Annotated in this window: 45 protein-coding genes (1 of these 45 running past the window's edge); 17 read left to right on the forward strand and 28 right to left on the reverse strand. The window is 73.4% G+C overall.

The genetic code is table 11. The annotated features are described in order from the left end of the window. From ACSNN9_RS02305 to ACSNN9_RS02335, 7 genes are all read left to right on the forward strand, one after another. Nucleotides 1–3,469 (forward strand): amino acid adenylation domain-containing protein (locus ACSNN9_RS02305; protein WP_436670953.1); only part of this gene is annotated, 3,469 nt, incomplete at its 5' end. A 46-nt stretch (nucleotides 3,470–3,515) separates the two neighbouring features. After that, on the forward strand, nucleotides 3,516–4,793 hold the full coding sequence (locus ACSNN9_RS02310; RefSeq protein WP_436670954.1) for an MFS transporter: 1,278 nt from the start codon (nucleotides 3,516–3,518) through the stop codon (nucleotides 4,791–4,793). A gap of 2 nt (nucleotides 4,794–4,795) precedes the next feature. Next, nucleotides 4,796–5,251: an aspartate 1-decarboxylase gene (panD, locus tag ACSNN9_RS02315; RefSeq protein ID WP_436670955.1), complete on the forward strand. Its 456-nt coding sequence runs from the start codon at nucleotides 4,796–4,798 to the stop codon at nucleotides 5,249–5,251. Continuing rightward, entirely contained in the window at nucleotides 5,238–6,254 is a 1,017-nt protein-coding gene (sbnA, locus tag ACSNN9_RS02320) for a 2,3-diaminopropionate biosynthesis protein SbnA (protein ID WP_436670956.1), read from the forward strand. Before panD ends, sbnA begins: the two co-directional genes overlap by 14 nt. Then, complete coding sequence (sbnB, locus tag ACSNN9_RS02325; protein ID WP_436670957.1) at nucleotides 6,248–7,249, forward strand: 2,3-diaminopropionate biosynthesis protein SbnB; 1,002 nt, start codon at nucleotides 6,248–6,250, stop codon at nucleotides 7,247–7,249. The genes sbnA and sbnB overlap by 7 nt, the downstream gene beginning before the upstream one ends. Then, nucleotides 7,239–10,397 carry an amino acid adenylation domain-containing protein gene (locus ACSNN9_RS02330; RefSeq protein WP_436670958.1) on the forward strand — a complete coding sequence of 1,053 codons (3,159 nt, stop codon included), beginning with the start codon at nucleotides 7,239–7,241 and terminating at the stop codon, nucleotides 10,395–10,397. Before sbnB ends, ACSNN9_RS02330 begins: the two co-directional genes overlap by 11 nt. A 68-nt stretch (nucleotides 10,398–10,465) precedes the next feature. Continuing rightward, on the forward strand, nucleotides 10,466–10,675 hold the full coding sequence (locus tag ACSNN9_RS02335) for a response regulator transcription factor (RefSeq protein WP_358081800.1): 210 nt from the start codon (nucleotides 10,466–10,468) through the stop codon (nucleotides 10,673–10,675). Between the two features lies 1 nt (nucleotide 10,676). Here ACSNN9_RS02335 and ACSNN9_RS02340 read toward each other — a convergent pair whose 3' ends face one another. From ACSNN9_RS02340 to ACSNN9_RS02355, 4 genes are read right to left on the reverse strand one after another with little or no spacing between them, the layout of a single operon-like run. Next, nucleotides 10,677–11,309: a LuxR C-terminal-related transcriptional regulator gene (locus ACSNN9_RS02340; RefSeq protein ID WP_436670959.1), complete on the reverse strand. Its 633-nt coding sequence runs from the start codon at nucleotides 11,307–11,309 to the stop codon at nucleotides 10,677–10,679. Between the two features lie 42 nt (nucleotides 11,310–11,351). Beyond that, on the reverse strand, nucleotides 11,352–13,022 hold the full coding sequence (locus ACSNN9_RS02345) for a non-ribosomal peptide synthetase (protein ID WP_436670960.1): 1,671 nt from the start codon (nucleotides 13,020–13,022) through the stop codon (nucleotides 11,352–11,354). Further along, entirely contained in the window at nucleotides 13,019–20,296 is a 7,278-nt protein-coding gene (locus ACSNN9_RS02350) for an amino acid adenylation domain-containing protein (protein ID WP_436670961.1), read from the reverse strand. The genes ACSNN9_RS02345 and ACSNN9_RS02350 overlap by 4 nt, the downstream gene beginning before the upstream one ends. Continuing rightward, a complete protein-coding gene (locus tag ACSNN9_RS02355; RefSeq protein WP_436670962.1) occupies nucleotides 20,293–22,035 on the reverse strand; it encodes a condensation domain-containing protein in 1,743 nt (580 codons plus the stop codon). Before ACSNN9_RS02355 ends, ACSNN9_RS02350 begins: the two co-directional genes overlap by 4 nt. Nucleotides 22,036–22,266: 231 nt before the next feature. Between ACSNN9_RS02355 and ACSNN9_RS02360 the strand changes: the two genes are divergently transcribed. The 5 genes from ACSNN9_RS02360 to ACSNN9_RS02380 are packed head-to-tail and all read left to right on the forward strand — an operon-like array spanning nucleotide 22,267 to nucleotide 26,639. After that, nucleotides 22,267–23,274: a 3-oxoacyl-[acyl-carrier-protein] synthase III C-terminal domain-containing protein gene (locus ACSNN9_RS02360; RefSeq protein ID WP_436670963.1), complete on the forward strand. Its 1,008-nt coding sequence runs from the start codon at nucleotides 22,267–22,269 to the stop codon at nucleotides 23,272–23,274. A 17-nt stretch (nucleotides 23,275–23,291) separates the two neighbouring features. After that, a complete protein-coding gene (locus tag ACSNN9_RS02365) occupies nucleotides 23,292–23,561 on the forward strand; it encodes an acyl carrier protein (RefSeq protein ID WP_436670964.1) in 270 nt (89 codons plus the stop codon). Further along, nucleotides 23,558–24,733, forward strand: coding sequence for an acyl-CoA dehydrogenase family protein (locus ACSNN9_RS02370; protein WP_436670965.1), 1,176 nt, complete (start codon nucleotides 23,558–23,560; stop codon nucleotides 24,731–24,733). The genes ACSNN9_RS02365 and ACSNN9_RS02370 overlap by 4 nt, the downstream gene beginning before the upstream one ends. Continuing rightward, nucleotides 24,730–25,758: an HAD-IIIC family phosphatase gene (locus tag ACSNN9_RS02375; RefSeq protein ID WP_436670966.1), complete on the forward strand. Its 1,029-nt coding sequence runs from the start codon at nucleotides 24,730–24,732 to the stop codon at nucleotides 25,756–25,758. Before ACSNN9_RS02370 ends, ACSNN9_RS02375 begins: the two co-directional genes overlap by 4 nt. After that, on the forward strand, nucleotides 25,755–26,639 hold the full coding sequence (locus tag ACSNN9_RS02380) for a 3-hydroxyacyl-CoA dehydrogenase family protein (protein ID WP_436670967.1): 885 nt from the start codon (nucleotides 25,755–25,757) through the stop codon (nucleotides 26,637–26,639). Before ACSNN9_RS02375 ends, ACSNN9_RS02380 begins: the two co-directional genes overlap by 4 nt. Nucleotides 26,640–26,752: 113 nt before the next feature. On the opposite strand, the gene ACSNN9_RS02385 is transcribed toward ACSNN9_RS02380, so the two are convergent. Together ACSNN9_RS02385 and ACSNN9_RS02390 are read right to left on the reverse strand one after the other, a co-directional pair. Further along, a complete protein-coding gene (locus ACSNN9_RS02385; RefSeq protein ID WP_436670968.1) occupies nucleotides 26,753–27,544 on the reverse strand; it encodes an ABC transporter permease subunit in 792 nt (263 codons plus the stop codon). Further along, entirely contained in the window at nucleotides 27,534–28,436 is a 903-nt protein-coding gene (locus ACSNN9_RS02390; protein WP_436670969.1) for an ABC transporter ATP-binding protein, read from the reverse strand. Before ACSNN9_RS02390 ends, ACSNN9_RS02385 begins: the two co-directional genes overlap by 11 nt. Before the next feature lie 71 nt (nucleotides 28,437–28,507). Between ACSNN9_RS02390 and ACSNN9_RS02395 the strand changes: the two genes are divergently transcribed. After that, on the forward strand, nucleotides 28,508–28,978 hold the full coding sequence (locus tag ACSNN9_RS02395; RefSeq protein ID WP_436670970.1) for a GbsR/MarR family transcriptional regulator: 471 nt from the start codon (nucleotides 28,508–28,510) through the stop codon (nucleotides 28,976–28,978). Between the two features lie 70 nt (nucleotides 28,979–29,048). Here ACSNN9_RS02395 and ACSNN9_RS02400 read toward each other — a convergent pair whose 3' ends face one another. After that, nucleotides 29,049–30,194 (reverse strand): RNA polymerase sigma factor, encoded by a 1,146-nt coding sequence (locus ACSNN9_RS02400; protein WP_436670971.1) that lies wholly within the window; start codon nucleotides 30,192–30,194, stop codon nucleotides 29,049–29,051. 4 nt (nucleotides 30,195–30,198) lie between these two features. Continuing rightward, nucleotides 30,199–30,606 carry a YciI family protein gene (locus tag ACSNN9_RS02405; RefSeq protein WP_358081818.1) on the reverse strand — a complete coding sequence of 136 codons (408 nt, stop codon included), beginning with the start codon at nucleotides 30,604–30,606 and terminating at the stop codon, nucleotides 30,199–30,201. Nucleotides 30,607–30,984: 378 nt separating this feature from the next. Here ACSNN9_RS02405 and ACSNN9_RS02410 point away from each other — a divergent pair, with 378 nt between their 5' ends. Beyond that, the gene (locus ACSNN9_RS02410; RefSeq protein WP_436670972.1) at nucleotides 30,985–32,976 is read left to right on the forward strand and encodes an acyl-CoA dehydrogenase family protein; all 1,992 of its coding nucleotides are present in this window, start codon (nucleotides 30,985–30,987) and stop codon (nucleotides 32,974–32,976) included. Nucleotides 32,977–33,203: 227 nt separating this feature from the next. Then, nucleotides 33,204–34,031 carry an SDR family oxidoreductase gene (locus ACSNN9_RS02415; protein ID WP_436670973.1) on the forward strand — a complete coding sequence of 276 codons (828 nt, stop codon included), beginning with the start codon at nucleotides 33,204–33,206 and terminating at the stop codon, nucleotides 34,029–34,031. Nucleotides 34,032–34,126: 95 nt separating this feature from the next. Here ACSNN9_RS02415 and ACSNN9_RS02420 read toward each other — a convergent pair whose 3' ends face one another. The 16 genes from ACSNN9_RS02420 to ACSNN9_RS02495 form a co-directional block, all read right to left on the reverse strand. After that, the gene (locus ACSNN9_RS02420) at nucleotides 34,127–35,179 is read right to left on the reverse strand and encodes a S1 family peptidase (RefSeq protein ID WP_436670974.1); all 1,053 of its coding nucleotides are present in this window, start codon (nucleotides 35,177–35,179) and stop codon (nucleotides 34,127–34,129) included. A 343-nt stretch (nucleotides 35,180–35,522) separates the two neighbouring features. After that, complete coding sequence (locus ACSNN9_RS02425) at nucleotides 35,523–36,530, reverse strand: LacI family DNA-binding transcriptional regulator (RefSeq protein ID WP_436670975.1); 1,008 nt, start codon at nucleotides 36,528–36,530, stop codon at nucleotides 35,523–35,525. A gap of 335 nt (nucleotides 36,531–36,865) precedes the next feature. Then, a complete protein-coding gene (gene araA / locus ACSNN9_RS02430) occupies nucleotides 36,866–38,368 on the reverse strand; it encodes an L-arabinose isomerase (protein WP_436670976.1) in 1,503 nt (500 codons plus the stop codon). 24 nt (nucleotides 38,369–38,392) lie between these two features. Continuing rightward, nucleotides 38,393–39,385 (reverse strand): galactofuranose ABC transporter, permease protein YjfF, encoded by a 993-nt coding sequence (yjfF, locus tag ACSNN9_RS02435; protein ID WP_436670977.1) that lies wholly within the window; start codon nucleotides 39,383–39,385, stop codon nucleotides 38,393–38,395. Continuing rightward, nucleotides 39,382–40,452 carry an ABC transporter permease gene (locus ACSNN9_RS02440; protein ID WP_436670978.1) on the reverse strand — a complete coding sequence of 357 codons (1,071 nt, stop codon included), beginning with the start codon at nucleotides 40,450–40,452 and terminating at the stop codon, nucleotides 39,382–39,384. The genes yjfF and ACSNN9_RS02440 overlap by 4 nt, the downstream gene beginning before the upstream one ends. Beyond that, nucleotides 40,449–41,990, reverse strand: coding sequence for a sugar ABC transporter ATP-binding protein (locus ACSNN9_RS02445; protein ID WP_436670979.1), 1,542 nt, complete (start codon nucleotides 41,988–41,990; stop codon nucleotides 40,449–40,451). The genes ACSNN9_RS02440 and ACSNN9_RS02445 overlap by 4 nt, the downstream gene beginning before the upstream one ends. Nucleotides 41,991–42,080: 90 nt before the next feature. After that, nucleotides 42,081–43,073 (reverse strand): ABC transporter substrate-binding protein, encoded by a 993-nt coding sequence (locus ACSNN9_RS02450; protein ID WP_436670980.1) that lies wholly within the window; start codon nucleotides 43,071–43,073, stop codon nucleotides 42,081–42,083. A 135-nt stretch (nucleotides 43,074–43,208) separates the two neighbouring features. Further along, complete coding sequence (locus tag ACSNN9_RS02455) at nucleotides 43,209–43,892, reverse strand: L-ribulose-5-phosphate 4-epimerase (protein ID WP_436670981.1); 684 nt, start codon at nucleotides 43,890–43,892, stop codon at nucleotides 43,209–43,211. Next, complete coding sequence (gene araB, locus ACSNN9_RS02460; protein ID WP_436670982.1) at nucleotides 43,889–45,559, reverse strand: ribulokinase; 1,671 nt, start codon at nucleotides 45,557–45,559, stop codon at nucleotides 43,889–43,891. Before araB ends, ACSNN9_RS02455 begins: the two co-directional genes overlap by 4 nt. Nucleotides 45,560–45,810: 251 nt before the next feature. Then, nucleotides 45,811–47,331 carry a non-reducing end alpha-L-arabinofuranosidase family hydrolase gene (locus ACSNN9_RS02465; RefSeq protein ID WP_436670983.1) on the reverse strand — a complete coding sequence of 507 codons (1,521 nt, stop codon included), beginning with the start codon at nucleotides 47,329–47,331 and terminating at the stop codon, nucleotides 45,811–45,813. Between the two features lie 273 nt (nucleotides 47,332–47,604). Next, complete coding sequence (locus ACSNN9_RS02470; RefSeq protein WP_436670984.1) at nucleotides 47,605–48,102, reverse strand: hypothetical protein; 498 nt, start codon at nucleotides 48,100–48,102, stop codon at nucleotides 47,605–47,607. An 87-nt stretch (nucleotides 48,103–48,189) separates the two neighbouring features. Continuing rightward, nucleotides 48,190–48,363: a hypothetical protein gene (locus ACSNN9_RS02475; RefSeq protein ID WP_436670985.1), complete on the reverse strand. Its 174-nt coding sequence runs from the start codon at nucleotides 48,361–48,363 to the stop codon at nucleotides 48,190–48,192. After that, the gene (locus tag ACSNN9_RS02480) at nucleotides 48,360–49,295 is read right to left on the reverse strand and encodes a peptidoglycan-binding domain-containing protein (RefSeq protein ID WP_436670986.1); all 936 of its coding nucleotides are present in this window, start codon (nucleotides 49,293–49,295) and stop codon (nucleotides 48,360–48,362) included. The genes ACSNN9_RS02475 and ACSNN9_RS02480 overlap by 4 nt, the downstream gene beginning before the upstream one ends. Beyond that, nucleotides 49,292–49,837, reverse strand: a complete 546-nt coding sequence (locus ACSNN9_RS02485) for a hypothetical protein (protein ID WP_436670987.1) — start codon at nucleotides 49,835–49,837, stop codon at nucleotides 49,292–49,294. The genes ACSNN9_RS02480 and ACSNN9_RS02485 overlap by 4 nt, the downstream gene beginning before the upstream one ends. Beyond that, nucleotides 49,834–50,424 (reverse strand): MauE/DoxX family redox-associated membrane protein, encoded by a 591-nt coding sequence (locus ACSNN9_RS02490; RefSeq protein WP_436670988.1) that lies wholly within the window; start codon nucleotides 50,422–50,424, stop codon nucleotides 49,834–49,836. Before ACSNN9_RS02490 ends, ACSNN9_RS02485 begins: the two co-directional genes overlap by 4 nt. Before the next feature lie 6 nt (nucleotides 50,425–50,430). Beyond that, the gene (locus ACSNN9_RS02495; protein WP_436670989.1) at nucleotides 50,431–51,042 is read right to left on the reverse strand and encodes a hypothetical protein; all 612 of its coding nucleotides are present in this window, start codon (nucleotides 51,040–51,042) and stop codon (nucleotides 50,431–50,433) included. A gap of 470 nt (nucleotides 51,043–51,512) precedes the next feature. On the opposite strand from ACSNN9_RS02495, the gene ACSNN9_RS02500 reads away from it, so the two are divergent. Continuing rightward, a complete protein-coding gene (locus tag ACSNN9_RS02500) occupies nucleotides 51,513–53,528 on the forward strand; it encodes an endo-1,4-beta-xylanase (protein WP_436670990.1) in 2,016 nt (671 codons plus the stop codon). Nucleotides 53,529–53,776: 248 nt separating this feature from the next. Here the strand turns inward: ACSNN9_RS02500 and ACSNN9_RS02505 are convergent, their stop codons facing one another. Then, nucleotides 53,777–54,670: an SGNH/GDSL hydrolase family protein gene (locus ACSNN9_RS02505; protein WP_436670991.1), complete on the reverse strand. Its 894-nt coding sequence runs from the start codon at nucleotides 54,668–54,670 to the stop codon at nucleotides 53,777–53,779. Nucleotides 54,671–55,050: 380 nt separating this feature from the next. Between ACSNN9_RS02505 and ACSNN9_RS02510 the strand changes: the two genes are divergently transcribed. Further along, nucleotides 55,051–55,416, forward strand: a complete 366-nt coding sequence (locus ACSNN9_RS02510) for a DUF4259 domain-containing protein (RefSeq protein WP_436670992.1) — start codon at nucleotides 55,051–55,053, stop codon at nucleotides 55,414–55,416. A gap of 117 nt (nucleotides 55,417–55,533) precedes the next feature. Here ACSNN9_RS02510 and ACSNN9_RS02515 read toward each other — a convergent pair whose 3' ends face one another. The 3 genes from ACSNN9_RS02515 to ACSNN9_RS02525 all read right to left on the reverse strand — a co-directional run. Beyond that, nucleotides 55,534–56,778, reverse strand: a complete 1,245-nt coding sequence (locus tag ACSNN9_RS02515) for an MFS transporter (protein WP_436670993.1) — start codon at nucleotides 56,776–56,778, stop codon at nucleotides 55,534–55,536. A gap of 93 nt (nucleotides 56,779–56,871) precedes the next feature. Then, entirely contained in the window at nucleotides 56,872–57,366 is a 495-nt protein-coding gene (locus tag ACSNN9_RS02520) for a hypothetical protein (protein ID WP_436670994.1), read from the reverse strand. Nucleotides 57,367–57,624: 258 nt separating this feature from the next. Beyond that, nucleotides 57,625–57,671 carry the 3' end of a SanA/YdcF family protein gene (locus tag ACSNN9_RS02525; RefSeq protein WP_436670995.1) on the reverse strand. Its footprint extends 673 nt past the window's final position, so the window shows 47 of its 720 coding nt (coding positions 674–720); the start codon falls outside the window, past its right edge; its stop codon occupies nucleotides 57,625–57,627.

Genomic DNA, 57,671 nt, shown 5'->3' on the forward strand with positions numbered 1-57,671 from the left:
GCCCAGCACCCCCACCCAGCACCTCATCGCCACCGCCTACACCGAGGCCCTCACCAGCCACACCCAGCCGATCGGCGTCCACGACCGGTTCTTCGACATCGGCGGCGACAGCATCCGCGCCATCCGGGTCGTCGGGAACCTCCGCGACCGGGGGCTCGACCTCACCGTCGCGGACCTCTTCCGCTACCGGACGGTCGCCGAACTCGCCGAGGCCGTCGACGCCCGGGAGTGCGGGCCGCCGGCCGAGGCCACCCGCCTGGTGGACCGGTTCGCGCTGATCTCGGAGGAGGACCGGGTCCGGCTGCCCGAGGGCGTGGTCGACGCGTACCCGCTGTCGATGGTGCAGGCCGGCATGGCGTACGAGATGCTCGCCGATCCGACCGGCGAGCTCTACCTGAACAGTCTCTGCTACCCGATCGAGGGCGACGCGTTCTCGCTGCCCGCCCTGCGCGCCGCCGCCCAGTTGCTCGCGGTCCGGCACGAGATCCTGCGGGCCTCGGTCGACCTGACCGGGTACCGCGAGCCGCTCCAGCTGATCCACCCGACCGCGGAGATCCGGGTCGGCCACACCGACCTGCGGGGCGTACCGGTCGCGGAGCAGGAGGCGACGGTGGCCCGGCTGGTCGCCGAGGAGCGGCGGGACCGCTTCGACCTGGGTACGCCGTCGCTGCTGCGGCTGCACGCCTACGAACTGGGCGACGACCGGTGGCGACTGCTGGTCAGCTACAGCCACGCCATCCTCGACGGCTGGAGCCAGAACTCGTTGGTGCCGGAGCTGCTGGCGTACCACCGCCGGATCCGCGACGGGCAGGACCCGCAGCCCGCCCCGCAGCCGGCCGTCCGGTTCGCCGACGCGGTCGCGCTCGAGCGGCGGGCGGTGGCCGCCGGGGTGGACCGGGAGTTCTGGGCGTCCCGGGTGCTGACTCACGAGCGGCTCAGCGTCCCGGCGGCGTGGGCGGGTGAGGGTGCCCGGTACCGGGCGGTGCGGCTGCCCTTCGCCGACCTGATGCCGGGCCTGCGCGAGCTGGCCCGGGCGGCGGACGTACCCCTGAAGAGCCTGCTGTTCACCGCGCACCTGACGGCGCTGGGCGTCGTGACCGGGCAGCGGCGCTTCCACACCGGGCTGGTCTGCAACGGACGGCCCGAGCTGACCGACGGCGACCAGGTGCGGGGGATGTTCCTCAACACCGTGCCGTTCGCCGTGGAGCTAACCGGATCGAGCTGGGCCGAGCAGGCCCGCCTGGTCTTCGCCGGGGAGGTCGCGCTCTGGCCGCACCGGCACTACCCGCTGCCGGCGATGCAACGCGAGTGGGGCAACCAGAAGCCGCTGGTGGACATCTTCTTCAACTACACCGACATGCACGTGCTCGACCTGGGCGGCATCGACCGGTCGGCGATCACCGACACCACCCCGAACGAGTTCGGCCTGTCGGTGTCCAGCGAGCCCGGTCAGCTGATCATCGAGGCCGGCACCGACCGGATCTCCGACGACCACCTGGACCTGGTCACCCGGTGCTACCGGCGGGTGCTGGAGGCGATGGTCGCCGACCCGGCGGGCGACCCGCGCCGGTGCGGGCTGCCGGAGGCCGACCGGCGCCTCCTGCTCGGCCTCGGCGCCGGCGGGCCGCTGCCGGTCCCGGACGGGACGCTGCCCGAGCTGGTCGCCCGGCAGGCGGCGGCCACCCCGGACGCGGACGCGGTGGTCTTCGGCGACGACGTGCTCAGCTACGCCGAGCTGGACCGCCGGACCAACCGCCTCGCCCACCATCTGCGGGAGCTGGGCGCCGGGCCGGGGACGCTGGTCGGGGTGCACCTGAACCGGAGCGCGGACCTGGTCGTGGCGTTCCTCGCGGTGCTGGCCACCGGTGGCGCGTACCTGCCGCTGGACCCCGACTACCCGGCGCAGCGGACCGACTTCATGCTGGCCGACGCCGGCGCTCAGGTGATGGTCACCGAAACCGCGCTGGCCGGGCGGCTGGACACCGCCGGGATCCGGACGGTGCTGCTGGACGCCGAGCAGGCCGCCATCGCCGCCCGTCCGCAGCAGCGGCTGGCCGACCGGCCGTCCGCCGACGACCTGGCATACGTCATCTACACCTCGGGATCGACCGGCACCCCGAAGGGAGTGATGATCAGCCACCGGGGGCTGGGCAACTTCCTCGCCGCGATGCGGCAACGGCCGGGCCTGCCGGCGGGGGCCACCGTGGTCGGCCTGACCACCGTGTCGTTCGACCCCTCGGTGCTGGAGCTGTACCTGCCGCTGCTGGTCGGCGGCCGGGTGGTGGTGGCCGACGCGGAGCAGACCCGGGACCCGCAGCGCATGGCCGAGCTGATCCACACCGCCGCGCCCGCGGTGCTCCAGGCCACCCCGGTGACGTACCGGATGCTGCTGGACTCCGGCTGGTCGGCACCGGCCGGTGCGACCGTCCTCTGCGGCGGCGAGAAGCTGCCGACCGAACTGGCGGTCCGGCTCGCCTCGACCGGCGCCACCGTGTGGGACATCTACGGGCCGACCGAGACCACGGTCTGGTCCACCACCACCCGGCTGGCTCCGGACGGCCGGCCCGTCGACTTCGGCATGGCCCCGAACGCCGGGCTCTACGTGCTCGACGAGCGGCTGGAGCCGGTGCCGGTCGGCGTCCCGGGCGAGATCCACATCGGCGGCGACGGGGTGGCCTGGGGCTACCGGGCCCGGCCCGCGCTCAGCGCGGAGCGGTTCATCCCCGACCCGCACTCCGCGGCGCCGGGTGCCCGCATGTACCGCACCGGTGACCTGGCCCGCTGGCACGCCGACGGGCACCTGGAGATCCTCGGCCGGGTCGACCACCAGGTGAAGATCCGGGGGCACCGGATCGAGCCGGCCGAGATCGAGGCGGCGCTGCTGGCCCACGAGCACGTCCGGGCCGCCGTGGTGCACCCGCAGCGCATCGGCGGGGCGCAGGAGCTGGTCGCGTACCTCGTCGGCGGCGAGGGGCACCCGGTGCCGACGGGCGAGCGGCTGCGCGAGTTCCTGCTGCGTACCCTGCCGGACTACATGTGCCCGGCCGCCTACGTACCGCTGGAGGCCCTTCCGCTCACCCCGACCGGCAAGGTCGACCGCAACGCCCTGCCGGTGCCGCGACCCGGGGCCGGTGTGCGGGAGGAGACCGTGCGGGTGGCGCCGCGGACCGCCGACGAGCGGACGGTCGCGCAGGTGTGGGGCGAGGTGCTCGGCACCGACGAGGTGGGGGTGCACGAGAACTTCTTCCAGGTCGGCGGGCATTCGCTGCTGGCCACCCGGGTCGCGGTCCGGCTCCGTACCCTGCTCCGCGTCGACGTGCCGGTCCGGGCCCTGTTCGACCACCCCACCGTCGCCCGGCTGGTCGGGGCGCTGCCCGGCTATCCGAAGCTGGACGACCGGCCGGCGGTGCCCAGGCTGACCGCCCGGAACCGGCTGGCCGACGTCGCCGCCCGCCGGGGTGCCCGGTGACCCCGCGCGGGGGCCCCGCCGGTCCCCGCCGGATCGGCGGTGACCGGTGAGCCGGGTCGACGATCCGGTACTCGGGGAGCGGATCCCGCCGCTGCACCGCAACCGGGACTTCCTGCTGCTGTGGAGCGGGTCGGCGGTCTCCATGCTCGGCTCGACCGCGTCGCTGGTGGCGTACCCGCTGCTGGTGCTGGCGCTGACCGGCTCGCCGGGTGCCGCCGGGCTGGCCGGTTTCGTGGCGCTGGTGCCGACGCTGCTGTTCCAGCTGCCGGCCGGGGCGCTGGTCGACCGGTGGGACCGCAAGCGGGTGATGATCTGGTGCGACGTGCTGCGGGCGCTGGGGGTGGGCAGCATCGTGGCGGCGATCGCCGTCGACGAGCTGCACCTGTGGCACGTGCTGGCCGTCGGTTTCGTCGAGGGGACGCTGTCGGTCGGGTACGAGCTGGCGGCCGGTGCCGCGATCCCGAACCTGGTGCACCCGAGCCAGGTGACCACCGCGCTGTCGCGCAACGAGGCCCGCGAGCGGGCCGCGGTGATGGCCGGCACCCCGCTCGGCGGCGTGCTGTTCGGGTTGGGGCGGATCTGGCCGTTCGTGCTGGACACGGTCTCCTACCTGGTCTCCCTGCTGACGCTGCTGTTCATCCGCCGCGACTTCCAGGCCGTACCGGGCAGCGCGCCCGGCGCCGAACCCGGTGCCGGGAAACTGGCTGCCGAACTCACCCACGGACTGCGCTGGTTGTGGGGGCAGCCGTTCCTGCGGACGGCCACCCTGCTGGTCGCCGGCAGCAACCTGCTGTTCCGCGTCCTGTTCCTGATCATCATCGTGGCGTTCGAGGCCGCCGGGGCGGCCCCGGCGGCCATCGGCCTGCTGCTCGGCGTGGCCGGCACCAGCGGGGTGGCCGGTTCGCTGGTGGCGACCTGGTGCGCCGGACGGTTCTCCATGCGCGCGATCGTCATCGCCGCGAACTGGGTGTGGGCGCTGATGACCTGCGTCATCGCGGTCACCGACGACCGCTACCTGATCGGCGCCGCGTACGCCCTGATGTGGTTCGTGGGGCCGATCTGGAACGTCGCGGTCGCCGGTCACCAGATGGCCCTCACCCCCGACCACATCCAGGGCCGGGTGCTCAGCGCGGTCAGCCTGCTGGCCAACGGCGCGGTGGCGCTCGGTTCCCTGGCCGGGGGCTACCTGCTGGAGTCGCTCGGACCGACGCACGCGGCGTGGTCGATGGCCGTCTGGATGGTCCTGCTCGCCGCCCTGGCGACGCTGAGCCGCTCGGTACGCCGAGCGGGCTTTCTGCCCATTGAGCACCCAAGGAGGAGCTGAAGGTGTTGCGCACCATACTCAAGTCGAAGATCCACCGCGCGGTGGTCACCCAGGCCGACCTGCACTACGTCGGCTCGCTGACCATCGACGAGGATCTGATGGACGCCGCCGACCTGATCGCCGGCGAGCAGGTGCACGTGGTGGACATCAACAACGGTGCCCGCCTGGAGACGTACGTCATCGCCGGGGAGCGCGGCAGCGGGGTCATCGGGATCAACGGGGCCGCGGCCCGGCTGATCCACACCGGCGACCTGGTCATCATCATCAGCTACGCGGCGATGATCGACCCGGACGCCAAAGGGTACTCGCCCCGGGTGGTGATGGTGGACGAGGCCAACCGGATGCTCGGCACCACCGACGACCCGGCCGAGGCGGTCCCCGGCACCGCGACCGTTCCCGGTACCACCCTGCGGGCCGCTACGGGTCCCCGTAGCGGGAGCGAACATGCGGGTCGATGAGACCGACGTCGGCGGGGTGCTGAGCACGATCGGCGGATCCCCACTGGTGCGGCTGGACAAGCTCATGCCGGACGCGCCGTTCACCCTGTGGGCGAAGTTGGAGGCGCACAACCCGGGCGGCAGCATCAAGGACCGCTCGGCGTTGGGCATGCTGATCGACCGGCTCCGGGCCGGGGAGCTGCAACCCGGCCGGTCGGTGGTGGTCGAGTCCAGTTCGGGCAATCTCGGCATCGGGCTGGCCCAGGTGTGCCGCTACTTCGGCATCCGGTTCATCTGCGTGGTGGACCCCCGCACGAACGCGCAGAACATCGCGGTCATGCGCGCGTTCGACGCCGAGGTGGAGGTGGTGACCCGCACCGACCCGGCCACGGGCGAGTACCTGCCGCAGCGCATCCGCCGGGTCCAGGAACTGGTCGCCACCATCCCGAACGCCTGGTGGCCGGACCAGTACGCCAACCCGCTGAACCCCCGCGCCCACGAGACGACCATGCGGGAGATCGTCGAGGGGGTGCCCACCCCGCTGGACTTCCTGTTCTGCGCGACCAGCTCCTGCGGCACGCTGCGCGGCTGCGCCGACTACGCGCGCCGGCACGAACTGGCGCTGACCATGGTCGCGGTGGACGCCGCGGGCAGCGCCATCTTCGGTGACTACAGCCCGCGCAAGCGGCTCATCCCCGGCCACGGCGCGGGGATCCGGCCGAAGCTTTACCGGGACGGGCTGGCCGACAAGGTGGTGCACGTCGACGACCTGGACTGCGTGGCCGGGTGCCGACGGCTGGCCCGCCGGGAGGCCATCCTCGCCGGTGGCTCGTCCGGCGCGGTGGTGGCCGCCCTGGAGCAGCTGCGCGACCTGATTCCGGCCGGCGCGACCTGCGCGCTGATCTTCCCGGACCGGGGTGAGCGCTACCTGAGCACGATCTACGACGACGACTGGGTGGCCGGGCACTTCGGCGACGTCACCCACCTGTGGAGGGACCAGCCCATGGACGTGCCGCCATGTTGATCGTTTCCGCCGGCGAGGTCCGGCAGATCCTGGCCGGCCGCGAGGACACCGTCCTGGACGCGGTCCGCCGCGCCTACGTCCTGCACGCGCAGGGGCGTACCGCGCTGCCGCACTCGGTGTTCCTGCGGTTCCCGGAGGACGCCCGCAACCGGATCATCGGACTGCCCGCGTACCTGGGCGACGACTCCCCCGTCGCCGGCATGAAGTGGATCTCGTCGTTCCCCGGCAACATCGACCGCGGGATGGCCCGCGCCTCCGCCGCGATCGTCATGAACTCGATGGCGGACGGCCACCCCGTCGCGCTGATCGAGGGCTCCACGATCTCCGCCCGACGGACGGCCGCCAGCGCCGCCCTGGCCGCCGGTGCGCTCGCCCCGCCGGCCAGCGGCGTCTCCCTGGTCGGCTGCGGCGTGATCAACTTCGAGGTGCTGCGATTCCTCCGGGCGGCACTGCCCGGTCTGGCCGAGGTGACCCTCTTCGACCTGGACGCCGGGCGGGCCGCCGCGTTCGCCCGGCGCTGCGCACCGTGGGACCTGAAGGTGAGCGTCGCCGGCGGCGTCGAGGAGGCGCTCGGCGCCCACCCGCTGGTCTGCCTGGCCACGACGGCGGGCGTACCGCACCTGGGGCTGGCACACTGCCGGCCGGGGGCACTCGTGCTGCACCTGTCGCTACGGGACATCTTCCCGGCGGACATCCGCGCCGCGGTCAACGTGGTCGACGACGCCGACCACGTCTGCCGGGCGGCCACCTCGCTGCACCTGGCGGAGCAGGAGACCGGCGACCGGGCCTTCATCGCCGCCGGCATCGGCGAGATCCTGGGCGGCGCCGGCTGGCGGCACGACCCGGAACGGGTCACCGTCTACTCGCCGTTCGGCCTGGGCGTGCTCGACCTCGCCGTGGCCGAGCTGGTGCGGCGCACGGCGGAACGGGACGGCATCGGCACCCGGCTGCCGGACTTCCTGACCACCGCGCCGGAGGACCCGGATGCCGACTGAGCCGGGCGTCGCACCGTGGAACGACACCGCCAGGACATACCCGGGACAGCCGGCCCTGCACGAGCTGGTGCACGGGCAGGCGGCACGCACCCCGGACGCCGTGGCGGTGCACACCGAGCGGGGACGGCTCAGCTACGCCGAACTGGTGGGACGGGCCAACCAGCTCGCCAACCTGCTGCTCGCCCGGGGCATCGGCCCGGAGTCCCGGGTCGGGGTGTGCCTGCACCGGGGCGGCGACATGGTGGTGGCCCTGCTCGGCGTCCTCACCGCCGGGGCCGCCTACGTGCCGCTGGACCCGGAGTACCCGGCCCAGCGGATCGCCTTCCTGGTGGCCGACGCGGGGCTGGACACCGTGGTCGCCGAGGCGGACCTGCCGGTTCCCGCCGGGTCGGACCGGCCCGTCACCACCGTGTCGGTGAGCCGGGGGACCACCGGTTGGCCGACCCGGGCACCGCAGGTCACCGTCGACGCGGAACACCCGGCGTACGTCATCTACACCTCCGGGTCCACCGGCCGACCCAAGGGCGTGGTGATGCCGCACCGGGGCATCGTCAACCGGATCCGCTGGGGGTTGGACGCGCATCCGCTGGGTCCCGACGACCGGGTGCTCCAGAAGACCCCGTACAGCTTCGACGTCTCGGTGCCGGAGTTCTTCGGCACCCTGGCCGCCGGCGCGCGGCTGGTGATGGCCCGCCCGGGTGGCCACCGCGACCCGGCCTACCTGATCGACGCTATCCACCGGCACGGGATCACCAACGTCCACTTCGTACCCTCGATGCTGCGGGCGTTCCTCGCCGAGGTCCGCGCCACCGGGGCCCGCCTGCCCACCCTGCGCCGGATCGTCTGCAGCGGCGAGGAGCTCGCCGGGGACCTCGTCGCCGAAGCCGACGAGCTGATCGGGTGCGAGCTGCTCAACCTCTACGGCCCGACCGAGACGGCGGTGGAGGTGACCGGGTCGCGCTGCCGGGCCGGTGAGCCGGTCAGCATCGGGCACGCGGTGGCGAACACCCGCACCCACATCCTGGACGACCGTGGCGATCCCGCGGAGGTCGGCGAACTCTGCGTGGCCGGGGTGCAGCTCGCCCGGGGCTACCTCGGCCGGCCCGGGCTGACGGCCGAGAAGTTCGTTCCCGACCCGTTCGGCCCGCCCGGCTCCCGGCTGTACCGCACCGGGGACCTGGCCCGGCGGCTGCCCGACGGCGCGGTGGACTACCTGGGCCGGGTCGACCACCAGGTCAAGATCCGGGGCCACCGGGTCGAACTCGGGGAGATCGACGCCGCGCTGCGTACCGTGCCGGGGGTGCGGGCCGCCGCCACGGCCGTGCACGCCGAGCAGCTCGTCGGGTACGTGGTGGCCAGCACCGTCCCCGGCGTCCGGGTGCTCCGGGCCCACCTCACCGAGCGGCTGCCCGGGTACATGGTCCCGTCGGTGTTCATGGCCGTGCCGGCGTTGCCGACCAGCCCGAGCGGCAAACTGGACCGGGCGGCCCTGCCCGCGCCCGACGGGCGCCGGCTCGCCGACGGGGAGCGGGTCGACCCGCGTACCGACGACGAGCGCCGGCTCGCCGGCGTCTGGGCCGAGTCGCTCGGCACCGGGCCGGTCGGGGTGCACGACACCTTCGTCGAGCTGGGCGGCGACTCCCTCGCGGCCGCCCGGGTCTGCTCCCGCGTCCGCCACCTGTGGGGCTGGTCGCTCTCCCCCGCCGACGTGCTCACCGCCACCGTGGCCGAACTCGTCGCGGGCGGCGCCGGGGGTGGCCCGGCGGGTGGCGCGGGTGCCGGCGGGACCCTGCCGCCGGGTGCGCCGGAGGTCGTCGCCGACGGGTCGCTCAGCGCCGCCCAGCAGCGGATCTGGTTCGCCGACCAGCTCGATCCCGGGTCGACCACCTACACGATGGTCGAGTCCTACCGGCTGCGCGGACCGGTCGACGCCGACGCGCTGCGCGCCGCCCTGGCGGACACGGTGCGCCGGCACCCCGCCCTGCGGACCACCTTCCGGGCCCGGCGCGGCGTCCCGTACGCGCAGATCAAGCCGGACGTCCGGGTGCCGGTCGAGGTGCGCACCGTGGCCGACGTCGCCGAGGCGCAGGTGGCCGTCGAAGGGCTCGCCGCCGTGCCGTTCGCGCTCGCCGAGGGGCCGCTGCTCCGGGTCACCCTGCTGCGGCTGGCCCCCGAGGAGCACGTCCTGGCCGCCGCCATCCACCACATCATCGCCGACGACTGGTCGATGGACGTGCTGTGGCGGGACCTCTGCCGGGCGTACGCGCGGCGCCGCCAGGGCCACGCGGGCGCCGCCGACCCGCTGCCGCCGGCCCCGCTCCCGCCGGCCGACCCGGCCGACCTCGGCCACTGGCGTCGGCACCTCGCCGGCGCGCCGCCCACCCTGGACCTCCCGACCGACCTGCCCCGACCGGCGCGGCTGCGGCAGGGCGGGGCCACCGTCCGGTTCGGTCTGTCGGCGGAGACCACCGCCGCGGTGCGGACGCTGGCGCGGGCCACCGGCTCGACCCCGTTCATGGTGCTGCTCACCGCGTTCACCGTCCTGATCGGACACCTCGCCGGCCGCGACGACCTGGTGATCGGCACGTTCACCGGCAACCGCGACACGCAGGAGGCCCAGGACGCGATCGGGATGTTCGCCAACACCCTCGCCCTGCGGGTGCCCTGCCCGTCCGAGGCGGCCTTCACCGACCTGCTGCTCCAGGTGCGTGACGTGGCGCTGGCCGGGTACCGGCACCAGGGCTTCCCCTTCGACCGGCTGGTGACGGCGCTGCGGCCGAAGCGCGACCTGCGCCACAACCCGGTGGTCCAGGTCGCCTGCCAACTTCTCGGTGACCTGACCGGTCGGCTCCGGCTCCCCGGGGTCACCGCCGAGCCGTTCCGGCACGGGCAGGGCGGCTCCCCGTTCGACCTGCTGCTCACCGTGCGGGAGGAGGGGTCGCGGCTGACCGGGTGGCTGCAATACCAGAGCGAACTCTTCACCGCCGGCCGGGCGGCGTCGATCGCCGACGGCTTCGCCGGAATCCTCACCGCGGCGGTGCGCCGGCCCGAACAGGCGGTCGGGCAGCTGGCCCGGCAGTGGGTCCGGGACGCCGGTGTGGACAATGCGGGGGCGTCGGCCGGCAATCTGGGTGCGGCGGCCCGATGAGCGGGCGCGGGTGCGTTCCTAGCCTGGGGTGGTAGGTCACACCACGCCCACACGGCCAGGAGGCGATCATGAGAAACGAGTCGAAGCCCGTGCTCACCGCCCAGCAACTCCGGGTGCTCGAACTCGTCGCCGAGGGGTACGACAACGCGGGGATCGCGCGGGAGCTGCGCTGCTCCCCACACAGCGTGAAGAACCTGATCTACGACCTCATGGCCCGGTTGCAGGTCTCCAACCGGGTCCATGCGGCCGCGTACGCAATCCGGCACGGGCTGATCTGACTCAGATCAGCCCTTCGCGCAGGGCGCACGCCACGGCGTGCGCCCGGTTGCGCACCTGCCACCGGTGGGTGATCGTGTGCACGATGCCGGTCACGGTACGGACCGAGTAGGCCAGCGAGCGGGCGATCTCCTCGGTCTCGTGCCCGTCGGCGAGCATGAGCAGCACCGTCCGTTCCCGCTTGGTGAGCTGCCGGGCCGGCGGCCGTTCCGGCTCCCGGTCGCCGGCCCCGAGCAGATCCGACGGCACGGTGAAGCTGCCGTCAGCCGTCGCCCGGATCGCCGGACGCAGCCGGTCCAGGCGCACCTCGCAGCGGCGCAGCAGCCCGCCGGCGCCCGCCTGCACGGCCTCGACCACGTCCGGCTCCCGCAGCGTGTCGGTCACCAGCAGCACCCGCCGGCCGGCGCGGGACAGCGAACGCAACAGGACCAGGACCGCGTCGCTGACCTCGTCGGTCACCATCAGCACCACGTCCGGCCGGTCGGCCACCACGGTCAGCTCCGGGCACACCCGCACCATGTCGTCGACGCCGACCCGTACCGCCGGGTCGACGGCGATGACCTGCACCCGTATCCGCTCGTCCATGCGCACCACTCCAGGAAACTCGTTGCTGACGGACAGCAACGAGAATGTCACCGCGGCGCCGGCGGCCGGTACGGGGAACGGCCCCCATATTCCTCACCGGCCGGCGCGACCCACGCCGGCACCGGCGAGCACATGGGTGCTGCCGGTGCGCGCCGGCCACGGCAGCGCCCCACGGTCGAGCTTGCCGTTGGCGGTGGCGGGGAAGCCGTCCACGAACACCACCGCGGCCGGCACCATGTAGTCCGGCAGCGCGGCGGCCACGTGCCGGCGCAGCTCCCGGACGGTCGGACGGCAGCCGGGGGCCGGCACGACGTAGACCACCAGCGCGCGGTCGCCGTCGCGGTCCGGCCGGGCCAGCGCCACCACGTCCTTCACGCTCGCGTGCCCGCGCAGGCGGTGCTCGACCTCGGCCAGCTCCACCCGGGCGCCACGGATCTTGACCTGGCCGTCGATGCGACCGAGGAAGGTCAGCACCCCGTCGGGGCCGAAGCTCGCCCGGTCGCCGGTGCGGTAGAGCCGGCCGCGCGGATCGGGCCCGAGCGTGTCCGGGATGAACCGCTGCCGGGTCAGCTCCGGCTGGCCGTGGTAGCCCAGCGCGAGGACGTCGCCGCCGATCAGCAGGTCGCCCGGCACCCCGACCGGGCACGGCCGCAGGTCCTCGTCGACCACCCAGTACTGCGCGTTGTCGATCGGCCGCCCGTACGGGATGCTGCGCCAGGCCGGGTCGATCGCGCCTACCTCGAAGAAGTTCGACCAGACGGTCGCCTCGGTCGCGCCGCCGAGGCTGACGATCGTCGCTCCGGTGAAGACCGACCGCACCTCGTCCGGCAGCGTCAACGGCGTGTAGTCGCCGCTGAGGTAGACCAGCCGCAGGTCGCCGGTGCCGGCGGCACCCCGGTGCGCGGCGAGCAGCGGCGCGAGGTGGGCAAGCGTGGTCGGCGCGGAGTTCCAGTACGTCACCGGCTCCCGCAGCAGCACGTCGAGCAGCAGCTCCGGGTCGCGCCGCTGCGCGTCGTCGGCGATGTAGACGCCCGCCCCGTACGCGGGCAGGCCGAGCAGGTCGAAGACGGACAGGTCGAAGCCGAGCGAGGTGACCGACAGGCCCAGGTCGTGCGGACCGAAGCCGTGCGTACGGCGGCACCAGGCGAGGAGGTTGTGCAGCGACCGGTGCGCCACGGCGACGCCGTTGGGCCGGCCGGTGCTGCCGGAGGTGAAGACCACGTAGGCGGTGGAGTCCTCGTCGGTGCCGGGCTCCGGGCTCCGCGGCTCGCGGTCGTCCGGCGTGAGGGCGTCGGCGGCGACCGTGCGCACCTGCGGCGGCACCGGCCAGCCGTCCCCGCCCGCCGTGCCGACCAGCAGCCGCACACCGGCCTCGGCCAGGAGAGCGTGCGCGCGTCCGGCCGGGAGCGCCGGCTCGACCGGCACGTAGCAGCCGCCCGCCTTCAGCACCCCGTACACGGCGACCGCCAGCAGCGGGCCGCGCGGCACCCGGATGCCCACCGGCGTCTCGGGCCCGGCCCCGCGGTCGCGCAGCGCCCACGCCAGCCGGTTGGCGAGCCGGTCCAGCTCGCCGAAGGTGAGCGTGCCGCCGGCCCAGCGCACCGCCACGGCGTCCGGACGGAGCCGGGCCTGCGCCTCGAACAGCCGGTGCACCGGGCCGTCCGCGGCGTACCCGCGGGCGGTGGCGTTCCACGCCCGCTGCTGCGCGGCCGGCCCGACCGGTGCCGCCGGGTCGGCCGATGGGCGGCCGGACCCGGTCGTCATCGGGCCCCGCCCAGCACGGCGCTGATCACGTCGGTCAGGTGCACCAGCAGCGGCGGTTTCATGATTCCGATGTGGTCCCCGGGCACCCGGTGCAGCTCGATCCCGCCGTCGATCAGCTCCTCCCACCGGGCGAGATAGTCGGCGAACGTCTGGCCGGAGGAGACCACGTGCTGGCCGTTGGCGAGCGCGTCGCTGGCGATGAGGTGCAGCTTGCCGGCGTAGCGGGGGTTCGGGTATTCGATGAGGGCCTGCAGCGACTCCCGCCAGACCCGGACCATCCGCGGCCAGGCGGTGCCGACGCCGCGCTCGGGCAGCGCCATGCCCTCCTTCTCGTCGATGTCGTTGGCCACCCGCTCGTAGAGGTCCATGATCTCGGCGCGGCGCTCGGGCGTGTCCGCCTCCGGCCCGCCCCGGTCGATCTCCAGGACCAGCTTCTCCAGCCGGCGCACGAAGCCCATCTGCTCGTAGAACTTCGGTCGGGCCTGCGCGTCCAGCACCGGGTCGAGGAGCATGAAGGTCACCTCCTCACCGGCGTCCAGCAGCAGGGTGGCGAGCTCCGCCGCGATCGTGCTGCCGCCGCACCAGCTGAACAGCCGGTACGGCCCGTGCGGCTGGGCGGCCCGCAGCTCGTCGAAGTGCCGGCGGGCCATCTCGGCGGCGGTGGGGATCGTGGCGTGGTCGCCGTGCGGCTTCGGCCACTCGAACGCGGCCAGCGGTAGCTGCGGGTCCAGGTACGGCAGGAAGCGCTGGAACCAGTGGGCGCTGCCGCCGCCGGGGTGGATGCAGAACAGCGGCGTGGCGCTGCCGCGGCGCAGCCACAGCAGCGCCCGGCTGCGGCTGCCGGGTGCGGCCGGCGCCTCCGGGCCGCCGACCGTGCCGTCGGTGATCGCCGCGGCCAGCCGCGCGACGGTCTGGTGCTCGAGGAAGGCCCGGAACGTCAGCTCCACGCCGTGCGACTCCCGCAGCAGCGTGATGATCCGCATCATCGCCATCGAGTGGCCGCCGAGGTCGAAGAAGTCGTCGTCGATGCCGACCCGGTCCAGGCGCAGCACCTGCGCCCACGTGTCGGCGATGGTCCGCTCCAGCGGCGTCCGCGGCGCCACCGGCGCGACCTGCGCGGCGGGCTTCGGCTCGGCCGCGACGAGCGCGGCGCGGTCGACCTTGCCCGAGGCGGTCAGCGGGAACTGCTCGACGACGTGGCAGCGGGTCGGCACCATGTGCGCCGGCAGCCGGCGGCGTACGTGCTCGCGCAGCTCGGCCGGGGACGGGGCCGCGCCGCAGCTGCCCGCGGTGAGCCGGACGAACGCCACCAGCGTCGCCTCCTCGGTGCCCGCCGCGGCGACGGCGACGGCCGCGGCCGCGACGGTCGGGTGCGCCTCCAGCGCGTGCTCGACCTCGCCGAGCTCGATGCGGAAGCCCCGGACGCTGACCTGCTGGTCGCCGCGCCCGTGGAAGCGCAGCGTGCCGTCGGCCGCGCGGGAGACCACGTCGCCGGTGCGGTACATCCGGCTGCCGGGCGGTCCGAACGGGTCCGGGACGAACCGGTCGGCGGTCAGTCCCGCACGGCCGAGGTAGCCGCGGGCCAGGCCCGCGCCGGCGACGTGCAGTTCGCCGCGCACCCCGGCGGGCAGCGGCCGCCCGTCGACGTCCAGGACGTAGCAGCGCACGTTCGCCAGCGGGGTGCCGATCGACGGCATCCGGTCCGGCGAGCCGGCGGCGACCGGCGCGTACGTGGCGGCGACGCACGCCTCCGTGGGGCCGTAGAGGTTGACGAACGCGGCGTGCCGCGCCCAGCGGTCGGCCTGCACGGCGGGGCAGGCCTCGCCGCCGACCAGGGTGACCCGCAGCTGCGGGAAGTCCGCCGGGTCCAGCCGGCTCAGCATCGACGGCGGCAGGAAGAGGTGGGTCAGGGTGGCCGCCTCGCCGCGCAGGTCGCCCGGGTCCCGGTCCACCGCGGGCAGCACCAGCTCGGCGCCGGCGGTGAGCGCGGCGACCAGTTCGGACACCGACGCGTCGAAGCCCACCGAGAAGAACTGGAGCATCCGGTCGCCGGGCCGGACGTCGAAGACCTCCTGCTGGGCGTGCCGGAGGTTGAGCACCGCCCGGTGCGGTACGGCGACCCCCTTGGGCTGCCCGGTCGAGCCGGACGTGTAGGTGACGTACGCCAGGTCGTCCGGCTCCACCGTCACCTCCGGCGCGGTGACCGGCATGTCGAGCTGGGCGGACTCGTCGGTCACGTCGACCGTCGGACCGGCCTGGGACAGGCCGGCCGGCAGCCGCCCGGCGACGAGCAGCACCGCGGCCGCCGTGTCGTCGAGCATGAACCGCAGCCGCTCGACCGGGTACGCCGGGTCCAGCGGCAGGAACGCGCCGCCCGCCTTCAGCACGGCCAGCACGCTGACGGCGAGGTCGGGCGTACGCGGCAGGCAGATGCCGACGACCGTGCCCGGGCCGACGCCGAGCGTGCGCAGCCGGTGCGCCAGCCGGTTCGCGCGCAGCTCCAGCTCGGCGTAGTAGACCTTGACGGCGCCCTGCCGCAGCGCGACGGCGGTGGGCGCGGACCGGGCCTGCCGCTCGACCAGCCGGTGCACCGGCTGGTCGGTGGGGAAGGCCCGGTCGGTGCGGTTCGCCTCGACAAGCACCCGGTCGCGGTCGGCCGGCGCCAGCGTCACGGTCCGCGGCGACGGCGCCGCGGCCCGGCCGGCGTCGTGGGCGGCGCCGGCGGCCATCGCGGCCAGCACCTGCCGGTAGGTCCGGCCGACCAGCTCCAGGTGGGGTTGCCCGATCCTGCTCGGCCGGCCGAGCAGGCGCAGGTGGCCAGGGAACGACACCGCGGAGAACGGCTGCTCGCTCGGGCTGAAGTCGGCCTCCAGGTCGATGCCGGAGCTCCAGTCGAGCATGTGGAAGTCCAGGTACGTGAAGCTGACGTCGACCAGCGCCGAGGCGTGCCGGCCGTCCCGCCGCATCGCGGCCATCGGGTAGCGCCGGTGCGGCCACATCCGCGACTCCTGCGCGAAGACCGCCCGCACCAGCTCCGGCCAGCTCGCGGCGGTCAGGTCGGCGGGGAACGGCACCGTGTTCAGGTACATGCCGACCACCTCGTCGCCGCGCAGCCGCTCCGGCCGGCCGTTGCTGACCAGCCCGGTGAAGAAGCGCTGCCGCCCGGTGACCACGCCCCAGGCCGCGAGGTGGGCGGCGTGCAGCACGCTCTTCAGCGACGCCCCCGCGTCGGCCGCGAGCCGGCGCAGCGCCGGCTCCAGGTCCGCGTACTCGACGACGACCGAGCCCGGTGCGTCGTCGGCGCCGTCCGGCTCCTCCGCCCCCTCCCCCTGGCCGCCCCACTCGGCCGGGATCTCCAGCTTGTCGGCGGCCGTGATGGTGGCGGTCCAGAAGTCGCGGTCGGCCGCCGACCGCAGCGACTCCTGCTCGGCGGCGACGAAGTCGGCGAACCGGACGGCGGGCAGCGGCGGCGGCTGGGGCACCTCGCCGCGGCGCAGCGTCCGATAGTGCGCGAGCAGTTCGGCGATCACCGAGGTGTGGCTCCAACCGTCGAGGATCGCGTGACACTCGACGTGCGTGAGCCACCACTCGCGCTCGCCGGTCTGGTGCACGGTGTAGCGCAGCAGCGGCGGCACGGCCAGATCGAACGGCGCGCTGCGCTGGGTGAGCAGGAAGTCGTCGAGGATCTGGCGCTGCGCGGCCGGCGGCAGGTCCCGCAGGTCGTCCAGGTCCACCGGCAGCTCGGCGGTGCGGTGCACCAGTTGCAGCGGCCGCGTGTAGCCGGCGAGCGCGAACGAGGTACGCAGGATCTCGTGCCGCCGCACCAGCAGCGCCGCGGCGGCGCGCAGGTCGGCCAGGTCGAAGGGCTGCTCGTCCTCGACCCGGTAGCAGCTGACGTTCACGTAGACCGGCCGCGGCGCGGCCAGCATCTCGTACACCATCCCGGCCTGGATCTCGCCCATCGGGTACGCGTCGACCAGGCCCGGCGGCAGCAGCGCGCGGTCGGCGTCGGACAGCAGCGCGAACGGCGCCACCACCGGCTGCTCGACGGCGCGCTCCGCCACGTCGGCCGGCCCGTCCGGCGCCCGCGTGCCGACCAGTTCCGCCAGCTCGGCCACCGTGGCGTGACGGAACAGGTCGTGCACCGACACCGGCAGGCCGGCCGCCCGCAGCGCCCCGACGGCGCGGATCGCCCGGATCGAGTCGCCGCCGTGCGCGAAGAACGCGTCGTGCCGGCCCACCGTGTCGACGCCCAGCGCGTCGGCCACGGCGCGCGCGATCGTCCGCTCCAGCGCAGTGCGTGGCGCGGCTCCGGCCGGCCCGACGCTCCCGGGTGGCGCGGGCAGCGCGCGATGGTCGACCTTGCCGGCGGTGGTCAGCGGCAGCGCGTCGAGCACCATCCACCGCGCGGGCACCAGGTGGCGCGGCAGCAGGGCCCGGGCGTGCGCCGCGACGCCGTCCCGGTCGACCGCCGGCCCGGCACCGGAGCCGACGAGGTACGCGACGAGCCGGTCGTCGTGCACGGTGACCACGGCGGCGGCGACGTCCGGGTGCGTGGTGAGCACCGCCTCGACCTCGCCCGGCTCGATCCGGCGGCCGTGCAGCTTCACCTGCCGGTCCAGCCGGCCGAGGTACTCGATCGTCCCGTCGGCGCGGTGGCGGGCCACGTCTCCGGTGCGGTACAGCCGCCCTCCCGGCTCGGCGCCGAACGGGTCCGGCACGAAGCGGTCGGCCGTGTGCGCGGGGCGGCCGAGGTAGCCGCGGGCGAGCTGGACGCCGGCCACCACCAGCTCGCCGGGCACGCCGGCCGGCAGCAGCCGCAGGTCCGCGTCGACGACGTAGGCGCGGGTGTTGGCGACCGGCCGGCCGATCGTGACCGGCTCCCCGGGCAGGCAGCGCGCCGCGGTCACGTCGATCGTCGCCTCGGTGGGGCCGTAGAGGTTGTGCAGCTGACAGCCGATCCGTTCGTGCACGGCCGCCGCCAGCTCGGCCGGGAGCGGCTCGCCGCTGGCGAAGATCCGGCGCACCGAGGGCAGCCCGCCGGCCAGCGTGTCGAGGAAGGCGCGCAGCATCGACGGCACGAAGTGCAGCGTGGTGACGCCGTGCTCGGCGATCGTCGCGGCCAGGTACGCCGGGTCCCGGTGCCCGCCGGGGCGGGCGACGACGAGCGTCGCGCCGGTGACCAGCGGCCAGAACAGTTCCCAGACCGAGACGTCGAAGCCGTACGGCGTCTTGTGCAGCACCCGGTCGGTGGCGTCGAGCGGGTGCTCGCGCTGCATCCAGGCCAGCCGGTTGGCCAGCGCGCGGTGGGTGATCACGACGCCCTTGGGCCGGCCGGTCGAGCCGGAGGTGTGCAGCACGTACGCCGGGTGGTCCGGGTCGGGGTCGCCGTCGAGCGGCCCGGTCGGGGCCTCGGCGCCGGCGTCCGGCCGGACCAGCGTGCGGGCGGCGGAGCCGACGGTGGCCCGGTCGGTCACCACGATCCGTACGGCGGCGTCGGTGAGCAGCTGCTCCAGCCGCTGCGGCGGGCTCCCGGTGTCCAGCGGCAGGTAGGCGCCGCCGGCGGTGAGCACGGCCAGCAGCGCGGTCACCAGGTCCGGGCCGCGCTCCAGGCACACCCCGACCACCGACTCGGGACCGACCCCGAGCGCGCGCAGCCGCAGCGCCAGCGCGGTGGCGCGGGCGTCGAGTTCGGCGTACGACAGGCTCTGCTCCGCCGCCCGCACGGCCACCGCGTGCGGAGTGGCGGCCGCCTGGGCCCGGAACAGCGCGGGCAGCGTGGTGGCCGGCACGTCGGTCGCGGTGTCGTTCCAGCCATCGAGCAGCTGCTCGCGCTCGGCCGGCGGGAGGATGTCGATGTCGGCCAGCGGGGTGTCCGGGGCCGCCGCCACGCCGGCCAGCAGCTGCCCGACGTGCGCGGCGAACCGCTCGATCGTGTCGCGGTCGAACAGGCTGGTGGCGTAGACCACGGCGCCGGCGAGCGAGCCGTCCGGGCACGGGGTCACCGACAGGGTCAGGTCGAACTTGGCGTCGGCGAACGGGATCGGCACCGACAGGACGTCCAGCCCGGGCGCCTGGAAGCCCTCCGGCCCGGCCTCCTGCCAGACGAACATCGTCGAGAACAGCGCGGTCCGCGCGGGGTCGCGGACGGGCGCCAGCTCCTCGACCAGCTGCTCGAACGGCAGCTCCTGGTGGGCGAGGGCGTCCAGCGAGGTGCGGCGGACCCGCTCGACCAGCTCGCCGAACGTCGGATCGCCGGTCAGGTCGGCCCGGACCACGACGGTGTCCACGAAGAGCCCGACCAGGCCCTGCACGTCGTCGTGCCCGCGCCCGGCCACCGGCGTGCCGACCGTGACGTCGGTCCGGCCGCTCCACCGTCCGAGCACGACCGCGTACGCCGCCAGCAGGACCATGAACGGCGTGGCGTGGTGGCGGCGGGCCAGCTGGCCCAGCGCCGCCGCCACCGGGGCGGGCACGGTGAACGGCACGACGTCGCCGGCGGAGTCCCGCACCGCAGGCCGCGGCCGGTCGGCCGGCAGGTCCACCGGCGTGGCACCGGCGAGCTGGCGGCGCCAGTACGGCAGCTGGGTCTCTCGCAGCTCGGCGGCCCGTTGCCGCTGCCAGGCCGCCACGTCGGCGTACTGCACGGGCAGCGGGGGCAGGTCGGCCGGGCGGCCGTCGAGCGCGGCGGTGTAGCGGTGGCGCAGCTCGTCCAGCAGCAGGCCCTCCGACCAGAGGTCCATGGCGATGTGGTGGGTGGTGAGCAGCAGCAGGTGCTGGTCGGGCTTCCGCCGGACGAGCAGCGCCCGGAAGACCGGCCCGGCGGCCAGGTCGATCGGCTCGCGGTCGACCGAGACGAGCCGGTTCAGCAGCCGGCACTGGCTCTCGCTGTCCATGTCGGTGAGGTCGCGGATCGGCAGCGGGACCGGGGCGGGCGCTTCGATCAGCTGCACCGGCTCACCGTCGGGGCCGACCGGGTAGCGGGTGCGCAGCACCTCGTGCCGCGCCACCAGCCCGTCCAGCGCGGCGCGCAGCGCGGCGACGTCCAATCGGCTGCCGGGCTGGTCGGTCATGTGCAGCGCGATCTGCACCAGGTACTCGACGCCGCCGCGCAGCCGGTCGAGGATCCACAGCCGGCGCTGGGCGTACGACAGCGGCGGCGGGTCCGCCCGGGACACCCGGGGGATGCCCGGCTCGGCGAGCGGCTCGAGGCCGAGCAGCCGGCGGTGCAGCAGTTGCTCGTGCGGGGTGGGTGACTCCAGCATCTCGGTCATCGGGTTCCTTCCCGGGCGGCTCGGGACAGCAGGTCCTGCACCTGGCTGTCGGACAGTCGGCTGACGTCGGCGCGGACCGCGGCGGTGACCGCGGCCGCGAGCCCGGCCACCGAGGTGGCCTCGAACAGGACCTCCAGGGGGAGGTCGACGGCGAACGTCTGCCGCAGCGCGGTACGCACCCGGGCGACCAGGAGCGAGTGGCCGCCGAGGTCGAAGAAGTCGTCGTCGGCGGCGATGTCGTCGACGTCGAGCAGCCGCGACCAGATCCCGGCGACGACCCGCTCGACCGGGCCGGCCGGCGGCGTCGGGGCGGGCGCCCGCGACATGACCGGAGCCGCCGGCACGGCCGGCGCGCCGGCCGCCGGGGCCGGCTGGACCGCCCGGGCCTCCGGTTCGCCGGCCAGCCGCTCCAGCAGCGTCACGTAGTCCTCGGCGAGCCGCCGCATCGTCGTCCGGTCGAACAGGCCGCTGGCGTACTCGAGAACGCACCGCAGGGCGCCGGCCGCGGTGCGGCAGACCGTGAACACCAGGTCGAACTTGGCGTCGGTGGCGTTCATGGGCAGCGGCTCCACCGTGGCGCCGCCGAGCGTGCCGGGCTCCTCCGCCGTGTGCAGCACCTGGAACATGATCTCGAACAGCGGGTTGCGGGCCGGGTCCCGGCGCGGCCGGATCGCCGCCACGACGTCCTCGAACGGGACGTCGTCGTGCGTGAGCGCGGCCAGGACCGTCCCGCGCACCCGGTCCAGCACCTCGGTGAACGACGGCCCGCCCGCCAGGTCCGTCCGCAGCACCAGGGTGTCGACGAAGAAGCCGACCAGGTCCTCGGTCTCCGGCGCGTCCCGCCCGGCGGCGGGCATCCCGACCGCGATGTCGGTGCGGCCGGTCCGGTGCGCCAGCAGCACCTGGAAGGCGGCCAGCAGCGTCATGAACGCGCTCGTCCCGTAGCGCTCGCCGACGGCGTCGACCAGCCGGGCGACGTGCCGCGGCACGTCCACGGCGAGCATGTCGCCGCGGGGGTCGCGGCGGGCGCCGCGCGGGCGGTCGGTGGGCAGCAGGACCGGTTCGAGCCCGGCGAGCTGGTCCCGCCAGTAGCCGATGCCGGCCGCGCCGGCGGCCTCGCGCCGGGCCCGCTGCCAGGCCGCGACGTCGGCGTACTGCACCGGCGGCGGCGCCGGCACGGGCCGGCCGGCCGCCAACGCGCGGTACGCCTGGTCCAGGTCGCGCAGCAGCACGTCGCACGACCAGGCGTCGGCGGCGATGTGGTGCAGGGTGAGGCCGACCAGGTGCTCCGCCGGCGCGAGCCGTACCACCACGACCCGCAGCGGGTGCTCCCGGCGCAGGTCGAACGGCCGACCCGCGGCCGTGTCGAGCAGCTCCGCCGCCCGGGTCCCGGCGTCCGGCCCGCCGGTCAGGTCCACGACCGTGACGTCGGCCGGGCCGGGCGGGTCGACGACCTGCACCGGCTCGCCGTCGCCGTCCTGGTACCGGGTGCGCAGCACCTCGTGCCGGCGGACGACCTCGGTCACGGCGCGGGCGAACACCGCGGGATCCCACGGCCCGCGCAGGCGCATCCGCAGCCAGACGAGGTATTCGGTGCCGCCGTGCAGCCCGTCGAGGAACCACAGCCGCTCCTGCCCGGGCGACAGTCGCAGCGCGCCGGTGCGCGGCACCGGCCGGATCCGGTCCCGGGTGCCACTCGGCGGCGGGGCGTTCGTCTGGGTGGGCATCCGGCTCGGCATCGGCGGTCTCCCCTTCACCGGCAGTCGGCGTCGGGTCGAGACTGGTGGACGCGGGCGGGCCGGGACCAGAGAAGGACCGGCAACGCCTCTACCGGTCCTTCTCTGTCCCGGCACCAGCCGCGGTCGGCAGAGTTGCCTCGGGTCAGGGAACGGGGACACGGACGCCAGACCGGTCCGGACGCCCGGGACGGGACACCGACACCAGCCTCTGCTACCGGAAGGCACGCCGACATGCCCGGGACGATCGCGGTACGGACGATGGCGTCGTTCCTGCCGGAGCGCTCGGTCGCGGTGGCGGAGCTGCCGGAGCTGGCGTACCTGGGGCCGGCCGAGCGGGAACTCTGCGCCGGCCTCGGGATCGACCGGGTCCGTACCGACCCGGAGTTGGACGCGTTCGACCTGGCCGCGGGCGCCGCCGCCCGGGCGCTGGCCGCCGCCGGGCTGGACCCGGTACGGATCGGGGCGCTGGTCGTGGTGGAGTCCCGCGCGCCGGCCACGCTGATGAGCTCCGCCGAGACCCGGCTCCAGGCGCACCTCGGCGCCGACCGGGCGCTGACCTTCTCCGTCGGCGGGCTGGGCTGCGTGTCGATCACGCCGGCGCTGCTGGTGGCGCGCGGCCTGCTGGCCGCCGACCCGGACCTGACCGACGTCCTCGTCGTGCACGGCAGCACGCCGGCCACGCCCCGGCGCTACCGGCACCCGGTCACGGTCAGTGGCGACGGAGGCATGGCCGCGGTCGTCTCGCGGGACGGGCCGCTGCGGGTGCTCGACGTGCTGCAGGAGACCGACGGCCGCTACTGGGACCTGTTCCGGGTGGACTACCGGGACCGCCCGTCGGCCCGCTGGACCGAGCAGTGCCGCGACCCTCGGGAGTACTCCTTCCAGCTGGCGTTGGAGAGCCGCAACCGGCTGCGGGCGATGTACCGGCGCCTGCTGGACCGCAACGGGCTGGGGCCGGCGGACGTCGCCCGGCACGTGAGCCACAACCTCTCCACGGGCGCGTTCCGGTTCGTCGAGGAGACGCTCGGGGTGACGGTCGCCTCGACCTGCCGCGACAACCTGCGCGACCTGGGCCACCTCGGCGCGAACGACGTCCTGCTCAACCTGGCGACGGAGATCGGGACCGGGCGGCTGCGGGGCGGCCAGCGGGCCGTGCTGATCAGCTCCAGCCCGGTGGCCGCCTGGAGCATGGTGCTGGTCGAGTTCGACGGCGACCCCGGTTCGGCCGGCCCGGGATGACTGAGAGGGGAGTTCAGATGGGAGCACCGGAACGGTCCGCGGTGGCGCGGGAGCTGCACGACTTCATCGCCCCGGCGCTGTCCGGACCGATCGGCCCGGACGAGGACTACTTCGCGCTCGGCCTGCTCAACTCGCTGTTCGCCATCGAGCTGGTGGTGTTCGTGGAGCGGCGCTTCGACATCGAGGTCGAGGTCGCCGACCTCGACCTCGACCACTTCCGCACGATCTCGCGGCTGACCGACTTCGTGCTGGCGAAGATCGCCGCCCGGGCCGGGATGCCGGCGTGACCGCCGCGGTCGCTCCGCCAGCCGGGCCGGCGCAGCTCGACGACCTCGGGCACGACCTCGCCACGGCGGCGCGCGGCGAGGCGGCCCGCTGGGACCGGGACGGCGCGCTGCCGGCCGGGGTACGCCGCGCCGCCGCAGCCGCCGGGCTGCTCACCGCCGACCTGCCGGTCGACTACGGCGGCCTCGGCGCCACACCGACGCAGGTCGGTGAGCTGTGCGCCCGGCTCGGCGGCGTGTGCAGCGGCCTGCGCGCGCTGGTCACCGTGCAGGCCATGGTCGCCGCGGCCGTACTGCGCTGGGGCACCGCCGAGCAGCGGGCGCGCTGGCTGCCCGCGTTGGCCCGCGGTGAGCTGCTGGCCGGCTTCGCCGCCACCGAGGCCGGTGCGGGCAGCGACCTGGCGGCCGTCGACACCCGCATCCGCGCCCTCGCCGGCGGCCGACAGCCGACCCTGGAACTGACCGGGGCCAAGCGCTGGGTGACCTTCGGCCAGGTCGCCGACGTGCTGCTGGTGCTCGGGGTGCTGGACGGCCGGCACACCGCCGTACTGGTCGAGACGGACCGGCCCGGCGTGACGCGCCAACCGGTCGGGGGCCAGCTCGGCCTGCGGGCCGCCCAGCTGGCCCACGTCCGGCTCGACGGCGTCCGGGTCCCGGCGACGAACCGCGTCGCACCGCCCGGGTTCGGCCTGTCGCACGTCGTCGCCGCCGCACTGGACCACGGCCGGTTCACGGTCGGCTGGGGCTGCGTGGGGATGGCCGAGGCGTGCCTGCGGGACATGGCCGGGCACGTCCTCACCCGCCGGCAGGGCGACACCCTGCTCGCCGAACACCAGACCGTACGGGCGCTGCTGGGTCGGGCCGCGGTGGACACCGCCGCCGCGCGGGAGCTCGCCGCCCGGGCCGCCCGCTGGCGCGCCGCCGGCGCCCCCGACGCGATCGCCGGCACGGTCGCGGCGAAGTACGCGGCGGCGCGCACCGCCGCCCTGGTCGCCGACGCGGCCGTACAGGTCCTCGGTGCGGCCGGCTGCGACCCGGACAGCCGGGCCGGCCGGTTCTACCGGGACGCCAAGGTCATGGAGATCATCGAGGGCTCCCCCCAGGTGGCCGAGCTGCACATCGCCGACCACCTGCTGCGGCGCGCCCGCGCGACGCAACCGGGAGGGCGGCCGTGACCAGCATCGTGAAGTGCCTGGTCTGGGACCTCGACGACACGCTGTGGGACGGCGTCGTGCTGGAGGGCGACGACCCGGTGCCGTTCCCCGCCGCGGTACGCACGCTGCACGCCCTGGACCGGCGCGGCGTGCTGCACGCCGTGGCCAGCCGGGGCGAGCACGCCGCCGCCACCGCCCACCTGGCCGCGCACGGCCTGCTCGACCTGTTCACCCGGGTCGAGGTGGGGTGGGGCGCCAAGTCCGCCGCGGTCGCCCGGGTCGCCGCCGACCTGGGCATCGGCCTGGACGCCGTCGCGTTCGTCGACAACGACCCGGTGGAGCGCGCCGAGGTGGCCGCCGCGCTGCCGGCCGTGCGCTGCCACCCGGCCGACGCCGTCGCCGGGCTGCCGGCGCTGCCCGAGTTCACCCCGGAGTTCGTCACCGAGGAGTCCCGGCAGCGCCGCCAGCTCTACCGGACCGACGAGCGGCGCCGGGCCGCCGAGGCCACGCATGCCGGGCCGCCCGCGGAGTTCCTGGCCTCGCTCGACCTGGTGCTCCAGGTGCGCCGGGCCGGTCCGGCCGACCTCGCCCGGGCGCACGAGTTGACCGTACGCACCCACCAGCTGAACACCACCGGCGTCACGTTCGGCCTGGCGGAGCTGCACGCGCTGTGCGCGTCGCCGCGGCACGAGGTGCTGGTGGCGCGGCTGCGGGACCGGTTCGGCTCCTACGGAACGGTCGGGCTGGCCGTCACCGAGCTGCGGCCGGCCGCGGCCGTACTGCGGCTGCTGCTGATGTCGTGCCGGGTGCTGTCCCGTGGTGCCGGCGCGGCGCTGCTGGACCACCTCGTGCGCACCGCGCTGGCGGCGGGCCGGCGGCCGGTGGCGGAGTTCGTGCCCACCGCGGTCAACCGGCAGATGCTGGTCACCCTGCGGTTCGCCGGCTTCGCCGTCGAGGACGACGCGGGCGACCGGTGGACGCTCGCGGTCGACCCGGCCCGGCCGCCGGCCGCCCGGACGCACCCGGTGCGGGTGGTGGCGGCATGAGGCAGACCGTCGGAGTGGTCGGCGCCGGCACGATGGGCCTCGGCATCGCCCAGTGCCTGGCCGAGGGCGGATACGACGTGGTCGTGGTCGACCCGGCGGTCGGATCGGCGGGCGCGGTGGCGGCGGCCGTGGCCCGGCTGCGTACGGGGCTGCGCCAGGCCCGGCTGCTGACCCCGCGGCGCGCGGGCGAGCCGGTGGCCCGGGTGGTCGAGCGGATCAGCTGGACCGACCGGGTCGCCGGGCTGGACCGGGCCGGGTACGTGATCGAGTGCGCACCGGAACGCATACCGCTGAAGGAACGGATCTTCGGCGAGCTGGACGCCGTCTGTCCAGCGGCGACGGTGCTCGCGTCGGTCACGTCCGCCATCCCGATCGACCGGCTCGCCGCCAGCACCCGCCGGCCGGACCGGGTGGTCGGGACGCACTTCATGAACCCCGCGCCGCTCAAGGAGAGCGTCGAGGTGGTGCGGGCGCCCCGGACCAGCGCGGACACCCTCCAGCGCACTCTCGACCTGCTCGCCGCGATCGGCAAGACCGGCATCGTGGTCGCCGACGGGCCGGGCTTCGTGATCAACCGCGTGTTGATGCTCACCGTGAACGAGGCCGCCGAGGTGGTCGGTCAGGGCACCGCCGACGCCGCGACCGTCGACCGGGTCTTCCGGGACTGCCTCGGCCACGCGATGGGCCCGCTGCGTACCGCCGACCTGATCGGCCTGGACACCGTCGTCGACACGCTCCTGGTGCTGCTCGAGTGCACCGGCGACCCCCGCTTCCGGCCCGGTCGCACGCTGCGGGAACTGGTCCGGGCGGGCAGGTACGGGCGCAAGACCGGCAGCGGCTTCCACGAGTACCCGCAGCCGGTCGCGACCGCCGCCACCTGACCACCGACGGGATCCGCCGCCGTGGGAGCCCCGGGAACGATCGCCGAGCGACACTCGGAGCCCCGCCACCGCCTTCCACCTCGGCGCCGGGCACCCCCGTGAGCGCGGCTGCCTCAGGTGTTCAGGTCGCGGCGGTTGAACCACACGGTGCCCACGGCCACGAGTGCGAGCGCGACGCCGAGCAGCACCGAGGCGTCGGCCCACTGCATGCCGTTGTCGAGGGGCTCGCCCCCGATGTAGTAGTGGAACGGCGACAGCAGCCTGCCGCTGTCAGCACCGAGTTGCCCGGCGAAGGTGTGCAGCGCGTAGGCGATGACGCCGGTCCCGGCGGTGATCGTGAACACCAGGCCGCGCCTGCCGGTGGCGGCGCCGATACCGATCGCGAGGGCACCGAACACGATGCCCAGCAGTGCCAGGTTGAGGCACTGTGCGGCGAACTCGGTGACGGTGACGTCGGTCAGCTTGGCGCTGCCCCGGATGGCGAGCATGCCGAGGAAGATCGCGAAGGCGATGACCAGCGCGCCAGCGCTGAGCGCGCCGAAACGATGCAGGACGAGCCGTGTCCGACTGACCGGGTGCGCGAGGATCAGGTCCAGGCGCCCGGACTCCTCGTCGCCGGCGATGGCGCGGGCGCCGGTCGCGGCGCCGTAGAACATGGCGATCAGCGGCAGGATGAGCCCGAACACCGACGAGCCGAGGTAGCCCGCGGCGGAGGTCAGGTCGTCGAGGCGGAACGCCTCGCGTAGCGCCTCTGGGTAACCGGCCACTGCTTCGGCCATCTGACCGCCGGAGATCTGCGGGTAGAAGCTGGCGTACGCGATGGCGGCGAGGGTCGCGCCGACCGTCCAGCCGGCGAGGACCCGCCGGTCGTCGCTCAGGGTCTTGGTGAGCACGTTAGGCAGCACGCGGGGCTCCTGCGTAGTAGTGGTGGAAGAGGTCTTCCAGCTGCGGTTCGGTGGCGAGGATCCCGGTCACGGTGTGCTCGCGGGTCGCCGCGCGCAGCAGCGCGTCAGGGCTGCCCTCGAGCTGGCAGCGCAGTACGGTGCCGCGCACGCTGAGCCCGGTCACGCCCGGCACCGTGTCGAACCTGTCCGCGGTCACCGGTCCGGCGAAGTTGATCTCGATGTGGCGGACCGCCTGGCTACGCAGTGCGGCGACCGTGTCGAGTGCGACCAACCGGCCGTCCCGGATGATCGCGACCCGGTCGGCGACCGCCTGGACCTCGGCCATGACGTGGCTCGACATGAACACCGTCTGGCCGTTCGCCGCCGCCTCGGACACCATCCGCAGGAACGTCTGCTGCACCAGCGGGTCCAGCCCGGACGTGGGTTCGTCGAGGATCAGCAGCTCCGGCTCGTGCATGAACGCCTGGACCAGGCCGACCTTCTGCCGGTTTCCTTTCGACAGACTCTTGATCCTCGCGGACAGGTCCAGGTGCAGGCGCTCGGCCAGCGCGTCGATCCGTCCTGCCGGCACACCGGCGCGCAGCCCGGCCAGGAACCGCAGGCACGCGCCGACCGTCTGCCGACCGTCCACGACGAAATCCCCGGCAAGGTAGCCCACCCGGCGGTGCAGTGCGACCGCGTCGGCCCGCGGGTCCAGCCCGAGGACCCGGACGCTCCCGCTCGTCGGACGGATCAGGTCGAGCAGCAGACGAATCGTGGTGGACTTGCCGGCCCCGTTCGGGCCGAGGAAGCCCAGCACCTCACCGGCGCGCACCTGTAGGTCGAGGCCGGCCAGACCGCGCCGGCGGCCGTAGGTCTTGACCAGGCGGTCCAGCACGATCACGTCATCCATGCGTCGACCGTACTGAATTTTCAGAGATCTGTAAACATTCAGAATGTTCTGATGTTGGTTACAGTGTGGTGGTGAGCGATGACCTGACCCGGGCTGCCGAGCGTTTCGCGCTGACCCTGATCCAGTACGGGCTGCAGCGGATGACCGCGCGCGTGATGGCGGCGTTGCTGTTCACCCAGCAGGAGGCACTGACAGCCGGCGAGATCGGCGAACGACTCGGCGTCAGCTCCGGGGCGATGTCCGGCGCGTTGAAGAACCTCATCAGCATGGGGATGATCGAGCGGGTTCCGGCCCCTGGCAGCCGCAGGGAGCACTTCCGGTTCCGCGACGGTGCCTGGGCCACCCTGATGTCCAGCCAGAACGACGCCCTGAACCTGATGACCCGGGCCGCCGACGAGGGCATCGCCACCGCCGGCACCGAGACCCTCGCCGGGCGCCGCCTCGCTGAGATGCGCGACTTCTACAGCTACATGCTCGGCGAGATGCCCGCGCTGATCGAACGCTGGCACGCCACGCGGCGCCCACGCGCTGGCCGCTCCTGAGGCACCGCCGCCGGCACCACCTTCCGGCGGACGCGGGTGATCAGGTCCACCCTCCCGCCCCGCCCCCCCCTCAGGGACGCCGGCGGGCGTTGAGCCGGGCGGCCTGGCGCGTCAGGTGGTCGCGTTCGGCGAGGTTGGGTGCCTTCTGGGCCGCCTCGGCGTACAGCCGTGCCGCCGTCGCCAGGTCACCGTCGCGCTCGTGGAGGTACGCCGCCACCGCCGCGTGGCGGGGCAGTGAGTCGTCCAGTGCCCCGAGCGCCGCCAGGCCGGCGCGCGGCCCGTCGGCCCGGCCGACCGCCACCGCGCGGTTGAGCCGGACGACCGGGCTGTCGGTCAGGCGCGCGAGTTCGTCGTACCACTCGACGATCTGCACCCAGTCGGTCTCCCCGGCGGTGGGCGCGTCGGCGTGCAGTGCCGCGATGGCGGCCTGGGCCTGGAACTCGCCCAGCCGGTCGCGGGCCAGGGCCGCCTGCAGGATCTCGACGCCCTCGGCGATCGACGTGGTGTCCCACCGGCCGCGGTCCTGCTCGGCGAGCGGCACCAGGCTGCCGTCGGGCGCGGTCCGGGCGGCGCGCCGGGCGTGGTGCAGCAGCATGAGGGCGAGCAGCCCCGCCACCTCGGGATGGTCGATCGCGGCCGCGAGCTGCCGGGTGAGCCGGATGGCCTCGGCGGCGAGGTCGACGTCGCCGGAGTAGCCCTCGTTGAAGACCAGGTACAGGACGCGCAGCACCGTCGCGACGTCGCCGGGCTGGTTGAACCGCACGCCGGAGACGGTGCGCTTGGCCCGGCTGATGCGTTGCGCCATGGTCGCCTCGGGCACCAGGTACGCCTGGGCGATCTGGCGGGTGGTCAGCCCGCCGACGGCGCGCAGCGTGAGCGCGACCGCGGACGACGGCGTCAGCGACGGGTGGGCGCACAGGAAGTAGAGCTGGAGCGTGTCGTCCACCTCGGGCGCGGGCCCGGGCGCCGGCTCCTCGTCGACGAGGTCCTCCCGCCGGCGGCGGGCGGCGTCCGCCCGGGTCGCGTCGAGGAAACGCCGCCAGGCCACGGTGACCAGCCAGCCCTTCGCATCCCGCGGCGGGTCGGCCGGCCAGGCCCGGACCGCCTCGACCAGCGCGTCCTGTACGGCGTCCTCGGCCGCCGCGAAGTCGGCTCCGCGGCGGACGAGGATCCCGAGTACGACCGGCGTGAGGCTCCGGAGCAGGGCCTCGTCCATCAGGTCACTCCGTGATGGTGGGCGGCGCGGTCAGGAACGGGCGCAGCTCCAGCCACTCGTGGATCGGCTTCCCGCCCGCCCCGGGGGCGGCCGACAGCTCCCCGGCCAGCTCGACGGCGCGCTCGTAGCTGTCGACGTCGATCACCATCCAGCCGGCGATGAGGTCCTTGGTCTCGGCGAACGGGCCGTCGGTGACCGGCGGGCGACCCTCGCCGTCGTACCGGACGAACGTTCCCTCGGGTGCGAGCGCCTGGCCGTCGACGAACTCGCCGGTCGCCTCGAGCCGGGTCGCGAAGTCGCTCATGTACCGCATGTGCGCCGAGATCTCCTCCGGCGTCCACTGGTCCATCGGCACGTCGTTGACGGCCGCCGGGGCGCCGCGGTAGTGCTTGAGCAGCAGGTACTTGGCCATGGTGTCTCTCCTCGGTGCTGGCGCCGACCATTCTGGTCGCATTCACAGCGGGGACGGAGCCGGTCCCGGGTTCTCGACATCGCCGACGGCCTTCGGTGGGGAAAACTTTCAAGAGCCCTACCCCGCAGGCTGCGCGGCAATACGACAGCCTCGTGACGATTCGCGCCCGGGCGGTGGCGAGCCACGGCGGCGGGTGGACCGGACGTGTGCGGGTGCCGCCGTACGGGTAGGTGCCCCGCCGGGACGACGGGAGCCGGCGGCGCGACGCGGCGATGGTGTCCCGTCTCACCGCGGTCTCGCTCGCCGGGTCGCGGTAGGGGGCGGGTACCGTTGATTGGGTAGAGAAGTACCAAATGTCCGCCATCTCGAGGGGTGACCATGCCCGATCACGCGTCCGGCCGCATCGACCTCGCCCGCCTGCGGGAAAAGCTCGACGGACCGTGGGCCGACGTCCGCAACGCGCACCGGGACCACCTCGACGCGCGCTTCCTCCCGGTGTACGGCGAGACCGGCGACGAGGCACGTGAGCGGATCAGCCGGCTGCTCACCGAACTCCCCGTCGAACTGGGTATCGCGTCGGGCTTCCCCACCGGGTACGGCGGCCGATCCGACGTCGGCGCCTCGATCGTCGCCATCGAGATGCTGGCGCAGGTCGACCTGTCGCTGATGGTCAAGGCGGGCGTGCAGTGGGGCCTGTTCGGCGGCGCGGTCGCGGCCCTCGGCACCCGGCGGCACCACGACGCCTACCTGCGCGACATCGTCTCGGGCGAGATCTTCGGCTGCTTCGCGATGACCGAGACCGGCCACGGCTCCGACGTCCAGCAGCTGCGCACCACCTGCACGTACGATCCGCGGACGCGGACCTTCGACCTGCACACCCCGCACGAGGCCGCCCGCAAGGACTACATCGGCAACGCGGCCCGGGACGGGCGGATGGCGGTGGTCTTCGCGCAGCTGATCGCCGACGGGCGGCGGCACGGCGTACACGCGTGGCTGGTCCCGATCCGCGACGCGCAGGGCGACCCGCTGCCCGGCGTGACCATCGGCGACGCCGGGCCCAAGGCCGGCCTGCTCGGCGTCGACAACGGGCGGCTCAGCTTCGACCACGTGCGGGTGCCGCGGGACATGCTGCTGGACCGCTACGGTCAGGTCGCGGAGGACGGGACGTACTCCAGCCCGATCGAGAACGACTCCCGGCGCTTCTTCACCATGCTCGGCACCCTGGTCCGCGGCCGGGTGAGCGTGGGCGGCGCCGCGGCGGCGGCCACCAAGTCGGCGCTTGCCATCGCGGTGCGCTACGGCGACATCCGTCGCCAGTTCGGCACCCCCGACGCCGACCGGGAGGTGCTGCTCAACGACTACCTGGCCCACCAACGCAAGCTGCTGCCCGCCCTGGCCACCACGTACGCCCTGCACTTCGCCCAGGCCGAGCTGGTCGCCGCGCTCAGTGAGGCACAGGGCGGTGACGGGTCGGTCGACGAGCACCGGCAACGGGAGCTGGAGTCGCGGGCCGCCGGCCTCAAGGCCGCGCAGACCTGGCACGCGACCCGGACCATCCAGATGTGCCGCGAGGCGTGCGGCGGCGCCGGCTACCTCGCCGAGAACCGGCTGCCCAGCCTCAAGGCCGACACCGACGTCTTCACCACCTTCGAGGGCGACAACACGGTGCTGCTCCAGCTGGTGGCCAAGGGGCTGCTCACCGGCTACCGGGACGAGTTCGGCTCGCTGGACGGCTGGGGGCGGGCCTCCTTCGTCGCCGAGCACGTCCGCGAGATGGTGCTCGAGCGCACCGCCGCGCGGTCGCTCATCGAACGGCTGATCAGCACGGTGCCCGGCCGCGACGAGGAGATCGCCGTCACCGACCGCGGCTGGCAGCTCAAGGTCTTCGAGGACCGCGAGAGGCACCTCCTCGACGGCGCGGTCCGCCGCCTGCGCAACGGCGCGGCCACGAAGAAAGACCGCCCCTTCGACATCTTCAACGACGTCCAGGACCACGTCCTCGCCGTCGCCGCCGCGCACATCGACCGGGTCACCCTGGAGGCGTTCGTCGCCGGCATCGAGGACACCGCGGACCCGGCGGTCCAGGCGCTGCTCTCGCGGGTCTGTGACCTGTACGCGCTCAGCGTCATCGAGGCCGACAAGGGATGGTTCCTGGAGCACGGCCGCCTCACGCCGGCCCGCAGCAAGGCGATCACCGGCGTGGTGAACGGTCTCCTCAAGGAGCTGCGCCCGCACATGCGGACGCTCGTGGACGGTTTCGCCATCCCCGACGCCTGGCTGCACTCCGCCATCCTGCGCGAGGAACCCCGCCGGCAGGAGATCATGGCCACCCATGACGCCGCCGGTGATCCGCAGGCGGTCCCGGCGTAGCCAGGACGGTCCGTCTGCGGTGGGCTGTCGACCGAACGGCCCTGTCCCCCACCCGGTGACGACGGAGGGCCGGCGATTCGGCCGGCGGCCGTCGCCCCGCAGTCACCGGCGGTGCGTTGGTACCCGACGAATCCGGTTGGCGACAGCCGATGTCCCTTCACTCGCGTCGACGGATCCCACAGTCTGCATTCGGCAGGTAACCCACCGGATTGGGCAGGTCGAGGGCGATGGCGAAACGTTGGTTGGTCACGGGGTGTTCGAGCGGGCTCGGTCGGGCCCTCGCGGCCCGGCTCGCCGCCGAGGGGGAACAGGTGGTGGCGACGGTCCGACGGCCGGAGACCCTCGACGAGCTGGTGGCCCGGCATCCGGGCAACCTGGTGGCCGCCGCCCTCGACGTCCGGGACCCGGCGCAGTGCGCGGCGGCGGTCGAACGGGCGGTGGACGCCTTCGGCGGCGTCGACGTCCTGGTCAACAACGCCGCCTACGGCCAGTTCGGCACCTTCGAGGAGGTCTCCGACGCGGAACTCGCCGCCCAGTTCGACACCAACGTGTTCGGGCCGTGGCGGCTCACCCGGGCCGTACTGCCGCTGTGGCGGGCGCAGCGCGGCGGGCACGCGATCTTCGTCAGCTCGGTCGCCGGCATGGTTCCCTTCCCCGGGCTGGCCGCGTACACGGCGAGCAAGTTCGCGGTGGAGGGCGCGGCCGAGTCGCTGGCCGCCGAGGCCGGGCACCTCGGGGTGAAGGTCACCATCCTGCAACCGGGCGGCTTCGCCACCGGCTACAGCGCCAACCTGGTCATGCCGGAGCAGCGCATCGCGGACTACACGCCGGTCAGCGACGGCCTGCTCGGCGCGCTGCGCGGCATGAACACCAAGGTCGAGGTGAACTCCCCCGCGCTCTTCGCGGACGTGGTCTGGCGGCTCAGTCAGCTGGAGTCGCCGCCGCTGCGGCTGCCGGTGGGACCGGACTCGGAGACGTTCCTGGAGGCCGCCTACGACGCCCGGCGCAGCGAGTACGACCAGGTCGTCAAGGCGGGTCATCACACCCTCGCGTGACCCGGTGCGACGGTGCGGGCGGCCGTAGGGCGGCCCGGGCCAGGCACAGGGGCGGGGCCGCCGGTGTCCGGCGGCCCCGCTGGTGTGACGTCTCCTCAGACGATCTCCACCCCGTAGACGCTCAGCGCCTCGGTGACCGGCTGGAAGTAGGTGGTCCCGCCGGAGGAACAGTTGCCGCTGCCGCCCGAGGTCAGGCCCAGGGCGGTACTTCCGCTGAAGAGCGCGCCACCGCTGTCGCCCGGCTCGGCGCAGACCGTGGTGCGGATCAACCCGCTGACGCTGCCCTCGGCGTAGTTCACCGTGGCCTCGACCGCCTCGACCGCGCCGCCGTGCAGACCGGTGGTGCTGCCGGAGCGCTGCACCGACTGCCCGACGAAGGCGTCGGCCGCACCGGTGATGTCCCGGGTGGTGCCGTCGTACAGGTGGACGCTGCCGTCGGCGGAGGCCGGGCTGGTGTGGCGCACGATGCCGTAGTCGTCGCCGGGGAAGCTGCCGGTGCCGCCGGTGCCGAGCAGGCTGCTCTGCCCGGAGTCGGCGTACCAGTTGGCGGTGATGTCGGTGCAGTGCCCGGCGGTGAGGAAGTAGTGGGTGTCGCCGCTGCGGACGTTGAAGCCCAGCGAGCAGCGGCCACCACCCTCGGCGTAGATGGCCTCACCGCCGGCGGCCCGGGTGCTGAGCGTGCCGGACTCCCGCTGGATGCGGACGGTGCCGCCGAGCCGCTGCGCGACGGCCTCGACGCGGGCCAGTTTCGCGCCGGTCACCGTGCTGTCGACGGAGACCACGACCTGGTTGGTCGCCGGATCGGTCCACCACGCGGTGCCTGGCACCCGCGCGGCGCCGTCCAGCGTGGCGGTGGCCCGGGCGAGGTCGTCCGCGCCGCGGGCGACGAGCTTCGGGGTCGCGCCGGCCGCGCGGACCTTGCGGGCAGCGGCGTCGTCGGTCACGGTGACGACCATGGCGCCGTCGGCCCCGGCGTACGCCCCACCGGAGCGGTCGCCGAGTGCGGCGGCGAGCGCGGCGGCTTGACCGGGGGAAGCGGGCGTAGCGGGTGCTGCCTGAGCGGGACTGCCGGTCAGCATGCCGACGACCAGCGCGCCGGCCACCGACAGTGCGGTGGCCTGGCGCAGCGGAGACCCGGAGTGTCGCATGTGGTACCTCCATGGAGCTGAGCACGGGCTGCCTTCCGGTAGCCCCGGGCACCCGATCGGTTGGTGCGGCTCACCCGACCGGAGGCGTCGATCTATTCATAGGTCTCGCATTGGTGGCAAGAGTGCTGGTTGGTCTGACTCGGCCGCTTCTCATACCTTGGGCCCGGACAGCCCGACGAGTGGCGCCTGCGGCGATTAATGGCTATTCGTCGAGACGTGGCAGGTCAGCCGGGCCGGCCTGCGGCCCACCGGACGGCTCCGGCCGTCGGACCCGACCGGATGGCGGGACCCGGCCGCAGATCGAAAAAAAGCGCTGCCCCCGATGCCCGCGCGGGTGGCGTGCCTAGCGGCGCGGCGGGGCTCCCACGCTCTGGCGGGCGACCAGGCTCGGCGCGACCGTCTGCCGTAGCGGGCCGGCGACGTGCGACGACTCGATCTGGGCGAGCAGCATGTCCAGGCTCGCCCGGGCGACCGCGGCGAAGTCGGGCCGCACGGTGGTCAGCGGCGGGATGAAGTACGCCGCCTCCGGCACGTCGTCGAAGCCGACCACGCTGATGTCTCCCGGCACCCGTCGGCCGTGCTCGTACAGCGCCCGCAGCACGCCCAGCGCCAGGTGGTCGTTGGCGGTGAAGACCGCCGTGACCTCCGGCATCCGGGCCAGCATCTGCCCGCACCGGTAGCCGGCCGCCGCGGACCAGTCGGCCGGGACCAACGGCGGCACCTCGGCGCCCGCCGTCTGCAGGGCCTCCCGCCACCCTTCGATCCGGCCCGCGCTGTCGAACCAGTCCGGCGGACCGGAGACGTGCCAGACCGTGCGGTGTCCCGCGTCGAGGAGGTGCTGCGTGGCGGCCCGGGCACCGGCGGCCTGGTCGACCGTCACCAGCGGGACCGGCCGGCGCGGGTCACCGTCGACGGTCACCAGGGGCACGTCCTGGGGAAGCCGTTCGAGGGCCTCCCCGGCCGACTCCACCGGCGCGATCACGACGATGCCGGCGACCCGGTGCGCGAGATGCCGCTCCACCGCCGCCGAGATGGACCGGTGGTCCAGGTCGCTCACACTGCCGACGCTGACCGCGAAGCCCGCCTCGGCGGCCGCCTGTTCCAGGGCGGCCAGCAGCGACGCCGGGCCGTAGAGGGTGGTGTTCTGCGCGACCACACCGATCACCTGGGACCGGCCGGTCACCAGTGCCCGGGCGGCCCGGTTGGGCCGGTAGCCAAGCTCGGCGATGGCCGCCTGGACGCGAAGCCGGGTCTGCTCGCGCACGTTGGGGTGCCCGTTGAGGACCCGGGACACCGTCTGGTGGGAGACGCCGGCGAGGCGAGCCACGTCCGTCATCGCGGGACTACGCATTGCCACCTCACCTTCCCCGGCTGCCCGTCGGCGATCGCGCACGTCGACGTCGACGGGAGCGGCCTCGTGGTGCTGAATCCGCCCTCCCATCCGCCACGGCGACGTGTGCCGGGTGACCGAGGTTGGAACGCCGACAGTCTACGCCAGGCGTCCCGTCGTCCGGAGTGCGGCGGAGCCGACCGGGCCGGCCCGGTGTTGCCGGCCGCCGACGAATCGGCGGGGCGCGTTCCCGTTCGCCGCGCGACCGTCCAGCTGCCCCAGAACCGGGGATGGCTGCCGAGGTCACGGTGTCGTCGGGTGCTGACAGGAACCGGAATCCGTCGGGGGCGCGCCGGTCAGAACCCTCGGGCGAGCCGGTAGTAGGCCTGGTTCCACCGGATCTCGTCGGCAAGGCGGCGTGGGTCGGTGTGCTCGTCGATGACGACCAGTTCGGTCCTCGTCATCTCGGCCAGGTCGTGCAGCTCCTCCACGCCCACCGCCTGGGACAGCACGGTGTGGTGCGGGGCACCGGCGGTGATCCAGGCCTCCGCCGAGCCGGGCAGGTGCGGGCGGGGCCGCCACACGGCCCGCGCGACCGGCAGCCGGCGCAGCGGGTGCGGCGGCGCCACCACGTCGACCTCGTTGGCCACCAGGCGGAAGCGCTCCCCCATGTCCGCGAGGCCGAGCACCACCGCCGGTCCGGGGGCGGCGTCGAACACCATCCGGACGGGGTCCTCGCGCCCGCCGATGCTCAACGGGTGGATCTCCACCGTGGGGGTGTCACCGGCGATCGACGGGCACACCTCGAGCATGTGGGCGCCGAGCACCAGCTCCCTGCCGGGCGTCAGGTCGTAGGTGTAGTCCTCCATGAAGGACGTCCCACCCGTGACCCCGACCGCCATCGACTTGAGCGAGTGGACCAGCGCCGAGGTCTTCCAGTCGCCCTCACCGCCGAAGCCGTAGCCGTCGGCCATGAGGCGCTGCACGGCGATGCCCGGAAGCTGGCGCAGGCCGCCCAGGTCCTCGAAGTTCGTGGTGAAGGCCCGGAAGCCGCCGTCGTCCAGAAACGCGCGCAGGCCCAGCTCCAGGCGCGCGGCGTAGCGCAGCGAGAGGTGCCGTGCTCCGCCCGCCCGCAACTGCGGGTCGACCCGGAAGGTGTCGTCGTACTCCTCGACCAGCTCGTCGACCTGCGCGTCGGCCACCTGGTCGACGACCGCGACGAGGTCGTTGACGCCGTAGGTGTTGACCGAGACGCCGAAGCGCAGCTCCGCCTCGACCTTGTCGCCCTCGGTCACGGCCACGTCGCGCATGTTGTCGCCGAAGCGCGCCAGCCGCAGCGAACGCATCGCCGAGTAGCCGAGCGCGGCCCGGGCCCAGGCGCCGATCCGGGCGGTCACCCGGGGGTCGCTGACGTGCCCGGCGACGGTCTTGCGGGCGACGCCGAGCCGGGTCTGGATGAAGCCGAACTCGCGGTCGCCGTGCGCGGCCTGGTTGAGGTTCATGAAGTCCATGTCGATCTCGTCCCAGGGCAGCAGGACGTTGGCCTGGGTGTGCAGGTGCAGCAGCGGCGTCCGCAGAGCGTCCAGACCGGCGATCCACATCTTGGCCGGCGAGAAGGTGTGCATCCAGGCGATCACCCCGACCGCACCCTGCACGGCGGCGTCCCGACACGCCTCGAGGATGTCGACGCCGGAGGTGAGGACCGGCTTCCAGACCACCCGCAGCGGGATCTGCGGCGAGCCGTCGAGCTGCGCGGCGATCTGCCGGGACTGGTCGGCGACCTGCCGGAGGGTGTCCGCGCCGTACAGGCCCTGGCTGCCGGTGAGGAACCAGACCTCGGGTTCAGGATGCGTTGCCATGCCTTTGCCTTCCGAGAGGGGCGGTCACTTGAGGCGGATGCCGATGAGGCGCTGGAGGAGGATGAAGGCGAAGAGCAGGCCACCGATCACGATCCTCGTCCACCAGGAGTTGAGGCTCCCGTCGAAGGTGATCAGGGTCTGGATCACGCCGAGCACCAGCACACCGAGCACGGTGCCGAAGACGTAGCCGGACCCGCCGGTGAGCACGGTGCCGCCGATGACGACGGCCGCGATCACGTCCAGTTCCATGCCGATGGCGATCAGCGGCGCCCCGGAGAGCGTGTAGAACGACAGCAGGATGCCGCCGATGGCCGAGCACAACCCGCTGACCGTGTAGACGGCGATCCGGGTGCGCCCCACCGGCAGGCCCATCAGCACCGCCGACTGCGCGTTGCCGCCGATCGCGTACACGTTGCGGCCGAAGCGGGTGTACGTCAGCACGTACGCGGCGACGAGCACCACCGCGAACGCGATCAGGACGCTGACCGACACGAAGTTCCCGCCGGGATCGCCGATGCGCTGCTGGGAGACGGCTGTCCAGAACCCGTCGGTGACGGGGATGGACGCGTCACTGATGAACGTGCACATGCCCCGGGCGAAGAACATCCCGGCGAGGGTGACGATGAACGGCTGGATCTCGAAGAAGTGGATCGCGCAGCCCATCAGGAACCCGAGGGTCAGGCCGATCAGCAGCGCGACGAGCAGCACCAGGACCGCGGGCAGCCCGTCCTGGAGCAACGCGGCCGATACCATCGCGGTCATCGCGACGACGGAGCCGACCGACAGGTCGATGCCACCGGTGAGGATCACGAAGGTCGTGCCGACCGCCACGACCAGCAGGAACCCGTTGTCGATGAAGACGTTGAAGACGACCTGGACGTTGGAGAACGCGCGGTACTGGGACACGCCGACGCCGTACATGACCAGCAGCAGGGCGAGCGTGGCCAGGACCGGGACGTGCCGCCGGGGCACCCCGGGCCGCCAGGTGCGGCCGATGGTCAGCGACGTACCGCTCATGCCGGCACCTGCTCCTTCTTCCGCCGCGCCGCCGCGGGCCCAGGTGTGGTCGCGCCCCGTCGCCGGCGGAACCTGGCCCGGAACGCCGGCGACTGGATGAGGCAGACGGCGATGACGACGACCGCCTTGAACAGCAGGGCCGTCTGCGGCGAGATGTTCAGGGAGTAGACCGAGGTGGTGAGGGTCTGGATGATCAGCGCGCCGAGGACGGTGCCGCCGAGGGAGAACCGGCCGCCGGCGAGGGAGGTGCCGCCGATGACCACCGCGAGGATCGCGTCGAGCTCCACCCAGAGGCCGGCGGCGTTGCCGTCGGCGCTGGACACGTTCGCCGTCATCATGAATCCGGCGAGCGCGGCGCAGGCGGCGCTGACCACGTACACGAGGAAGATGACGCGCCCGGAGCGGATGCCGGCCAGCCGGCTCGCCTCGGCGTTGCCCCCGACCGACTCGACGATCAGGCCGAGCGCGGTACGACGGGTGAAGGCGGCGACGAGCAGGGCCGCCGCGAGTGCGACGAGGACGGCCAGCGGCAGGGTCAGGAAGTGTCCGAGCCCGATCGCCCGGTACGGACCGGAGTTGATCGTGATGATCTGGCCCTCGGTGACCAGCTGCGCGAGCCCCCGGCCGGCCACCATGAGGATCAGCGTGGCGATGATGGGCTGGATGCCGATGACGGCGACCAGCACCCCGTTCCAGGCGCCGAGCACGAGCGCGGCGCCGAAGGCCAACGCCAGCGCCGTGAGGACGGTCGACGGGCTGTCCTGGTCGGACGCCTCGCTGATGTGCAGGCAGGCGACGGCGCCGCTGATCGCGCAGAGCGAGCCGACGGAGAGGTCGATGCCGCCGGTGGCGATGACGAGGGTCATGCCCAGCGCGACCAGGATCAGTGGGGCGCTCAGCCGCAGGATGTCGACCAGGGTGCCGTAGAGCTGCCCGTTCTTGACCTCGACGGCGAGGAAGCCGGGTCGGTGGACCGTGTTGGCGAGGATCATGACCAGCAGCACGAGTGCCGGCCAGAACAGGCGGTGGCCGGTCAGCGGCCGGAGGCGTTCGGCGACGGCGTTCATCGGATCGCCTCCGCACTGCCGGACCCACGGGCGATGGCCCGCATGACGCGGTCGGCGTCGAGGGTGTCGTCGTTGTCGAGTTGGGCGACCATCGTCCGGTCACGCATGACGGCGACGCGGTGGCTCAGCCGCAGCACCTCCTCCAGCTCGGCGGAGATGAACAGCACCGCCATACCGTCGTCGGAGAGCTGGACCACCAGTTTCTGGATCTCGGCCTTCGCCCCGATGTCGATCCCGCGGGTCGGCTCGTCGAGGATCAGCAGACGCGGCTCGGTGATGAGCCAGCGGGCCAGGAGCACCTTCTGCTGGTTGCCGCCGGAGAGGTTGCGCACCGGCAGGTCCGGGTTCGCCGGCCGGATGCCGAGCGCCTGGACGTACTTCTCGACCAGCTCGTCCTGCCGGCGGCGGGGAACCGGCCGCAGCCAGCCACGTGCCGCCTGCATCGCGAGGATCATGTTCTCCCGCACCGACAGCTCGGGGATGACGCCCTCCGCGCGGCGGTTCTCGGAGCAGAACCCGACGCCGCGGTCGATGGCCTGGCCCGGGTGGCGCAACCGCGTCCCGCCGCCGTCGATGGCGACCCTGCCGCGGTCGGCGCGGTCGGCGCCGAACAGCAGCCGCGCCACCTCGGTGCGGCCGGAGCCGAGCAGGCCGGCGAGCCCGACCACCTCGCCGGCGTGGATCCGCAGGCTGAAGGGGGCGACCGCGCCGTCGCGGCCCAGCGCCGACGCGTCCACCAGCGGCACCGCGTCGGACCGTACGGCGACGGTGCGCTTCTGTTGCCCGTCGAGGCGCTCCAGGACGTCGAGCTCCTTGCCGATCATCTTCTCGACGAGGCTCAACTGCGGCAGCTCGTCGGTCCGGTACTCCCCCACCAGGGCGCCGTTGCGCAGCACCGTGATGCGGTCGGCGATGTCGTAGACCTGGTCGAGGAAGTGCGTCACGAACAGGATGCCGATGCCCTCGTCACGCAGTTGCCGCATGATCCGGAACAGGTGCGCGACCTCGCCCGCGTCCAGGCTGGACGTCGGCTCGTCCAGGATCAGCACCCGGGAACGCACGTCGATCGCCCGGGCGATGGCGACCATCTGCTGCACCGCGAGGGAGTACGTCCCGAGCTGCGCGGTGACGTCGATGTCGAGGTCCAGCCGGGCCAGCAGGTGCCGCGCCCGCCGCCGCGTCTCGCCCCAGCGGATCGCGCCGAGACGGCGGGGCTCCCGGCCGATGAAGATGTTCTCCGCCACGGACAGGTTGGCGCAGAGGTTGACCTCCTGGTAGACGGTGCTCACACCGGAGGCCGACGCCTGCATCGGGCCGTTGAAGGCGACCTGCTCACCGTCGAGGACGACGGTGCCCGCGTCGACGGCGTGGACGCCGGTCAACACCTTGATCAGGGTCGACTTGCCGGCGCCGTTCTCGCCCATCAGGGCGTGCACCTCGCCCGGGAACAGCCTGAAGTCGACGTCGTGGAGCGCGCGTACCCCGGGGAAGGTCTTGCTGATCCCGGTCATGGTCAGGACCGGACGGCTACCCGTCATCCCATCGGACCTCTTCTGGTTGGTGTCGGTACGAGGACGGCAGAGCGAGGGGCCGGGGGCGCCGTCAGCGGACGGTGCCCCCGGCGTCGGTCAGTACCTGCGGTTGGGCAGCGCCTCCCTGGCCTGCTCCTGGGTGAAGGTGGTCTCCTCGGTCTCGATCCGGGCGGGCACCTCCTCGCCGGCGTGGACCTTCTTCGCCAGGTCCATCAGCTGGGGGCCGAGCAGCGGGCTGCACTCGGCGATGAAGTTGAACTTGCCGTCCGCGAGGGCCTGCATACCGTCCTTCACCGCGTCGATGGTGATGATGGTGATGTCCTTGCCGGGCACCTTGCCGGCCGCGGTGATCGCCTCCAGCGCGCCCAGACCCATGTCGTCGTTGTGCGCGAAGAGAACGTCGATCTTCGGGTTGGCCTTGAGAAACTGCTCCATCACCTGCTTGCCGTCGGCCCGCTTGAAGTCGCCCGACTGCGAGGCGACGATCTTCAGGTTCGGGTTGGCGGCGATCGCCTTGGCGAAGCCCTCCTTGCGGTCGTTGGCCGGCGCCGAGCCCGTCGTGCCCTGCAACTCGACGATGTTCACCGGGCCGCTGGCGCTCCTGGTCCGCTCCACCAGCCACTCGCCGGCCAGCCGGCCCTCCTTGACGAAGTCCGACCCGAGGAAGGTCTTGTAGAGGGACTTGTCGGCCGAGTCGACGGAGCGGTCGGTCAGGATCACCGGGATGTCGGCGTCCCTGGCCTCCTTGAGCACGGTGTCCCAACCGGACTCCACCACCGGCGAGAAGGCGATGACATCCACCTTCTGCTGGATGAAGTTCCGGATCGCCTTTATCTGGTTCTCCTGCTTCTGCTGCGCGTCGTCGAACTTCAGCTCGATCCCCGCCTCCGCGGCGGCTTCCTTGATCGAGGTGGTGTTCGCCGTCCGCCAGCCGCTCTCGGCGCCGACCTGCGAGAAGCCCAGCGTGATCCTGCCGTCGTCGGCGGAGCCGCCGCCGGTGTCGCTGTTACCGCAGGCCGCCACGCTGCCCGCGAGCAGCACGCTGGCGAAGGCTGCGATGATCGTGCCTGCCGTTCTCCTGGTTCTCATCGGTTCTCCTCGGGTCGGGGGAATCCGGACACGTGGCCTGCGCGCGCCGGTGTCCGGATGTGGTGATGGCGTTGGTGCGAGAAGAGGCCGCGCCGGACGGGTGGAGGGCGATCAGGAGCGTGGTGGCGATCCCGGTCACCCGGTGGTCGAGCGTTGGCCGTAGACGTTCTGGTACCGGTCGTGGAGCGCGCTGATGTCGGCCTGCGCCATCGGCAGCGGCTGCCCCAGCGCCCGGGCCAGGTGCGCGGTGCGGGCGACGTCCTCGCACATCACCGCGGCCTTGACGGCCGCGCGGGCGTCCCTGCCGATCGTGAAGACCCCGTGGTTGCGCATGAGCACCGCGGGCGAAGGGTGCCCGGACAGGGTGCTGACGATCCCCTTGCCGATGTCGTCCCCGCCGATCAGCGCGAACGGGCCCACCGGGATCTCCCCGCCGAACTCGTCGGCCTGCGCGGTCAAGAAGCACGGGATGGACTCGCCCCGCGCCGCCCAGGCGGTGGCGTAGCCGCTGTGGGTGTGCACGACGCCACCGACCTGTGGCATGGCCCGGTAGACGTAGGCGTGGGCGGCGGTGTCGCTGGACGGCGCCTTGTCCCCGTCGACCACGGTGCCGTGCAGATCGCAGACGACCATGGTCTCCGCCGTCAGGGCGTCGTAGTCGACACCGCTCGGCTTGATCACCATGAGGTCCTGCCCCGGTACCCGCGCCGAGACGTTGCCGGCGGTCCAGGCGACCAGCGCGTACCGGGTCAACTCGCCGTGCAGGCGGGCCACCGTCTCCCGCAGGGCGCTGACCTGCCGCGCCGCGTCGGTGTTCATCCGACCACCTCCAGGACCGCTTCACCCGGTGCCGCGACGGCGGCGTTCCGGATCGCCCGCAGGCGGAGCATGACGTCGTCGCCGCCGCGACCGAAGTGGTCGTGGAGTGTCCGGTACTCGGCGTACAGGGCGTCGTACGCCCGCACGTTGTCGGGGTCCGGCTGGTACACGCCCTCATCCACCCGGCCCATCGCCTCCGAGGCCCGGTGGACGTTCGGGTACGCCCCGGCGGCGACCGCCGCGTGGATCGCCGAGCCGAGCGCCGGCCCCTGGGCGGAGCCGATGATGCCCAACGGGCGGTTGGTGACGTCGGCGTAGATCTGCATGAGCAGCCGGTTCGAGGTGAGACCACCGGCGACGACCAGGTCGTCCACCGGCACCCCGGCCTCGACGAACGCCTCGATGATCATCCGGGTGCCGAAGGCCGTGGACTCGAGCAGTGCCCGGTAGACGTCCTGCGGCCGGGTGGCCAGGGTCAGCCCGACGATCATCCCGCTGAGGTCGTGGTTGACCAGCAGCGAACGGTTGCCGTTCCACCAGTCCAGCGCGATCAGGCCGTGCGCGCCGACCGGTTGGCCGGCGGCCAGCTCGGTGAGGCGCTCGTGCGACGCGAGCCCGGCCGGGGCGGCCTGTTCGACGAACCACCCGAAGATGTCCCCGACTCCGCTCTGCCCGGCCTCGTGACCCCACGCGCCCGCGCTGACGCCGCCGTCGACCACGCCGCACATCCCCGGCACCTCGGCGGGACGGGCGCCGTTGACCACGTGGCAGGTGGAGGTGCCCATGATGGCCACCATTCGACCGGGCTCCAGGGCCTGCGCGGCGGCCGCGGTGACGTGCGCGTCGACGTTGCCGACCGCGACCGCGATGCCCGCCGGCAGCCCGGTCCAGGCGGCGGCGCGGGCGCTGAGGGGCCCGGCCCGCTCACCGAGCGGCAGCAGCGGACCGTCCAGCTTGGTCGCAAAGTCGGCGAAGCCCGGGTCGAGAGCGCGCAGGAAGTCGGTCGACGGGTACCGGCCGTCCTGCCGGATGCCCTTGTACCCGGCGGTGGACACGTTGCGGGTCTCCGCGTCGCACAACTGCCACACGATCCAGTCGGCGGCCTCGACGAAGCGCTCGGCGCGGCGGTAGACCTCCGGATCCTCCTCGAGGAGCTGCAGGCCCTTGGCGAACTGCCACTCGGCGGAGATCCTGCCGCCGTAGCGGCCGATCCACGGCTCGTTCCGCTCGTGGGCCAACGCGTTGATGCGGTCGGCGTGCGGCTGGGCGGCGTGGTGCTTCCACAGCTTCACCCAGGCGTGCGGGCGGTGGCGCAGCTCCGGGACCTCGCACAGGGGGGTGCCGTCGGCGAGCGTCGGCAGAACCGTGCAGGCGGTGAAGTCGGTGCCGATGCCGATCACCCGCGACGGATCCACGCCGGCGTCGGCCAGAGCGGCGGGGACGGCGCGCCGCAGGACGTCGCGGTAGTCCTCCGGGTCCTGCAGGGCCCAGTCGGGGGGCAGTGCCGGGCCGCCGTCGGGGAGCTGGGCCTCCAGCACGCCGTGGCGGTACGCGTGCACCGCCGTCCCGACCTCCGCACCGTCGCGCACCCGCACCACCAGGGCCCGCCCGGAGAGGGTGCCGTAGTCGACTCCGACCACGTACCGCTCGCCGTCCACACCGCTCATGACCACCTCCGATCGACGCCGATCTAGTGTTAACGCTCACATCCACAGTCGTCAAGATGCTGGACGACAAACAGCCCTCAACGGGAGGCTGCGTGGACCGGGGCGGGCTCGACCTTGCGCCGAGCCCCCCCCCCCCCCCCCCCCTCCGGTCCCACCCGATCCCGACCGGGAGCGATGGCAACGCTCACCGCTCGGCACGACGCCGCTCCCGCGCACGCCAGGAACATCCGGACCGGACCTGCGCCACGCCGTCAGCGCTGCAGTGTGAGCAGACCCGGCCGGTACGGCAGGAGGCCGTAGTCGCCGCCGGAGTCGGGGGCCCGGCCCTGGTAGAGCAGTTGGAGGTTGCAGGGATCGACGGTCATGGTCTGATCGGCGTTGCCGCGAATGAGTTCGCCGTGGCTGATGTCGTTGGTCCAGGTGGCGCCACTGTTGGCCTTGCCGGCGAAGGGGTTGCTCTCGGTCGCGGCCTGCGGCGTCCACGCACCGCCCAGACTGGTGGCCGTGAACGAGCGGAAGTAGCGGCCCTGCGAACCGATCGCCTCGACGAGCATGAGGTACCGGTCCTGACCCTGGAGCTTGTAGACCTGCACGGCTTCGAACAGGTTGTTCGTCGTGTCACTCATGATCACCGTCGAGGTGGAGCCGAAACTGCCCGGGAAGTTGCCGATGGGCATGCTGGCCCGGTAGATCCTGCCGTTGTCTCCGGCGAAGAACAGGTACATGTTCGTGCTGTCACCGATGACCGCCTGGTCGATGGGTCCCGTACCGGAGCCGGAGATGCTCCCGGAGAAGAGCACCTGCTCCGACGACCATCCGTTCGGATTGGTGGGGTCGCTCGAGGTCCGGTAGGAGAAGGCGGTCCCACCCCACTGGTAGGCGAGCACCCAGATGTTCCTCGGGGCGAAGTAGAAGAGCGTGGGCGCGACGGCGGAGAAGGACATCGCGTTCTGGCTGGCCGAGGCCATCTCGGACCAGTTCGTGAAGAGGCCGAAGTTCATCGAACCCCACCTCGTCCCGGTGTCGTGCGTGGTCGCGTAGACCAGCTGCCGGCCGTTGTAGGGGGCGTGGGTGAAGTCCTTCAGCGACACCCACCCCGACCTCGGGTTCGCCAACGAACCTGTCGACGTCCAGCGGTACGTGGACGGCAGAGCGCACGTGCCGGGCGGCGGCGTGGTGGGGTTTCCCCCGCCGTCGACGCGGACGAGTTGCCACTGCTGGTTGTTGCCGTTCCAGTCGTCGTACTGCACGATGCTCGCGCCGTCGGCGGTCGAGGCGCCCTGCACCTCCACCACCTTGTTGCTGTTCCTGTTGATCAGGCGGACGTGACCGCCGGCGGAGTCGGCCAACCGGAACTGCTGATTGGTCGAGTTGTTGCCGGCCCACTGCACGATGCTGCCACCGTTGGCCGTCGAGAAGTTGTAGACGTCCAGCACCTTGCCGGACAGCCGCGAGCGCAAGCGGTAGTAGCCACCGCCCGAGTCCACGAACTGCCACTGCTGCTGGTTGCCGTTGTTTCGCGCCCACTGCACGATCCGCGCGCCGTCGTTCGTGGCCAGGTTGTACACGTCGAGGGCCTTGCCGCTGTTGCGGTTGACCAACACGTACCACGCGCTCGTGTCGACCGTCGCCGCGGCGACGGGCGACGACGACGCCACCGCCGCGGCGGCGCCACCGACCAGCACGGCCACGCCGGCGGCGACGACCCGCAGCAACCACCCACGCCGCCGCGACGGCGGCGCGATCGCTAGAGACCTACCAGATGCAGACATGATCCTCCCTCGATGACAAAAGCCTGCGTACTACCCGGAGATGGGCGCAGCACGACGCAGGACCTGCGCGCGGCACCCGCAAGTGAGCGCTAACAACTTCCGCTCGGCTCGGCGCGCGCCTGATCCGGGTCCGACGAGGAGGGCTTGCCCGGTAAGCCGCACTGTCGTCGCCCTTAGACATCGACTGTGAGCGATAACATGGCGTCCGTCAAGTCGTGGCCGGCCGGCTTCGCCAGGCGGTGGCCGGCCTCCTGACCACGGACCGTCGCGCGTTCAGAACTGCCGCACGGCCAGCAGGCCGAGGGCGGCCACGAGCACGACGCCCGCCGTGACGGTGATCGCCCGGATCCGTACCCGGAGGTCGGCGTCCCACCTGTCGCCGGTGCCGGCGGCGCGGCGGGCCAGCGGGGTCAACGCGCGTCCGACACCGAATCCGATCCCGGCGAGCATCGCGACGTGCAGGCGCTGACCGCCGAGGAGCAGGGCGACCGCCAGCACGTACGGGGCGCTCGCCGAGACGTAGGTGCGGACCCCGGTGCCCATCTCGAAGCCGAACTGCAGCGCCCCGCGCCGCAGGCTGCGCTGAAGCACGTCCTGCGGCACCTGCCGGGCGTTCTGCGGCAGCCGGATGGACACCAGCCCCACCTCGCGGAACAGCCCCAGCACCGCCACCGCCACGATGCCCGCGTACCGCCACGGGACGGGCAGCGGAGCGGACAGGCCGGAGAGCAACCCCAGCACCAGTCCGCTGAGCAGGCCACCGGCGACCAACCCCGTGACGAACAGGGCGAGGACGACGCCCTGCCGATCTCGATCCCGCCACCCGGGCGAGGCCAGCGCGTGCGCGCTGTTGTGCGTTCAAACGGAGCCGGAGAGCGTGTAACCCGCGAGCCCTCCGATCATCGCCCAGGTGAGCACGTGTCCGTACGCGGCGGCGGCCAGCGCACCGACGGCGAGCAGCAGGAGGGGTACGAGGGGATCGCCGCCCCGGCGCAGTGCCGCGCGGGCATGCCCCGGCAGCGTCCGGGTCATACGGCGGCGCCGGTCAGCGTCCGCCAGGAGTTGACCCCGATCACGCCGTCGACCGTCAGCCCGTTCTGCCGCTGGAAGTCGCGTGCCGCGCTGTCCGTCGCCGGGCCGAAGTTCCCGTCGACCACCAGCGCGTAGCCGCGCCTGTTCAGCTGGCGCTGGGCGGCGCTGACGGCGTGGCCGCTGTTGCCGGAGCGGACCGTGCTCACGAGCTTCGGCCAGGTGGTCGCGTCGACCACACCGGTGGCGCCGAGGCCGGCCGCCGTCTGGAAGCTCTTCACCTTCGCCTCGGTGTCGCTGCCGAAGATCCCGTCGATCCCGGTCGCGTGCCCGCGGGCGGTCAGCAGGTGCTGCACGGTGTAGACGTTCACCCCGGTGTTGCTCCGCCGGGTGGTGGGCCAGCTGGCCGTGCCCAGGCAGCCGCACTTGGTGTTCCAGCGGCAGATCGACTTCACCCAGCCCGAGCTGGTCTTCTTGTACCCGTCGTGGCATCGGCGTTCGACCGAGCAGGTGCAGGCGCCGCACGCCCCGTTGTAGGCCCACAACCAGCCGTCGTAGGTGCCGCCGTAGCACTGGTTCGGCCGCAGGATCCAGGTGACGCCGTCGTTCTTGTGGAATCCGGTGTACGTGCCGCTGGTGTTGCAGGAATCGGCGAAGATCGTGCTCGGGCCGCACCCCGGTGAGCAGTTGTGGTCGCTGGCGTACGTCGGGCATCCGGCATAGATCGTGTAACCGTCGGCGTACGCGCGGCGGGCCGCCGGGAACACACTGAGCGCGGCCATTCCCACCGCGGTGCCCGCCCGGAGCAGGGTGCGTCGCGACAGCTCCCACCCCACACGCCTCCGGCCGCCCGGCCGCACCGGCACCCGCCGGACGGCGGGCCCGGTCCCGGGGTCGTCTCCGCGCAACCAGGGCACGGCGTCGATACCGGTCATGCCCGGCCTCCCCGATTCGTGGCGGCCGTCGGTGCGGAGCCGCCGGGTGGGCTGTCGACTTCGTCGAGCAGGCGGTGCAGTGCCGCGCGGGAGCCGAGCGGCTCGGCGCGGAGCACCCGCCCGGCCTGGTCGACGACGGTGGCGAACGGGGTGGCGAGGGCGTCGTAGCGCTCGAACAGTTCCGCCTGCCCGCCGAGCACGGTGATCGGCAGCTCCGCCGCCCGCGCCGGAGGGTCCTCCCGGTAGAGGACCCGGAACTCCAGGCCGGGGCGGACGTGGTCGCTCGCCTCGGCCAGCACCTCGGTGCACGTCCCGCAGTCGGGCTCCAGGAAGAGCAGCACCAGCGGAACCGCCGGGGCCGCCGGGGCCAACCGGGCGAATCCGGGGGCCGGCGCGCCCGGCCGCAGACCGACCGACTCGGGACGACGCTGCACCGCCCCGCTCGACAGCGCGTGCACCTGGCGTACCAGGCCCGAGACCGTGAAGGCCAGCAGAAGTATCGCGATCCAGCTCAGGATCAGTGCGCTGGTCTGGAAGCTCATCCGGGCAGGCCTCCCTCTGTCGTGCCGATGGACCGGCCGGTGGTGGGCCGCCGGGCTGTCGCCGTCGCCGGCTCGTACATGGCGGCGGGCAGGTGCCACAGCAGCGCGGTGAACGTGGCGGAGGCCAGCAGCACGACGGCGAGCGAGGCGTCGGCGCGATCCGCCGGAATGATCGAGTCGGACAGGAGCAGCGCGACCAGGGCCAGCCCGGCCAGGACCGCCGCCCGTGCCACCACCCAGCCGGTCATCGGCAGTTCCACGCGGGAGCATCCGCACGAGCCGGCGCGCCCGGTCGACCTCACGTGCAGGCCGTAGCCGGCGTACAGGGCGAGTAGCGCGACGCTGCCGACGAGGACGGCGACGAGCGGGCCCCCGCCGCCGGGATGGAACAGCGCCACGACCCCGGCCCCGGCGAGCAGGCCCTCGCCGGCGATGGCGACGGCGGCGACCGCGCCCGGAGCCGGAAGCACCCGGTGCGCGGCCAGGGCCTCGGCGAGCGCCGCCGGCCGTGACAGGTGCTCGGCGGTGCTGACGAGCAGGGTGAACAGGACGGTGCACGTGGCCACGCTGGCCAGCAGTCCGGACACCGCGACCTACCGGGCCCTCTGGACGCGGAGCCGGTCGACCAGAGTGGGCACCTGCTCCATGTCCGTTTCGGCGAACGGCACCAGGCTGAGCCAGGCGTCCGCCGCGGCCAGCACGAAGTAGGGCTGCCCGTCGGGCAGGACGTCCCGGAAGAGCTCGCCCGCCTGCGTCCGCAGGCCGCGCCAGGAGGGCAGTTGCCCGACACGCTGCTTGGTGAGCGGTGCGATCTCCAGCAGGCCGAGCCCGGGAACCTCCTTGAGCACGGTGGCGGGTTCGGCGAACTCGGCCCCGGTCTTCGAGGTCGGGCGCAGGGCCAGCCCGTCGTCGTGCTCCTCGACGCGCAGCGTCCGCAACGCGCCGAGCAGGTCGGTGGTCGCCGCGCCGTACATCTCGGTGAAGAAGCAGTGTCGCCGCCCCCGCCAGACCGCCACGAGCCGCTCCTCGGCCAACTGGATCTGCGGGTCGTAGGATCGGATGCGCGCGGTCAGCAGCGTTCCGCCCTGATAGGTGAGTTCCTCGTCGAACGTCTCGACGCCGAGCGTCCGGGCCACGTCGTCCGCGAGCCCGATCGAACCGGCCGTGAACTCCTGCAGTCGGCCGCCGATCGTCACGTCGGCCACGGATGTGAACGGTGCGCTGAGGTCGAGTGAGCCATCGAGCTGGAATCGGCCCTGGTCGATCGCCCGATGCGTCACCGGCGCCCCTCTGGCTGCCATGCGACCGCCCTTCGTCCGGGTCCGGAACTTGGCACCGGAACGATATCTGGACACGTAAATATTTGACAAGGTCGATCATTGTCACCAGGCGGTGACAGCCCGGCCCGCCGACGCCGCGGGCACGCGGACGTCGGCTCCTTCAAGCCCATGGCGGGCGTCGCGGGGCGCGCCGCTCACCACGGGCGCTGGAGCGCCGCGCCCGTGATCCGTACCATCAGTCCTCGACAGCGGCGCCCGGCACGGGTGCCGCGAGCGGAGCGGGACCACCCACCACCGGCATGCGGGCTCATGCCGGTCGACCGGCGTGCGACCGTGTCCGCGAGAACCTCGCCCAGCGGTCCGCGCGCATCCATCCGTACCGGAAGGACACCGCCATGCGCGCTCCCTGGACGCGCCGTCACCGCCTCCTGCCGGGGCTGTTGGCCCTGGCCTGCCTCGCCACCGTCGCCGTGGCCGCCGCCGATCCGCTGACCACGCCGCCCGCCCGCGCCGCCGATCCCGTCCTGGTGCGCGACGCCACCTTCGAGGACGGCACCACCCAGGGCTTCCGGGCCCGGGCCGGTGAGACCGTGGCGGTCAGCACCGCCGTCGCCCACGGCGGCACCCGCAGCCTGCTCGCCTCCGGCCGCACCGCGAGTTGGCAGGGTCCCGCCCTCGACCTGCTCGACGAGATGGTCAAGGGAACCCGCTACACGCTGGCGGTGTGGGTGCGGCTCGCCGCCGGCCAGTCGCCCGGCCAGGTCCGGCTCAGCGTGCAACGCGACTCCGGCGGCGCCTCCGCCTACGACCAGGTGGTGGGTGACACCACGGTCACCGCCGACGCCTGGGTCCGGCTCAGTGGTACCTACGTGCTCGCGCACGACGTGGACGGGCTGTCGGCGTACGTGGAGACCGCCAGCGGCACCGCCGACCTGCACATCGACGACTTCACCATGGCGTACCAGCCGACCAAGCCGGTGCAGACCGACATCCCGGCCCTGCGCGAGGTGCTGGCCGCCGACTTCCCGATCGGGGCGGCGATCGGCAACCGGCAGACCATCGGCGACCAGGCGGTCCTGCTGCGCCGGCACTTCGACACGGTGACCCCCGGCAACGCGCTCAAGTGGGACGCCACCCAGCCGGCCGAGGGCACCTTCCGGTGGGCCGACGCCGACGCGCAGGTCGCCTTCGCCACCGGCAACGGCCTGGCGGTACGCGGACACACCCTCGTCTGGCACCAGCAGACCCCGGCCTGGGTCTTCACCGACACCGACGGCACCCCGCTGACCTCGGACCCGGCCGACAAGGCCCTGCTGCTGTCCCGGCTGGAGGCGCACATCCGCGCGGTCGTCGGCCGGTACGGCGACGCCATCGGGGTGTGGGACGTCGCCAACGAGGTGATCGACGAGAACCAGTCCGACGGGCTGCGGCGCAGCCGCTGGTACGAGATCAGCGGGCTGGACTACCTGCGGACCGCGTTCCGGGTGGCCCGGGAGGTCGCGCCGGCGGCCAAGCTCTACCTCAACGACTACAACACCAACGTGCCGGCCAAGCGCGACAAGCTGCGCGACCTGGTGAGCCGGCTGCGCGCCGAAGGGGTGCCGGTCGACGGCGTCGGGCACCAGATGCACGTCAACGTCCAGTGGCCCTCGATCGCCGAGACCGAGGCGATGCTCCGGGCGTTCATCCCGCTCGGCGTGGAGCAGCAGGTCACCGAGATGGACGTCAGCATCTACGTGAACAACGACGAGTCCTTCCCCACCCCGCCGGCCGACCGGCTGCTGACCCAGGCGTACCGGTACCGGGACCTCTTCGCCCTCTACCGCCGCTACGCCGACGAACTGACCTCGGTGACCCTGTGGGGGCTGGCGGACGACGACACCTGGCTGGACACCTTCCCGGTGGCCCGCAAGGACGCGCCGCTGCTGTTCGACACGGAACTCCAGGCCAAGCCGGCGTACTGGGGGATCGTCGACCCGACCCGGATCGACCCGACCCCGACGCCGACCGTCAGCCCCACGGTCTCCCCCACGGTCGGCCCGACCGTCTCCCCCACGGTTTCCCCGACGCCCACGCCGACGACGGGGCCGGACACCTGCCGGGCGGCGTACACCGTCACCAACCAGTGGCCGGGCGGCTTCCAGGCGAGCCTCAGGATCACCAACACCGGGCCACGGGCACACGACGGCTGGACGGTGCGCTGGCGGTTCCCGGACGGGCAGGTGATCAGCCAGCTCTGGAACGGCACGGTTCGGCAGGACGGCCCGGACGTGACGGTCACCCCCACGTCCTGGAACTCCGCCCTGCCCGCCGGCGGGACGGTCGAGTTCGGCTTCCTCGCCAGTTGGCGCACGAGCAACGACCGCCCGGTCGGCCTCACCCTCGACGGGCTGGCCTGTACGGCCGGCTGACCCTTGGCCGCCGTACCGCCGAGGCGACCTGCCCGCCACTGGTCGGTGACCAGGCACCGCACAGCGCGACGTCCTGGTCGAGACCTTGTCGGGCCCTCGCGGTACCGGAGGCGTCAGCGGGGTGTGGTGGGCGGTGGCCGGGCTGGGCAGGCCCGGCCACCCCCCCCCCCCCCCCCCCCCCCCCCCCCCGGCACGGTGGTCCGTGCCGGCGGTGGATGAGCCCGTTCCCCGCCGGCGGGGACGACCAGTCAGCTGTTCAGCTTGGCCAGCAGCGCGTCGGCCATGCCCTGCTCGCCCCTGGCGTTGGGGTGGAACGGGGCGGCGGCGTTCTGCGGGACCAGCCCTTCGACCCACCGGGTGCTGCTGCTCCGGCACGTGTCGTGGCCGACCGACGGGGCGTAGACGTCGGCGTAGCTGGCGTCGTTCGCGGCCGCGGTGTTCGCGAGCATCGTGTTCAGCGACTTCTGGACGCCGCGCAGGTACGGCACGTCCTGGTAGGCGATCGGGACCACCGGCCAGCAGCCGTAACCACTGTCCGGCAGGATCGCCGGGTACCCGAGCACCACGACCCGCGCGCCCGGAGCCGCCCGGCGGACCGCCTGCAGCACGGCGGTCACCTTCGGCGCGGTGGCGGCGATCCTGGCCTGCAACTGGTCGACGCCTCCGGCGGTGTACCGGTTCTTGCACGGGGAGCCGAGCGGGCTGCTCAGGCTCGCCTCCGCGCAGTCGCTGATGATGCCGGAGAAACCGATGTCGTTGCCGCCGATCTGCACGGTGACCAGGCTCGTGTCCGGCGTGATCGCGTTGAGCTGCGGCGGCAGCGAGATGCCCAGTGCGCCGCTGCCGCCGACGAGGATGTCCTCGGTGGTGGCGCCGGAGCAGCTCACGTCGGCGAAGGACGACGAGCCGGCGGAGGCCGCGACCAACGACGGGTAGTTGCGGCTGGAGCGCAGGCAGTTCAGGTCGACCTGGGTGGGCACCAGCGGGGCGGAGGTGTACGAGTCACCGAGCGCGACGTAGCGCCCGGTGGGTGCGGCGGCGTTGGCCGGTGCGGCGAAGGCGAGCAGCACACCGGCGGTGGCCGCCGCGAACGCGGCCAGCCGGCTGGCCGCCCGGAGCAACGGCAGGCGGGGACGGGTCACGGCATCTCCCAGAGAGAGGATCGTGGTGGGTGCCGTGATTCTGTCCGCGCCGTCGTCGAACGTCAATATCGATGACCATTGCTTCAGTCGGCTTTCGACGAGGTGGGCGACCGGCACGCCCGGATCGACCCGACGATCGTCCAGGCCCATCAGCACGCCACAGTGCCGTGAGGGGGTTCGACCGCGACGAGGCCCGGGCAGGACATGGCATCGGCCGCTCTCCGGACGGGCGCCGACGCGCTGCTGCGAACCTGAACGAGGCGGTCACCCCCGGCCTGAACGGCCCCGGGGCAGGGCGCCGGGGGGGCCGCCCTGCTGGGCGGTGTCGGTGGTGCCTGCTTCAATGCGGCGGACGTTCGGAGCCGGGAGGGCGAGGATCAGTGGGCACCTGGGGCAGCGGAAACTTCGACGACGACACGGCCGCCGACCACCTGTCGGGCCTGACCGACCGGCTGATCGCCGAGGTCACGGAGGCGATCTCCGGCGACCCGGTAGGCATCGAGCCCGACGAGTACTGGGGCGTCGCGGTGCCCTGCAACCTTGAGCTGCTGCACCTCATCGCACGACAGAACTACGTCGGGGTCAGCCTGCCCGACCGGTCGACGATCGCCGGCTGGAAGAGCAGATACCTGGCCGTCTGGGACCGGACGATCGACGGCTTGGGGCCCGGTCCGGAATACAGGCAGCAGCGGCGCGCGACCCTCGTGCGTACATTCGACCAGCTCGCCGAGTTGGCGAAGGAGTAGGCAACGGGCGGCCGGCAGGTTCAAGCCGGTGCCGCGACACGCGCACGCCGGGCCCGGGTCCGGCCGGCGGTGCGGCACGGCCTACCGCCGTCTCAGACGGAGCGTCGGCGGCTGGCTTCAGCGGGCTGGGCGGGTCCCGGTCAGGACGCCCACGAGCGTGACCAGGGCCACGGTCTGCGTGACGGCCACCACGACCACCAGACTCGCCAGCGAGAACTCGTACAGCAGACCGGCCGCGGCACCGCCGATCAGCGCCCCCGCGCCTTGCACGGCGGCGAAGACGCCGTACGCGGTGGCCCGACGCTCCCGCGGCACGAGATCGGCGACCAGCGCCTTGACGGTGGAGTCCTGCACCCCCACGGCCGCACCCCACACCAGCGCCCCCGTCAACGCCAGCGGCAGGCCACCGCCGAACACCAGGGCGGGGACGGCGGCGACCAGCGCCGGCAACGCGATCAGCACCCACGGCCCGGCCCGGTCGTAGAGCACACCCGTCAGCAGGGCGGCGAACGCGCCCGCGGCCATCGCCGCCGCGTACACCAACGGCACCGCTGCGGCCGCGACCACACCCGCGCGGACGAGGTGGAATCCGATCAACCCGAACGTCACCAGACCCGCCGTGCACAGCGCCATCGCCGCCGCGAAAACATGGAACCGGGCAGGCAGCGGCTTCCGGCCCGCCACCGACGGGGTACCTGCCGCGGTGGCCCCGCCGGGCGCCGGCGAAGCGTCCGCCCGCCCCCGGATGGTGAGCAGCAGCAGCATCGCGAGCACACCGGGCACGGTCAGGACGGCCAGGCCCGGCCACAGCGGCCCCGCGGCCATCGCGACCACCGCGGCGACGAGCAGCGGGCCCGCGAAAGCGCCGACCTGGTCCAGCGCCTTGTGGACACCCAACCCTCGCCCCAGGCCTACGCGGCTGGCGGCGTCGGCCAGCAGCGCTGACTTCGCCGGGCTACGGATCGCCTTGCCCAGTCGCTCGGCGAGGATCAACGCGGCGGCGACGGCGAGGCCAGCGCCGCCCAACAGCGGGGTGACAGCGAGCAGCGGCACGCAAACCGCGGTCAGCCCGTACCCGAGAATCGTCAACGACCAGTACCGGCGGGTCCGGTCCGCCAGTGGCCCGGACACCAGCCGCAGCACCAGCGCCGCCGCCTCACCGGCGCCGGTTACCAGCCCGACGACGACGGCCGACGCGCCCAGCGAGGCCAACAGCGGCCCATGGATCGAGCGGGCGCCCTCGTACACCATGTCCGCGGCCAGGCTCACCACACCGAACCCGACGACCACCCGCCACGCCGACCCGCCGCCCGCACCTACCCCGCGCGACGATGGGGAGTCGACCGCCGACGGCCTACCCATGGCGCGTTCTCCTCCCACATCGGCGGCGTCATCCACACGCTCCACTCCCGGAGGTAGACCACCGACACGCCGCACCCGGCTTCGCGACACTGCCTAGTACTTCATCACGCAATAGACCACGGTGGGATTCGTGAATCGGTACCAGCGGTTCCATCTCTGGTCCCGCGTGCAGCTGTTTCCGTTGGTGGCGCCGGGCACGATGTCGATGATGTGGACGGTGCCCTTCGCCTTGCACTTCGGCGCCCCGACGATCCAGCCGTCGCCGGTCGGGAACCTGTAGCAGCGCAGACGCACCAGGTGGCGCTCCAGGCAGAGCCGATAGCCGCGTTCGGTGAGGTACGCCGATCCGGGATCGGCGCACTGCCCCTGGGAGTAGTCCACCGAGACGACCCGGTAGGTGCCGCTGCTGCCGTTGCAGTTGCCGATGCCCTGGAAGCTGCCCGCCACGCTGACGACGACGCACTGCCCGATCCTCGCCGGCGGCGGGGGCGGTGGTGGCAGTGGCGGCGACACCGGTGGCGGGCCCCCGGGCGCTGGTGGCGTGGAGGTCGGCTGGCCGGGCTCGCTCGGCGGCGGAGGCGACGTCACCCGCAGAGTGTCACACAGCCTCGCCCGGGCCTCTGTCCTGTGTGCTGCGTCGCCGCGGTCGTGATCCTCCGATCGACGACCGGGGCACGGGGTCGGCCCGGGAGGCGCGGTGCCTTCGGCGCGCTTCGGCAGCCGGGCGGTTCGCGGGTGGGCGGTTCGCGTGCCGCCGGGCACCCATAATGGCCGGGTGCGACGGCTGTCGGCGCGACGGCGAGTGCCTGAGCAGCCGACGCCGGACCCATGCCGTGGCGGCGGGTCTCACACGTCGCGTAGCGCGTCCTGCACCCCGGTCTCGCGGCGGCCGA

The organism is Micromonospora sp. URMC 107 (assembly GCF_051386315.1).
GTDB lineage: Bacteria > Actinomycetota > Actinomycetes > Mycobacteriales > Micromonosporaceae > Micromonospora.

What these genes read in the sequence shown, in the direction of transcription:
- sbnA (WP_436670956.1), top strand. Translation starts at nt 5,238, where the DNA reads ATGCGGGTCGATGAGACCGACGTCGGCGGGGTGCTGAGCACGATCGGC.
- sbnB (WP_436670957.1), top strand. Translation starts at nt 6,248, where the DNA reads ATGTTGATCGTTTCCGCCGGCGAGGTCCGGCAGATCCTGGCCGGCCGC.
- ACSNN9_RS02330 (WP_436670958.1), top strand. Translation starts at nt 7,239, where the DNA reads ATGCCGACTGAGCCGGGCGTCGCACCGTGGAACGACACCGCCAGGACA.
- ACSNN9_RS02335 (WP_358081800.1), top strand. Translation starts at nt 10,466, where the DNA reads ATGAGAAACGAGTCGAAGCCCGTGCTCACCGCCCAGCAACTCCGGGTG.
- ACSNN9_RS02345 (WP_436670960.1), bottom strand. Translation starts at nt 13,022, where the DNA reads ATGACGACCGGGTCCGGCCGCCCATCGGCCGACCCGGCGGCACCGGTC.
- ACSNN9_RS02350 (WP_436670961.1), bottom strand. Translation starts at nt 20,296, where the DNA reads ATGACCGAGATGCTGGAGTCACCCACCCCGCACGAGCAACTGCTGCAC.
- ACSNN9_RS02355 (WP_436670962.1), bottom strand. Translation starts at nt 22,035, where the DNA reads ATGCCGAGCCGGATGCCCACCCAGACGAACGCCCCGCCGCCGAGTGGC.
- ACSNN9_RS02360 (WP_436670963.1), top strand. Translation starts at nt 22,267, where the DNA reads ATGCCCGGGACGATCGCGGTACGGACGATGGCGTCGTTCCTGCCGGAG.
- ACSNN9_RS02365 (WP_436670964.1), top strand. Translation starts at nt 23,292, where the DNA reads ATGGGAGCACCGGAACGGTCCGCGGTGGCGCGGGAGCTGCACGACTTC.
- ACSNN9_RS02380 (WP_436670967.1), top strand. Translation starts at nt 25,755, where the DNA reads ATGAGGCAGACCGTCGGAGTGGTCGGCGCCGGCACGATGGGCCTCGGC.
- ACSNN9_RS02390 (WP_436670969.1), bottom strand. Translation starts at nt 28,436, where the DNA reads ATGGATGACGTGATCGTGCTGGACCGCCTGGTCAAGACCTACGGCCGC.
- ACSNN9_RS02400 (WP_436670971.1), bottom strand. Translation starts at nt 30,194, where the DNA reads ATGGACGAGGCCCTGCTCCGGAGCCTCACGCCGGTCGTACTCGGGATC.
- ACSNN9_RS02405 (WP_358081818.1), bottom strand. Translation starts at nt 30,606, where the DNA reads ATGGCCAAGTACCTGCTGCTCAAGCACTACCGCGGCGCCCCGGCGGCC.
- ACSNN9_RS02410 (WP_436670972.1), top strand. Translation starts at nt 30,985, where the DNA reads ATGCCCGATCACGCGTCCGGCCGCATCGACCTCGCCCGCCTGCGGGAA.
- ACSNN9_RS02415 (WP_436670973.1), top strand. Translation starts at nt 33,204, where the DNA reads ATGGCGAAACGTTGGTTGGTCACGGGGTGTTCGAGCGGGCTCGGTCGG.
- ACSNN9_RS02420 (WP_436670974.1), bottom strand. Translation starts at nt 35,179, where the DNA reads ATGCGACACTCCGGGTCTCCGCTGCGCCAGGCCACCGCACTGTCGGTG.
- ACSNN9_RS02425 (WP_436670975.1), bottom strand. Translation starts at nt 36,530, where the DNA reads ATGCGTAGTCCCGCGATGACGGACGTGGCTCGCCTCGCCGGCGTCTCC.
- araA (WP_436670976.1), bottom strand. Translation starts at nt 38,368, where the DNA reads ATGGCAACGCATCCTGAACCCGAGGTCTGGTTCCTCACCGGCAGCCAG.
- yjfF (WP_436670977.1), bottom strand. Translation starts at nt 39,385, where the DNA reads ATGAGCGGTACGTCGCTGACCATCGGCCGCACCTGGCGGCCCGGGGTG.
- ACSNN9_RS02440 (WP_436670978.1), bottom strand. Translation starts at nt 40,452, where the DNA reads ATGAACGCCGTCGCCGAACGCCTCCGGCCGCTGACCGGCCACCGCCTG.
- ACSNN9_RS02445 (WP_436670979.1), bottom strand. Translation starts at nt 41,990, where the DNA reads ATGACGGGTAGCCGTCCGGTCCTGACCATGACCGGGATCAGCAAGACC.
- ACSNN9_RS02450 (WP_436670980.1), bottom strand. Translation starts at nt 43,073, where the DNA reads ATGAGAACCAGGAGAACGGCAGGCACGATCATCGCAGCCTTCGCCAGC.
- ACSNN9_RS02455 (WP_436670981.1), bottom strand. Translation starts at nt 43,892, where the DNA reads ATGAACACCGACGCGGCGCGGCAGGTCAGCGCCCTGCGGGAGACGGTG.
- araB (WP_436670982.1), bottom strand. Translation starts at nt 45,559, where the DNA reads ATGAGCGGTGTGGACGGCGAGCGGTACGTGGTCGGAGTCGACTACGGC.
- ACSNN9_RS02465 (WP_436670983.1), bottom strand. Translation starts at nt 47,331, where the DNA reads ATGTCTGCATCTGGTAGGTCTCTAGCGATCGCGCCGCCGTCGCGGCGG.
- ACSNN9_RS02475 (WP_436670985.1), bottom strand. Translation starts at nt 48,363, where the DNA reads ATGACCCGGACGCTGCCGGGGCATGCCCGCGCGGCACTGCGCCGGGGC.
- ACSNN9_RS02480 (WP_436670986.1), bottom strand. Translation starts at nt 49,295, where the DNA reads ATGACCGGTATCGACGCCGTGCCCTGGTTGCGCGGAGACGACCCCGGG.
- ACSNN9_RS02485 (WP_436670987.1), bottom strand. Translation starts at nt 49,837, where the DNA reads ATGAGCTTCCAGACCAGCGCACTGATCCTGAGCTGGATCGCGATACTT.
- ACSNN9_RS02500 (WP_436670990.1), top strand. Translation starts at nt 51,513, where the DNA reads ATGCGCGCTCCCTGGACGCGCCGTCACCGCCTCCTGCCGGGGCTGTTG.
- ACSNN9_RS02515 (WP_436670993.1), bottom strand. Translation starts at nt 56,778, where the DNA reads ATGGGTAGGCCGTCGGCGGTCGACTCCCCATCGTCGCGCGGGGTAGGT.